Here is a 57,671-nt window from a genome sequence, read left to right on the forward strand (position 1 = left end):
CCTTATCAAGGAGATGCCCGAAGAAATGAGCAGCCGGCTATGCGGCATTGGTGTCGCGGCTCCGTTCGAGATGTGGAACTGGAACGAATTGGTCGGCGCACCAGAAGCCGACTTTGCCGCATGGCATGACGCAGATTTTGCCGCTGAAGCCGCCCAAATCACCGGCCTGCCGGTCTACATGGTCAACGACGCAACCGCGGCCTGTCGGGCGGAACATGTTTTGGGGATCGGCCGCGAGTTTCGCGACTATGTCTATTTCTTTGTCGGTGCCTTCATCGGTGGCGGCATCGTGCTGGACCATGCGGTTTTCGAGGGCAATCAGCGCAATGCAGGGGCCTTTGGCCCGTTGCCTGTTGCCGACAAAGATGGGGTTGAGCGGCAGTTGATCGAACTTGCTTCGATCAGCACCCTCGAATCGCGCCTTGTTGAAGCAAGTGAGGACTCCCGCCAGCTTTGGCAGCAACCGCAGGATTGGGCGCATCTGGATCAATATGTGGAACCGTGGCTGGATCAGGCAGCGCGTGCACTGGCCACGGCCATGACGGCGGCCTGCGCCATCATCGACTTTGAGGCAATGGTCATTGATGGCGCGATGCCGGCTGCCGTACACAAACGGTTGACCTACCTCACGCGTATGCACCTTGCGACCAAGGACATGCGTGGGTTGATCGCACCCGTCACGGCCGAAGGACAAATCGGCGCAAACGCGCGTGGTATCGGTGCAGCTGCGGGCCCAATCATCAGTCAGTTGATGCTCGACCGATCAGCGGCGATGCTTGGTCACGGATAGCAAATCCGGGCGGGTCGCCCGCCTGGATTCTAGCGGTAGTGCAGGGACTGGCCATTGGCGAACAGTTGCACCTTGGATGGAACCGCCGACACTTTGACAGTTGTGCCGCGCAGGCCCTGATGGATGCCGGGCATCTTGGCCAACACAGGGTCCGCGCCGCCTTCGCTGTGGAAGTAGAGGATTGTAACCTCTCCCAATGCCTCGGTGAAATCCACGACCCCTTCGTAAACTGCATCGTCGCCCGTCGTCACTGTCATGTCCTCTGGCCGTACGCCGATATTGACCTTGAGGCCCTTGTCCGCGTCCGTGGTGGGTACGTCAGAAGTTACGACGTAGCCGGTCGCCATTTTGATTTTGGTTTGAACGCCGGTCTCGATCACCTCGCCGGGCAGCAGGTTCATCGCAGGAGAGCCGATAAACTGAGCCACAAATTCGTTCTCGGGACGCTCATAAAGCTCCAGTGGCGTGCCGACCTGAGCGATACCTTTGTTGGCCAGCACCACGATGCGTGTGGCCAGTGTCATCGCCTCGACCTGATCGTGCGTGACGTAGATCATCGTGCTGTCGGGCATCGACTCTTTGAGTTGCGCAATCTCGATCCGTGTGGCGACACGAAGTGCGGCGTCCAGATTCGAAAGAGGTTCGTCAAACAGATACACCTTGGGGTCGCGTACGATGGAACGGCCAATGGCGACCCGTTGGCGTTGCCCGCCGGACAGAGCCTTGGGCAGGCGATCGAGATATTCGTCCAGTTGCAGAATGCGCGCGGCCTTTTCGACGGCGGCGTTGATCTCTTCGTTGCTCTTCTTGGCCAGTTTCAGGGCGAACGTCATGTTGTCGCGCACGGTCATGTGCGGATAAAGCGCGTAGGACTGGAACACCATCGCGATGCCGCGCTGGGCCGGGGGTACGTCGTTGACGACCGTGCCGTCGATTTCGAGTGTGCCGCCAGAAATCTTCTCAAGCCCTGCGATCATCCGTAAGAGCGTCGACTTGCCACAGCCAGAGGGGCCAACAAAGACGATCAGCTCGCCCTTTTCGATGTCGAGGTTGATGTCTTTGAGCACGTCGACCGTGCCGCCGTATGTCTTGGCAACATCCGTGAGTTTCAAATCAGCCATGGTCGTCCCCTCCCTTTGGCGCGCCCGCTGGATCGGGCGCTTGTTGGTATGCGTCTAAGTTTTGCAGGCTAGGGCCACTTGCCAGGGCCCGAGGTGCAGTTGATTATCCGCGCCCGGGCCGATGCTGCCCAGTTCTGCGCCGATGGTGGCCCAGTTGCCGGGTGGCAGGTCGTGAGCCGCGGTTGTGTCGCTCAGGTTGATCGCGCAAAAGATGGTTTCGCCGTCGAGATGCCGCGTGAAATAAACCACGTCGCCTGCCGCTTTCACGCCGTCATGGTCGCCCTTTTGCAACGCACGGTGTGATTTGCGAAAACCGATGGCCTTGCGATAGTGGTGCAGCAGTGATCCCGGATCGGCCTCTTGCGCGGCAACCGAGTTATGCGCGTGCTCTGGGCTGACGGGCAGCCACGGATCGCCTGTTGTGAACCCGGCGTTCCGGTTGCTTGCTTCCCACGCCATTGGCGTGCGGCAGCCGTCGCGCCCCTTGAACTCGGGCCAGAATTCGATGCCGTATGGGTCCTGCAAATCTTCGAAGGCCACGTCGGCTTCGTGCAGCCCCAGCTCTTCGCCCTGATAAATGCAGGTCGATCCGCGCAGGCACATCATTAAAGTGGTAAAGGCCCGTGCCGCTGCCGGTGACAAGTTCCAGCGCGTCATGTGCCGGATCACATCGTGGTTGGAAAACGCCCAGCAGGCCCAGCCGTCGCTGGCCACACGGTCCACATCGCCCATCACCTTTTCCACGCGTGCGGCTGTTGGCATGGTGGGAGAAAGCAATTCAAAGCTGTAGCACATGTGCACACGGTCATCGCCCGTGGTGTATTCGCCCATGATCTCAAGCCCCATCTGGGCATCGCCAACTTCGCCGACGGCGGCAGCGGCATCATATTGTTCCAGCACCGCGCGGAACCGTTCGAGAAAAGCGAGGTTCTCCGGCTGGTTTTTGGAATAGAGGTGCAGCTGATGGTTATACGGGTTGACCGACGGCGCGATGGAGGCATCGCGCTGGTCCTTGGGCAGGGCAGGGTTAGAGCGCAATTCCTTGTCGTGGAAATAGAAGTTGATGGTGTCGAGCCGGAACCCGTCCACGCCCCGATCCAGCCAGAACCGCACCACGTCCAGAAGGGCATCTTGCACCTCTGGCTCGTGAAAGTTCAGATCCGGTTGCGAGGTCAGGAAGTTGTGCAGGTAGTACTGCTCGCGTCGCCCATCCCATTGCCAGGCCGACCCGCCAAAGATCGACAGCCAGTTGTTGGGCGGCGTGCCGTCCTCTTTGGGTTCGGACCAAACGAACCAGTTGGCCTTGGGGTTGTCGCGTGAGGCACGGCTTTCGATAAACCAGGGGTGTTCGTCCGAGGTGTGCGACAGGACGAGATCGATCATCACACGCAGCCCCAGCGCGTGCGCGGTCTCGGTCAGGACGTCAAAGTCGGACATGGTGCCAAACATCGGGTCAACCCCGCGATAGTCCGACACGTCATAGCCAAAGTCCTTCATCGGCGACGTAAAGAACGGCGAAATCCAGATCGCATCCACGCCCAACGAGGCGATGTAGGGCAGACGCTGGGTGATCCCGTTGAGGTCACCGATCCCATCGCCATTGCTGTCCTGAAAGCTGCGCGGATAGATCTGATAGATCACCGCCCCGCGCCACCAGTCTTTGTCTACCACCAGTGCGCTGCTCATATCGATGTTAGCCCTGTCGTTCATATCACTCTCTTATTTCACCGACCCGGCCAGCAGACCGCGCACAAGATATTTTTGCATCGCAAAGAAGACGCCAAGTGGGACTGCGATCGACACAAAGGCCGCCGTCGCAAGGATTTCCCAATTGCCTCCGCGCGTGCCCAGCAGGTTCACGATCTGGTCGGTCATGACAGTGGTCTGACCCGTGGCATCGATCAGGAACACCTTGGCCACAAGCAGGTCATTCCACGTCCACAGGAACTGGAAGATCGCAAACGACGCCAAGGCAGGGAACGAAAGTGGGAGGATAATCTTGGTAAAGATCTGAAAATCCGTCGCCCCGTCCACCTTGGCGTTTTCGATGATGTCGCGCGGCAATCCGACCATGTAGTTGCGCAACAGATATATCGCGAGCGGTAGCCCGAACCCGGTATGGGCAAGCCAGGCCCCCAGATATCCTTTGCCGATGCCAATCCCCACATGGAGTTTCAGCAGCGGGATCAGGGCCAGTTGCAGCGGCACGACCAACAGGCCGACAACGCAGGCAATCAAGATCGCGCGCCCCGGAAAGTCCATCCAAGCCAGCGCATAGGCCGCAAAGGCCGCCACCACGATGGGAATGATCGTCGCCGGGATTGTGACCGTCAGCGTGTTAAAGAACGCCTTGGCCATATTGTCGTTGGAATCCCCACTGGTCATGATGTTCACGTAGTTGTCCGTGGTGAACTCTGGCGGAGATACAGCGGTGACAAAAGCCCGTTGCCCCCGCCCGCTGATCTGTTCGTCATTGCCCGACCAGACATAGTTCCCCGCCGCGTCGATGGTGAACGTTTCACCCTCTCCCAGATCGGCAACATCGCCAGCCTGATAGGCATCAACGGCGCGCGACGAGGTGCCCCAGCTTTGGATTTCGCCGATGGCGCTGCCTTCTTCGAACAGGTTGCCCTCGACTACAAACAGATCACCCCGTTCGATCCGATTTTCGTCGGGATCAGCGACACGGTAGCGTTCGGTCTGTTCCGAAGGGAACAGCGCCGCCCACCAGCCGGAACCGGAAATCTGGTCAGCGGTGCGAAAGGACGACACCAGCAGCCCGAAGGTCGGGAAGACCCACAGCGCCACAAGCAAAACAACTGAAATATTGACGAGCCATCCAAGGGACGATTTGGAACCTGCGATATTGTCCATTATTTCATCTCCTTACGGGCGTTGTAGACGTTCCAGACGAGGATCGGTGACACCATGATCATGATCACAATGGCTGCTGCCGACCCCACGCCCCAGTCATTGGCGCGGAACAGCTTGTCGAACATGTAGTTGGCCAGAACCTGCGTTTCCCACTGCCCGTTGGTCATCGCGAACACGATATCAAAGACCTTGAGTACGGTAATTGTGATAGTCGTCCAGACCACCACGATAGTGCCCATGATCTGCGGCACCTTGATCTTGAAGAAGACCTGAAACGGGTTGGCGCCGTCCACGATAGCGGCCTCGATCGTTTCTTCGGGGATGCCACGCAGGGCAGCGGACAGGATCACCATGGCAAAGCCGGTCTGGATCCAGATCAACACCACCATCAGCAGGAAACTGTTCCAGAAGGGGATTGTCAGCCATGTCTGCGGCTCACCATATGGATAATCGAAAGTGAACACGCTGATCAGCGAGGAAATCGACAGATACACAAGGTACAGCGCAGCGGCCCCAACAAAGAGGCGCAGCGGCACAAAGCCTGCACCCCCGCCATTCTGACGGCTTTCGGCGATAGGACGCACAAAGATCCAACCGACATAGGCGACAATGGCACCAAAGGACAAAAGGATAAGGGTCGGCAGCGCCTGCAACATCAGGAATGACCCAAAGCCGCCGTCAAACTGTAGCCATACCGCGTTCAGGATGCCGATCTGGTTCTGATCTGCGGGGCGGGTTTCGTAAACCAACTTAAAGATAACGCCCGCACCAACGAAGGAGATCGCCATCGGCATAAAGATCAGGGATTTCGCAATCGATCCCCATTTGATCCGGTCAGTAAGTTGCGCGGCCAAGAGGCCAAAGGCGGTGGAGGCGGCAGGTACGACGATCAACCACAGAAGGTTGTTGCGCAGCGCCTCCCAGAATTTGGGTTCGCCAAACATCTGATTGTAGTTGGCAAGGCCAACGAAGGCGCCGCCCTGATCGCGGTCAGTCAGCGACAGCCGCAGTGTCTCGAACACCGGATAGGCAAGGTAAAGACCAAGCGCGAACATCGCCGGAAACAGGAACAACCATGGACGGACCATATTGGCCTTGTTGATGTTGTCGCCCGCTTTTGGCCCTTTGGCCGGAAAGACAACCTTATCGAGGAACTGGTTCGATCCCCAAAAATACAACAAGCACCCGCCGACGCCGGCAACGATTGTAAAAAGTCCCAAAATTGCGGGGTTCATCTGGCATCCTCCCTATGGCGAGGCCCCGTTTTCGCGTGGGGTCTCTCGCAACCAGCACGTGTCCGGTTGTGTGATCAGCCCGCTTGCGCGGACTGATCGATCTCGTGAGTGGTCAAAGCGCTTACTTCAGCGCGTCCCAGCTGTCCTGAATGTCGGAGGCAACCGCGGCGGCGTCTTTGCCACCCGTGTAGTCAACCATGCCGGTCCAGAACGAGCCTGCACCAACACCACCGGGCATCAGGTCAGAACCGTCAAAGCGGAACGTGGTCGCGCCCAACAGAACGTCACCCAGCGCGCGCAGCGTGTCGTCCTTGTAGGCTTCGGTGTTCACGCCCTTGTGGGGTGTGAGAAAGCCGGTTTGCGCCATCATGATCTCGTGGCTGAGGGGCAGTTTGAAGTACTCCATCAACGCTGACGCGCCATCGGACGGATCGGTGATCGCCATCAGCGTACCGCCACCCAAAACCGGGTTGCCCAGATCCTTGTCCGCATAGGACGGGAAGTAGAAGAAGTTGGTGTCGACACCAAACTCTACATCTTCAGGGAAGAAGGCCGGAACAAACGATGCCTGACGGTGCATGTAGCACTGTGGAGGTGAGGTGAAGAGGCCTTTGGGGCTGTCGCGGAAGTCAGTGGAAGCCACCGCACCGGCACCGCCGGACACTTTGGCATCGTCACGTGCGAAATAGCCGAACTCTTCGATCGCAGCGATCACGCGTGGATCGTCAAACGGGATCTCGTTAGTTGTCCACTGGTCATAGACCGAAGGATCAACTGTGCGCAGCATCATGTCTTCGACCCAGTCGGTCGCTGGCCAACCCGTGGCGGCACCACTTCCCAGACCAATACACCATGGCACTTCGCCATCGGCCACGATCTGTTCGGTCAAAGCCTTGAGGTCTTCCATGGTCGTGGGCACTTCGTAATCGGCGTCTTCGAAGTTTTCCGGGTTGTACCAGACCAGCGATTTGACGTTCACGTTGTAGAAAAAGCCATACATCTGGTCGTTGCCATCGGCATCCGCATAGGTGCCCAGATCAACCCAGGAAGGCCCCGCCGCATAGTTGTCTGCAACCCAGGATGCCATGTCGTCACCCAGTGGTGTCAACTGACCCTTGCCCGCCATCACGGCCGCCAGACCGGGTTGGGGGAAGACGGAAATGTTGGGGGCAGACCCCGCTTCGGCGTCAATTACGATCTGCTGTTCGAAGGAATCCGAACCCGTGTAGATCACGTCCGCACCTGTCGCCTCTTCGAAATAGGCCAGTGCGTTGTCCAGGAACCCGTCTTCGGGTGTCAACCAGGGGCCAAACACAGTGACGGTCTGTCCGCTCAGGTCGGGCGCATTTTCGGCCCATGCGTTGTAGCTGTCCCAGCTAAAGGGGCCTTCGCCAATCGGGAAAGCAATGTGGCCGTCCGCATGTACGCTCGCCGCCGTAATTGCCAATGCCGCAGCACTGGCCAGTAGAGTTCTGGTCATCGTGGTTATCCTCCCATTTCATACCCAAGCCGCACCGTCTGTTGAACGGCCCGTCCGCGCAATGACAGCTTGCCAAAGCGCTTTGGAATGGGCGGACCGTTGCTGAAAAATGCGTAGCTGTCAAACGTTCTGCGTCATGGGACTGAAGACATCGTACCACGTGAAGGTGGAAACATGAGAGGTTTTGACGAAGGTGCTGTCATTCTATAGCGTCGCCTGAGTTTAAAGCGCTTTGGATCGGAAAACCGTGAATCTTAAGGAACTCTCGAAACATTTGGGGATCAGCCAGACGACAGTCAGTCGCGCGCTGAACGGATATCCCGAGGTTTCTGAGGCAACACGCGCCCGAGTGATCGCTGCGGCCAATGAACACGGCTACAGCCCAAATACCCGCGCCCAGGGTCTCGCAACGGGTCTGAGCCGCTGTATCGGCCACGTGATATCGGTGGGTGATTCGGGCGAAATGGTGAACCCGATCTTTGGGGATTTCATGGCTGGCGCGGGCGAAACTTATGCTGCGCACGGCTATGACATGATGGTCACCCGCGTCGGCCAACGCGACGAGGCAGACATCTATCGTCGTCTCAAGGCGCGCGGTGCGGTGGATGGGCTGGTAATGCACGCGCCACGCTTTGACGATTCGCGACTGCCTGTGCTGACGGAACTGGGCCTGCCATTCGTGGTCCACGGACGCTCCAGCGGAGCAAACACGACCTATTCCTATCTGGATGTGAACAACCGGAGCGCCTTTCATGAAGTGACCCAACATCTCACATCTCTCGGCCACCGGCGGATTGCCCTACTCAACGGTCAAGAACAGCTGGATTTCGCCATACGCCGCCGACAGGGCTACGAACAGGCAATGGAAGAAGCTGGTCTGCAGGTGGACCCGACAGTGATGACCCAAGGCGAGATGACCGAGGACTATGGGTACCAGAATGCTATGACCATGTTGGACCTGCCCGAACCGCCCACAGCGTTTCTGGTATCTTCAATTATCTGTGCCGCCGGCGTGCGCCGTGCGCTTGATGATCGCAACCTGCGGCCCGGCGAAGATGTGTCGATTGCTACCTTTGACGACTGCCTCAGCTATTTCCGCAACAGTGCTGCACAACCCGTCTTTACGGCGATGCAATCGTCGGTGCGCGCGGCAGGGGCGACCCTTGCCCAGATGCTGATTGACCGGATCAACGACCCTACAGCGCCACATACGCAAACCCTTTGGGAAGCCGAATTTGTCGCTGGCGCCTCTACCGGGCCGAACAAGGACTAAACCATGCTGACGCATAAACGCTCTGATTTCCCCGACGGTTTCCTGTTCGGGGCCGCAACTTCCGCCTACCAGATCGAAGGACACAAATTCGGCGGTGCCGGCCGCGCTATGTGGGATGATTTCGCAGTAACGCCGGGGAACGTGGTGAGGGCCGAAGACGGTGCCTTGGCCTGCGATCACTATCATCGCTACGAGGCCGATCTGGATCTGCTCAAGGACGCTGGCTTTGACGCGTACCGGTTTTCAACCAGTTGGGCGCGGGTGATGCCGGACGGCAGAAACGTGAACCCCGAAGGCCTCGATTTCTATGACCGGCTGACGGATGCAATGCTGGAACGTGGGCTAAAGCCTTGCGCGACGCTTTATCATTGGGAACTGCCCTCTGGGCTGGCTGATCAGGGCGGGTGGCGCAACCGCGACATCGCAGGCTGGTTCGGGGATTTCACCGAAGCTGTGATGGCGCGTCTGGGAGACAGGATGTTCTCCGTCGCCACGATCAACGAATTCTGGTGCGTGTCGTGGCTATCGCATTTTCTAGGCCATCACGCGCCAGGACTGCGCGACATCCGGGCCACAGCGCGTGCGATGCACCATGTGTTGCTGGCGCATGGCACGTCCATCGAACGCATGCGCGGCCTTGGGGTGCGGAACCTTGGGGCTGTGTTCAACATGGAATGGGCGGCACCTGCGGACGACAGCCCAGAAGCGGCTGAGGCGGCGGCCTTATATGACGATATCTACAACCATTTCTTTGTGTCCGGCGCGTTCAAAAGCACGTATCCTCGCCGCCTTGTCGCTGCGCTGGGCGAGCACTTTCCAGAGGGCTGGCAGGACGACATGGCGACAATCTCTGCGCCTTTGGACTGGGCGGGGATCAACTATTACACGCGATCCCTTCTGGCCGCGGACGCTGGCCCATGGCCGCACCTTCGCGCGGTCGAGGGGCCGCTGGAAAAGACCCAGATGGGGTGGGAAATTTATCCGCAAGGTTTGCGCGATTTCCTTGTGCGCACGGCCCGCGAGTACACGGGCGATCTGCCGCTTTATGTGACCGAAAATGGCATGTCCAATGCGGATTCGGTGGTGGATGACGCGGTCGATGACGCCCCCCGCATCGCCTATTTCAACAGCCACCTGTCGGCTGTGCGCAATGCCATCGGCAAGGGCGTCCCTGTCAAAGGTTACATGGCGTGGTCGCTGCTGGACAATTACGAATGGGCGCTGGGCTATGAAAAGCGGTTCGGCATGGTGCACGTGGATTTTGAGACGCTGGAACGGACGCCCAAAGCCAGTTGGCACGCGTTCAAAGCGATGCTGGCGGAGTAGGGCAGGGACGTCTGGTGAGCGGGACGAAGCTGCCTTTGGAACCAACGAGATGAACGCCCATTTTCACGAAGATACCATGAGAATTTAGACAGGCACGTATTTTAGAGAAAACGGTGCCCAAATGTTTTTCCAAGGACGTGCGCTTTCCAGTTCATAGGCCAACTCGTACAGCATTCGGTCATGGCCTTCTGCCGCAATGAAATGTGAACCGATGGGTAGCCCAAGAGAAGCGCTCCAGAATAGCGGTACTGACATAGCCGGGCATCCGGCGAAATTGATAGGCGAAGTAAACTTCAGCCGTGCCGCTGCATACTGCGCCATTTCATCTGTCCACAACTCGTCGGGCGTATGCTCATACAACGGCGGTGCCACGACCGGAGCAACTGGTGCCAAAAGAATATCGTAGCGTTGGAAGACGCCATCGAAGAGAGGCACCAGGTTGTCTAAGAATTCGCGGCCCTTGCCAATATCTTCTGCAGAATAGGCAGCCGAAGCCTCAATGTTGGAAGCCAACAAAGGAGTCAGCAGCCCGGCTTCCATAAGTGGCTTGCCAGAAGCCGCTTCTACAGCTTGCTTTAAAGGCCCCACCTTTCCTGCAAAAAATTTCACATAGGCGTCGGCCATAGCATCAGCGTCAACGGGCCAATCTGTCTCTTCTACGACGTGGCCAAGAGACTCTAGCAATAGCGCTGCTTTGCGCTGCGCATCGGCAACCTCTGGGTCTGTTGAAATCAACTTCCCATCATCTATTGCCAAGCCAATTCTGAGACGCCGGGGCGACGGTCCCTCAACAAAGCCCTCTGGCGGGAATGGGTCGCCTGCGAAGTCTTCAGTAAGAGAAAAAGCAAGTGCACTGTCGCGAACTGTGCGAGACAGCATCTGGTTTGTTTTCGCCACATCATGCCCGCCGTCAGCTTCGCCCGATAGCATTCGGCGCCGACTAGGCTTCATACCGAAGATGCCTGTAGCAGACGGTGGTAGCCGATTTGAACCTGCACCATCCGTTCCATGCGCCATCGGAACGACCCCTGAGGCCACTGCAACGGCGGATCCTCCACTGGATGAAAAAACGGAATAATCAGGGTTCCATGGGTTTCTGGTGGCACCAAAAACATCGTTGTTCGTTATGACAAAGCTGGCCATCTCGGGCACGTTGGTCTGGCCAAGAATGTTCAAACCAGCCCTCTCGACAGCTTCTACATACTCGACGCTACGCTCCGGGACGTTATTCAACATCAACCGAGAACCGTCCGTTCTAGGCATCCCACCAATGTCGATCATGTCCTTCATCAGGATTGGGACACCGGCAAAGGGCGCGTCGAGCGGGATCGTGTCGGCCTTCAAGCGAGCTCTGTCGAACGCTGAGTTCGTCATAAAATTCAGCGCGGGATTCATCACCTCGATCCGGCGGATGATTATCTCAACCAATTCTGATTGAGTAAACTCACGGGCGCGCAACCGAATTGCCAGTCCCGTTGCATCTTCGTCAATTAGCTCGTCCATGCGACGTGTCTGAGTAAGACCTGCAACCGGCTTCAAGCCTAAGACAGCCGTCGCAGCGGCGGATCTCATCAAAAATGCTCTACGGGTTTGTCCAGACACTAGGCTCACTCCTTCCGCTTCTAAGGCTTGCGAAATTAGATCAAATCCTTCGATTATCAAACAAGGAGAAAATTAGGCGCGTCTCATGATCGCCCATAGCTAGCGATGGGCAGAATGCTTTCCGTTGTAATGTCTTTTGGAATTTTTTGAACTGACCTCAAAATATGCGTAACAAAGCATCGTCCACTCTGGGCTCAGACCCGTCGTTGAGGTTCTCAAACACGATCGATGAAAGACCGTAATTGCGCCGGCACCCTTCCCATCCGGGCGACCCCCTGCCAAACTCTAACGGAACGGATACATCCAGACCTTGTAATCAGCGACCAGAATATGCGCGCGATCAATCTCATCCCTGGTCATTTTCTTGACCACCTCTTCGAGGCTGATCGCCGCGTCCGGGTCGCCGCCGATGGCCGACAGGGTGTACCACATATAGGCCCGCACAAGGTCCGGGGCCGGCATGCCGCGTCCGACTTCGTAGTACCAGCCGACGCCGGATTGCGCGCCGGGATGCCCCTTCATCGAGGCGCGCAGATACCATTCGAACGCACGCTCATCGTCCCGTTCGACGCCGAGGCCAAGCGCGTAGAGGACCCCGATCAACTCTTCGGCTTCCGCATTGCCCGACCGCGCCGCTGGCCACAGTGCCTCATAGGCCGCTTCGTAAGCGCCGGCCTCCATCAGGTCGCGCGCCTCTTCGAGTTCGGCAAAGGCCGGGGCGGCGAGAAACACCAGGGCTATGGCAAGTTTGCGCATGTCATCCTCCTGAGCGCGACGCCGGTCTGGGCGACGGAGTTGCCGCGCCCTTTGACGCAGGATGATTTCATCCCCGTAGAGGCAGCACAAGCCAAACTGGGCCAGCTGCTGTTTTATGACCGCATCCTGTCGGGCAACCAGAACATCTCCTGTTCAACCTGCCACCACCCGGATTTGGGTACTGGCGATGGTCTAAGCCTTGGGATTGGTGAGGGCGGAGTAGGTCTTGGCCCGCAACGCAAACCAGGCGTGGGCGAGGATCGCATCCGCAAGCGTATCCCGCGCAACGCACCGGGGTTGTGGAACCTCGGCGCACAGGAACTGAGCGTGATGTTCCATGACGGACGCCTGAGTGTCTCTGACACCTACGAGAACGGGTTCAATTCTCCGGCAGAGGAACGGTTACCTAAAGGCCTTGAGAACCTGCTGGCGGCGCAGGCCATCTTTCCCCTCGTTGCGCAGTTCGAGATGGCGGGTAACCCCAAGGAGAATGAAGTCGCCGGGGCGGTGCATGATCGTATCGATTACGCGTGGCCGATCCTGACTGACCGGGTGCGTCACAACGCGGATTACGCGGGCATGTTTGCAGACGCTTATCCGCATATCGAGGTGTCCGCTGATATCACCATCGCGGATATTGCCAATGCGCTGAGCGCCTTCATGATCGCCGAGTGGACCAGTTTTGACACTCCATTTGATGCCTATCTGGAAGGTGATACCTCGGCGATGACCTCGATTCAGGTTGATGGGATGGACTTGTTCTATGGAGCGGCCGGGTGCAGCGACTGCCACAGCGGGCCACTGATGACGGATCAGGAGTTTCATGCCCTTGGGCTTCCCCCCTTTGGTCCGGGACGCACCCGTCAATGGGACCCGATGGTGCGCGACGTAGGCCATATGGGGGAAAGCAACCGGCTTGAGGATGCCTATGCCTTCCGCACGCCTATGCTGCGCAACGTGGCGCTGACGGCACCCTACGGTCACAACGGGGCCTATCCGACCCTTGAAGGGATCGTGCGCCATCACATGAACCTTGCCGAAGCTCTTGAAGCGTGGACACCCAAGCAGGCAGCCTTACCCGAAGTCCCGTGGCTTGCGGCTATTGATTTTGCGGTTTGGCAAGACAGCCGCGAGATGGCACGTCAACGCGCAGCGGCCACGCAAGTGACGCCCACTTTGCAAGACACGGAAGTCGCAGCGATTGTGGCGTTCCTCGAAGCTTTGACAGGTGAGAAAGCAATGACTGGCCATTTGGGCATCCCTACAAGCGTGCCCAGCGGGTTACCGGTAGATGGCCGGATCAGCGACTAAGCCGATTGCTACCGCCCTTTCCAGACCGGATCACGCTTTTCGGCAAAGGCTTTGGCCCCTTCAAGCTGATCTTCTGAGCGGTAAAGCGTTTCGACCGAGGCAAGTTGGCTTTTGGTGATCCGGTTCATTGCGTCCTGAAACTTGGCGTCTTCCGCGTCGCGCACGATTTCCTTGATGGCGGCGTAAACCAGAGGTGGACCAGAGGCGAGCAGGCGGGCAAGGTCCCATGCCCGCTCCATCAGCGCGTCACCGGGTACAATTTCGTTCACGAGACCCCAGCGGTGTGCCTCTTGGACGTCAAACCAGCGCCCGGTCAGCAGCAACTCCATTGCGATGTGGTAAGGAATGCGCTTGGGCAGCTTGACCGAGGCCGCGTCCGCGACGGTGCCAGACCGGATTTCGGGCAATGCAAAACTGGCATGATCGGCGGCAAGGATGATGTCCGCGCTCAGCGCCAGTTCGAGGCCACCGCCGCAGGCAATCCCGTTCACCGCCGCGATGACTGGCTTGTTCATGTCGCGCATTTCCTGAAGGCCACCAAAACCGCCGACACCATAATCGCCGTCGACGGCGTCTCCGTCCGCTGCCGCTTTCAGATCCCAGCCGGGGCAGAAGAATTTTGCACCCGCCCCGGTGATGATCGCAACCCGCAAGTCAGGATCATCTCGAAATTCGAGGAACGTGTCGCCCATCACGACGCTTGTGGCCAGATCAATGGCGTTTGCCTTGGGCCGGTCAAGGGTCACTTCGAGAATGGCGCCCTCGCGCCGTGTTTTCACCGGGCTGTCGGTCATGTCTTGTCTCCGGGGGCTGCAAAGGGATCGTTATTAGGATCGGGGTTGCGGACATATTCGGCGTAGTTGGCGGCATCTGCGGCGGCTTTGGGACCAAGACAGTCTTCGATCACGGCAAGTGCCATGTCCATGCCTGCGGAGACGCCTGAGGACGTGTAGATGGACCCATCCTGAACCCAGCGCGCATGCCGTTGCCAGTCTACTCCGCTGGTCTGGTCTGCCACCCAATCAAAGGCCAGCTTGTTGGTCGTGGCGCGTCGGTCCTCGAGTATGCCCGCCTTGGCCAGCAGTAGCGAACCGGTGCACACAGATGTGGTGTACTCGGCGCCTTCAGATTGTGATTTCAGCCAGTTCAGGAACGTTGCATCATCGTGGATATTCCGCGTGCCGCGACCACCCGGAACCAGCAGAATATCGTATTGTCGTCCATCATCCATCGCGTCTTCGGCCAAGGTACTGGGACCGCCAGAGGATTTTACCGGTCCTTTTTCCAAGGCGACTGTGCGGATTTCAAAGTCGTCCCGGAAAAACGAGAACATCTCAAGCGGTCCATAAATGTCCAGCATCTCAAAGTCGGGAAATAGGACCGCTGCAAGCGTGCGCATCATGTCACCTCTTCGGCCAGTTGAATCAGAGCATCCACGGCCACCGCACGGTCCGGCGTGCAGATCAGCGGGTTGATCTCAACTTCGCTGAGTGTGCTGGAATGCGCAAGGACATAGGCCTGAATGGCCAGTACGGCTGAGGCAATCGCGCCAATGTTTGCAGCAGGTTTGCCGCGGTATCCATGCAAGACGCGCCCGATGGCGAGTGTATCGAGGGCTGCGAGGATGTCATTTTCGTCCACCGGCAGCAGCAGGTGCGCGGTGTCGCGCAGCAGTTCGGTCAAAACTCCTCCGGCGCCGAGTGTCAGGACAAACCCATGCGCTTGATCGCGTGTGACGCCGACCAGCAGTTCGGCAACGCCATCGGGAACCATTTCTTCCACAAGTATCTCGGGGGCGCCGATCTGGGCGGCGGCCGAAGCGACGCCCTCATGATCAATACCCAGCAGCACGGCGCCCGTGTCGCTCTTGTGGGCCAGTCCCACACCTTTGACTGCCAGCGGAGCGCGCAGAGACTGCGCCAGACCTGCAATATCACCTTGTGGGCCGCTGATGCCTTTGGGGCAATCCAGACCGTAAGACGACAGAACAGCTTTGGCTTGATCTTCTGCCAAGGTTTGCGTCGGTGTTCCGGTGCCGGGCGTGCACAAAGGCAAGCTGTGTGGTGCTGCGCGGGGGCCTGCGGCGGTGATGGCGGATAAGGCTTCGCCCATACCGTGAAACGGGATCACGCCACCTGCCATCAGTTGATCCGCGACATTCGGCGGCATCAGTTCGGGCAGGCTTGCCACGACGCCAAAGGGCCTGCCTGTTTCGGCGCGTACTTTTAGGGCTGCTTCGGTTGCGCATATCCAGTCAGACGCGTCTGTCACGGGGTAGTCGACCACGGACACGGTCATGTCGAAGGTCTCACCCGTCATACCCGACCATGCTTGCGCCATCGCGTCTGCATCGCGCCAGATGTAGGTGTTGTAGTCCAGCGGGTTGCTGAGCGCGACCATTGGCCCAAGGGCTTCGCGAAGTGCATCGCGGGCCTGCTCGTCAAGCGCGGGAAAGGTTAGCCCCGTGCCTAAGGCCATGTCGGCAATCAGGCTCGCTTCACCCCCCGAGCAACTGATCGAGGCGAGGCGCGTCCCGTCCAGCCGTCCGTAGACATGCAACAGCTTTAGCGTTTCCAGAAACGCAGGTAGGTCGTGCAGGCGCGCAATGCCGAGGCGATCGAGCAACGCCTGCGCCCCCGCATCGCTGCCGGCAAGGGATGCGGTGTGGGACACGGTGGCATGTTTTGCCTGATCCGACGCGCCAACTTTCAGGGCGATCAAGGGAATGCCTTTCTCGTGCGCCTTTGCCGCCAACGCTTCCCAATGGTGCAGATCACCAAACCCTTCGATATGCAGTCCGATTGCGGTGACACGGGCGTCGTCCAACAATGCCATCGCGATCTGCGCTTGCGAGGTTTGTGCCATGTTCCCACAGGTGAACATATAGGCAATCGGCAGCCCGCGCTGTTGCATGGTCAGGTTTATGGCGATGTTGGAGCTTTGGGTCAGGATCGCGACGCCGCGCGCAACCGGGCTGCACCCATGTTGATCAGGCCACAATAGCGCGCCATCCAGAGCGTTGATAAAGCCATAGCAATTCGGCCCGAGGATCGGCATATCACCCGCCGCCGCAACCAATTGCGTCTGCAAATCGGCGGCGGTGCCATCTTCGGCCAAAGCCTCTGCAAAGCCGGAGGCAAAGCACACGGCACCACCTGCACCCATTGCGGACAACTCTTTGACGATGTCCACCGTGGTCTTGCGGTTGACGCCGACAAAGACAGCGTCCGGAACCTCTGGCAGATCAGCAAGGGATGGAAACGCGCCGTGACCCGCGACCATGGCCGCACGCGGATGCACTGGCCAGATTGCGCCATCATATCGCATTTTTTCTGACTGTTCGACGACCTGTGCGCACCACGCGCCACCGCCGACCACGGCAATGGACTTTGGGCGCAACAAGCGGGTTAGATCACGCACGCCACGCCCTCATGTTGGTCCGGCTTCATCTCGCTGGGTGGGTCCAGCCCAGACGGAATTCATCTCAGGCCCCGAGGGGGCGCAACAGATCGCGCGCGATGATGTGACGCTGGATCTCGCTTGTGCCGTCCCAGATCCGTTCGACGCGCGCATCTCGCCAGAACCGCTCGATCGGGAAGTCATCCATCAAGCCCATTCCGCCGTAAATCTGCAAGGTCGCATCCGTGACCCGCGCGAGTGTTTCGGAGGCGTAGACTTTCGCGCTCGCAATCTCGCGGTTTGCAGGCAAGCCCTGATCCAGTCGCCATGCTGCTGCCAGCGTCAGCCAGTCGGCCGCGTCGATTTCGGTGATCATGTCGGCAATCTGAAACCCGACACCCTGAAACTTGCCGATTTGCTGGCCAAACTGTTTGCGCTCGGCGGCGTAGTTCAGAGCATAGTCAAAGCATCTGCGCGCACGGCCTACGGAAAAGGCGGCGACCGTGATCCGCGTGGCGTAGAGCCATTCGTTCATCACTGCAAACCCGCCATCGACTTCGCCCAGAACTTGAGCATCAGGCAAGCGACAATCGTCAAAGTCCAGAATACAGTTCTTGTACCCCCGATGGCTCACAGAGTTGTAGCCGTCGCGGACTTCGAACCCCGGCGTGCCACGGTCCACAAGGAATGTCGTAATCCGTTTCTTGGGACCTTTGGGCGTGTCATCCTCGCCCGTGGCGATGAACACGATGAAGAAATCAGCATGGTCCGCACCCGAGATAAAGTGCTTGGACCCGTTGATGACCCAATCGCCACCATCCCGCACCGCGCTGCATTTCATGCTGCGCACATCCGAGCCTGCGCCCGGTTCGGTCATGGCCAGCGCGTCCATTCGTTCGCCGCGCACTGCTGGCAGCAAATAGCGCTCGCGTTGTTCGCCCTCGCAGGCCATCAGGATATTTTGCGGTCGGCCAAAGAAGTGAGTGAGCGCCATAGAGCCACGGCCCAACTCGCGTTCCACAAGGGTGAAATCCAGATGGCTCAGGCCAGCGCCCCCAACCTCTTCGGGGAAGTTGCAGGCGTAGAATCCCAGATCAATGACCTTTTGTTTGATCGCCTCGCCTAGCCCATGCGGCACTTCGCCTGTCCGCTCGACTTCTGCCTCATGCGGGTAGATTTCGTGCTCAACAAAACTGCGCACGGTCGAGACGATCATCTCTTGTTCGTCACTGAGGCCAAAGTGCATCGCGGGCTCCTGTTCGCGTATGTTCGATGTGCACCTAAGCCCAGCTTTGACGCGCGCGCCATGGCAAATCCGACACCGCACAAGTCAGTTGCGAATGTTTTTCCGCCAAGCGGGACGTCATAGGGCTGGCAGGCCAGTGCTACTCTACGTCGATGGGGTCAAAACTGTCAGGCCGCGCTCGGTTCCACCGCATCAAATAGCCGTACTCGTCTTCTTCATCCCGTAGCAAAAACCCTTCGGCGAGATAGGGGTAGACTTCTTGTCCGGTGACCATGTTGCGATCCCCTTCGCGCATGAGCAGGTGGTGCGGACGTAAATCGTTGGGATGGGACAGACCGGCTGCACCCGTCATTTCTGCAAGAGCCTTGAGGGTGTTTGTGTGGAACCTGTAGACCCGCTCGGCTTTGTCGGGCACGACCAGTGCGCGTTGGCGCATTGGGTCCTGTGTTGCGACCCCGACGGGGCAGTGATTGGTGTGACAAGCCTGTGCCTGAATGCAGCCGATCGCAAACATGTAACCGCGCGCCGAATTCGCCCAATCCGCCCCAAGGGCGAGCATTTTCGAGATATCGAACGAAGATACGATCTTGCCCGACGCCCCAATCTTGATCTGATCGCGCAGACCTGCTCCGCGCAATGTGTTGTGGGCAAAGGTCAGCCCCTCGACCAGCGGCATACCGACGTGGTTGGCAAATTCCAACGGCGCCGCGCCTGTGCCGCCTTCCTTGCCGTCAATCACGATGAAGTCAGGGACGATCTTGGTCTCTAGCATTGCCTTTACGATGCACATGAATTCGCGGCGGTGCCCGATGCACAGTTTGAATCCCACAGGCTTACCGTGGGAATTTTCGCGTAACCTTCCGAGGAACTGCATCATCTCGATAGGGGTTGAAAACTCCGGATGTGCAGCGGGCGATACGCAATCCTGACCCATGGGAATATCGCGGGCCTCTGCAATCTCGGGCGTGATCTTTGAGGCAGGCAGCACGCCACCATGGCCAGGTTTGGCACCTTGGCTCAGTTTGACCTCGATCATTTTGACCTGCGGGTTGCTTGCTTGTTGGGTGAACTTATCAACGTCAAACGCGCCCTCATGGGTGCGACAACCGAAATACCCTGATCCCAATTGCCAGATCAGATCGCCTCCGCCTTCGCGATGATAGCGGCTGATGCCTCCTTCACCCGTATCATGGGCGAAACCGCCTTTTTGTGCCCCGGTGTTGAGCGCAAGGATTGCGTTGGCCGATATGGAGCCAAAACTCATGGCTGAGATGTTGTAGATCGACGCCTCATAGGGCGCTTTGCAGTCCGGGCCACCAACCCGCACCCGGAAATCATGATCCGTCAGGTGCTTGGGGACAATAGAGTGGGTGATCCATTCGTAGCCGGAATCGTACACACGCTGCTGGGTGCCGAAGGGACGTTTGTCTTCGACCCCTTTGGCGCGCTGATAGATCAGAGAACGTTGGTCGCGCGAAAACGGCTCTTCGTCCTGATCGCTTTCCATTAGGTATTGGCGGATTTCGGGGCGGATGCCTTCGAAGAGGAAGCGCAGATGACCCATGATTGGATAGTTGCGCAGGATCGAATGGCTGGGTTGCGTCAAATCGTAAATGCCAAGGGCTGTTAGCGCAGCAAACAGTGCCACGAACAGGATCATCCATCCGGACCAGAACAGGGCAATCAAGCTTAGCAGTGTCAGGGCAACGGATGCATAAAGCAGGCTGTAGCGGGTCATGGCGGCATCCTTTGGGTGACGGTGATGTGCTTTGCACAAGGTGTCAGCGTTGCTGGCCTTTTCGTCAAGCGCGGTTTCCGCGTTCTTTTAGACTGGACTTGACTGAAGGATGCACCGCCTATCGGAAAACAAGAAAACCACGCCCATGAGCGTAGACACGCCTTCAGCCCAGGATGTCTTTGAGCGAAGTTGCGACTTCGGGTACGTCCCGCAAATCCAGTGCTGAGTGTAAATCAACTAGGTGGCTGACCATCAACTCTTCGGCCAGAGTGGCGTCATTCGCTTCGATCGCTGAAACCAGCGAGTGATGTGCGTGGCTTTCGCATAGAGCGCTTTCGCGCTTCCAATAGAGCGCAACGATAAGCGATGAGCGAGATATTAGGGTCTCAACGAAGTCGGCGATCGTGGATTGGCCTGCAATCTTGGCAATCTGCACGTGCAACTGCCCGGACAGATACAGGGCAAGGCCCCGGTCATTGCTGGCGACTGCCTCGTGCTCTTTGGTGATGTGGGCATTCAGCGCGGTGATATCCTCTGCTGTGGCCCTGAGAGCTGCAGAATGAGCGGTGCGGGGTTCAAGCAATTCACGCGCTTCAAATATTTCCAACGCCTCTTTGGGGGTTGGCTTGGCCACAAATGCCCCTCTGTTGCGGTGGATCTCGACCAACTGGCCGTGGGCAAGCCGTTGCAGGGCTGTGCGAATGATTGTGCGTGAGACGCCGTATATGTCGGCGAGCTCATCCTCGCCTAGCTTGGTGCCCGGTGCGAGGCGATGTTCATGGATTGCACGAGATAGGTCGGCGCTTACCAACTCACCATTGGGTGGTTTGGAGTTGTGTGTACGTTCAATTGTCCGTGGCCCATACATCGCAACCGCCTCTCGTTTCTTCTCATGACAAGAATCCGAAGTCGCAACAAGAGTCGCTCTGATTAAATGCAAAGCGCATCACGTTTTGTATACAATATTGTGCTCAAAATTTATGCAAGGATAGGTAGGAGTGTCTAATTGCGAGGCATTTCGGCTTCTCAGTTCGATTTCTGACCCGTTATTCTTTGCGACTCATGCCCTCGGCACGATCGATAGTCATCGAGGAGTGCACATGAGCGCGAACAATTCAGATCTGGAACTGGTGTCTCTGACCAAACGCTATGGCCCTACTGTGGCTGTGGACGGTATTAGTCACATCTTTGCTCCATCGAGCTACACCTGCCTGTTGGGTCCATCGGGATGCGGTAAATCTTCGACGCTGCGCATGATTGCGGGGCATGAGGTGGTCAGCGAAGGATCGATCCTGCTGAAGGGGCGCGATATCTCCGCCCTGCCGCCAGCCAAGCGTGGCACGGCGATGATGTTCCAGAATTATGCGCTTTTTCCGCATCTTAGCGTGCTCGATAACGTGGCGTTCAGCCTCAAGATGAAAGGTGTCGACAAGGCCGAACGGCACAAGAAGGCGGGTGAAATGTTGGAGCTGGTTGATCTGACCTCTTTGTCGGATCGTTTGCCTGCACAGCTGTCCGGTGGGCAGCAACAACGGGTCGCCTTGGCCCGCGCATTGATCACACGGCCGCAGGTCTTGCTGCTGGATGAACCGCTTTCTGCCCTTGACCCGTTCCTTCGCATTCGTATGCGCGCCGAATTGCGCAAGTTGCAGAGCGAATTGGGCATTAGTTTCCTTCACGTGACCCACGGGCAGGACGAAGCGTTGGCGCTGGCTGACGAAGTGGTCGTGATGAACAACGCTGTCATCGAACAGGCCGGCCCTGCGCGTGAAGTGTTCAACGCCCCCAAAACCAAGTTCGTGGCCCAGTTCATGGGCGGACATAACGTGATCGCCTTGCCGGAAGGCCCCGTGGCCGTTCGAACAGATGCGGTCACCACCACTGCGGTGGAGGAAGGGCGCATTCAGGCAAACGTATTGGCGGTCGAGTACCAGGGAACACACGTGTCCGTACTGACCCGTATCACTGGCGATCAGGAGGTGACCGCACTGATACCGGACGCCGCCTTTTTCGCCAAACCCCACACCCCGGGCGACCAGATCGGTCTGACCTGGGACCAAGCAAACCAACACCAACTGACCGCCTAAAACGCGGCACCCAACCTACGACCGACAAGGAGAGAGAAAGATGACCAAATACACCAAACGAAACGGATTAAGTCGCCGCACCATGCTGAAGACCGGTGTGGCTGCCGCTGCCGGAACACTGGCTGCCCCGATGGTTTGGGCGCAGTCCAACATCGTGCTGCGTCAAGCGGGTACAGGCGTGTCTGCCTTCAACGAAATCGCTGCCAAAGCAAAGGAAGACCTTGGCATCACGATGGAAATGACAGCGCTTGATTCCGATAGCGTTACGCAGCGTGTGGCTACCCAGCCAGACAGCTTTGACATTGCCGACATCGAATACTGGATTTGTAAAAAGGTCTGGCCAACGGGCAACCTGCAGGCGATGGATACATCCAAAATCGCCAACTACGACAAGATCGCTGGTACTTTCCGATCCGGTAAACTGACCCCTACCTCTGAGATTGCTCAAGGTACTGCACCTCACACGGTCGGCTTCACCACTGGCGTCAACGGCACCGAATTTGTGCAAGAAGAATCCGGGTACATGACCCTGATCCCGACCATTTATAACGCTGACACGCTGGGCATCCGCCCCGACCTGATCGGTCGCCCGATCAGCAACTGGTCTGAACTCTTGAACCCAGAATTTAAGGGCAAAGCGTCGATCCTCGACATCTCGTCCATCGGGATCATGGATATGGCGATGGTTTGCGAGTCGATGGGTGAGATCACCTATGCCGACAAGGGCAACATGACCAAGGAAGAGATCGACAAGACCATGGCGATTTTTACCGAGGCCAAGCAGAACGGCCAGTTCCGCGCCTTCTGGAAGTCGTTCGACGAAAGCATCAACCTCATGGCGTCGGGCGAAGTGGTAATCCAGTCGATGTGGTCGCCGGCGATCACTGCCGTGCGCGGTCAGGGCATCCCATGTGTTTATCAACCCTTGGAGGAAGGTTATCGTTCCTGGGGTGGCGGTATGGGTCTTGCAGCCAGCCTTGAAGGGGCCAAACTGGACGCAGCCTATGAGTACATCAACTGGTACCTCTCTGGCTGGGTCGGTGGCTTCCTGATGCGACAGGGTTACTACTCGGCTGTGCCTGAGACGTCCAAGCTGTTCATGTCTGATGACGAATGGGGCTTCTGGTACGAAGGCAAAGAGTCCGTTGGCGACATCGTAAGCCCAAGTGGTCAGAAACTGGAAGGCGCCGGCGTGATCCGCGACGGTGGATCCTTCCTTGATCGGATGGGTGCTGTTGCTTGCTGGAACTCCGTGATGGACGAAAACCAGTACATGGTACGCAAGTGGAACGAATTTATCGCCGCTTGATCAAACTTTGGGGGCGCGCAGTGCTGCGCGCCCCAACCCTTTCTGGCGCGGCGATCCACACAACATGCAAAAAATAATAAAAAACAAAGCAGTAACTGGATGGATGATGGTATCCCCTCTTGCTGCAGTCCTGTTTTTGTTTCTTGTGTTGCCGATCGTCATGATCGTCGTCGTCAGCTTCTGGCGCGCAACTGAATTTTCGATCATCCCGGCATTTGAGTTCGACAATTACGAGTTTCTGTTCAGCTCACCGGTCACCTACACGGTCTTCATCAACACGTTTAAATACGCGATCATCACGTGGATTTTCACGTTCCTCATTGGGTTCACAGTCGCCTACTACCTCGCTTTTCATATTCGCAGCCTGACATGGCAGATTGCCCTGTTCCTGCTCTGCACAATCCCGTTCTGGACCTCTAATATCATCCGCATGATCAGTTGGATTCCGTTTCTGGGACGTAACGGGATTGCCAATTCAACACTGATCTCCTGGGGGGTCATTGATGAGCCACTGGAGTGGCTTTTGTTCTCTGATTTTTCCGTCGTGCTGGCCTTTGTGCACATCTACACGCTGTTCATGGTGGTGCCGATTTTCAACACCATGATGCGGATCGACAAGTCTCTGATTGAGGCCGCCCGGGACGCTGGCGCAAGTGGCGCACAAATTCTGTGGAACGTTGTCCTGCCGCTGACCAAGCCCGGCATTATGATTGGCACAATTTTTGTAGTGACCCTTGTGATGGGCGATTTCTTTACAGTGCGCATCATGTCTGGCAGCCAGTCGGCCAATGTCGGGCGCCTGATTTCCAACGATATCTCGCTGTTGCAATACCCTTCAGCCTCAGCAACGGCGATCGTGCTTCTGGTTACGGTCCTCATCACCATCGGCATCCTCCTGCGTTTTGTCGACATCCGAAAGGAGTTGTGAAATGGAACCGCGCCCCCGTTCCTTTTACGCCCTCACAGCCTTCTTCGTGCTGTTCATACTGTTCCTTTACGGACCGACGCTGACCATTGGTATTCTGTCCTTTCAGGGGCCGGGTGGTGGCCTGACGTTTCCGATGCGGGGTGTGTCGATGTACTGGTTTTACGATCTGTTTGAACAGCAGGCCGTGGGCGACATCTGGGGCAGTTTCCGTCGCTCGATCACGCTTGGCTTTATGGTCATGATAACGACAATTGTCGTTTCGGTGATGGGCGGGTTGGCCTTTCGCAAGAAGTTCCCCGGTTCGACGGTCCTGTTTTACCTGATCGTGACCGCGCTGGTGATCCCGTCGATCCTGATCTCACTTGGCGTGGGTTTGCTGTTTTCCCAGGCCGGGATCAACGTGCACTGGGCGACATCCGGTTTCGGGGCGCAACTGACATGGACTCTGCCCTTTGGTCTGCTGATCATGTTTGCTGTCTTCAACCGCTTTGACAAAAGCTATGAAGAAGCGGCGCGCGATCAGGGCGCGACTGCATGGCAAACGATCCGCCATGTGGTGCTGCCCATCATCGCCCCCTCGCTGATCGGGGTGGCTCTGTTTGGCTTTACGCTCAGCTATGACGAGTTCGCGCGCACGCTTTTGACGTCGGGCAGCAAGAACACGCTGCCGCTTGAAATCTACGGCATGACGACAAACGTCACCTCGCCCGTGCTTTATGCGCTTGGCACACTGACCACGGTGTTTTCGCTGATCATTATCGGGTTCTTTCTGGGGATCGCCGTCTGGTCAAACCGACGCCGCCCTGCTCGCGGGAATGACGCGGGCAAAGGTATGGTATGATTATCATAATCAACCCCAACAGCACTGTCGCGATGACAGAAGCGATGCTGGCCACGGCCAAACGGGCCGCGCCAGAGTTACAGATTGAGGCCTGGACTTCTCATGACGGCCCACCCGCCATAGAAGGCCCGGAGGACGGGGAGGCGTGCGTGCCGCCCCTTTTAGCTTTGGTGGAAAAGGCGTCGCGTTCCGGCGCACGAGTCATAATCATCGGCTGTTCTGATGACACTGGTTTGGCCGAAGCCCGTGAACTGGCGCCGTGTCCTGTCATCGGGATCGGGCAGGCGGCCTATCATCTGGCTGCACTTGCTGGCAGGCGTTTTTCGGTTGTGACCACCTTGCCCGTGTCCGTCCCCATCCTAGCGCAAAACATCGATTCCTATGGGCTGTCCGGACAGCTGGTGCGCGTACGCGCATCGGGTGTGCCGGTTTTGGCGCTCGAGCAGGCCCCGGAGGAATCGGCGCTCAAAGTGCTGGCAGAAATTGACGAGGCGCAAGCCGAGGATGACATCCAAACGGTCGTGCTGGGGTGTGCCGGTATGACGCAAATTCCGGCCCATGCTGGTCCTGACATCAAGGTGCGCCTGATTGATGGGGTGCAGGCCGCCGTACAGATCGGCGCGTTGCTATGAGTGCAGATGCCGTGACCAAAGCCTGCGCTGTCGTCGCGGCCTACCTAGAACGCTCTATGGTGCCTGACCCTGAAGGAGCGGCGGCCTATGTCGCGGACGGCGTCAAGATCATCTTCACGGGTGGGCGTGACTTTACCGCTCCGGCAGATACCGCAGCATTTAACGCCAAACGCTACAGGTGGGTGAAAAAGAGTCTGGGTCAGATGCACGCTGCTGTCGATGCCGCGAGCGGAGACATACACGTATTCAATACCGGTCACCTATATGGCGCATGGCCTGATGGCACTGCATTCGACGGCAATCGTTATATCGATACCTTCGTTGTGCGCGAGGGGATGATCGTTGAAACTCAGGTCTGGAACGACAGCGCTGAATGGTTGCTGGACCGGGCAGGGCTGTCCGAGGCTCCGTTGTGAGCCTCTCGCAACATGACCGCTACGATTATGCGCCGATCACACAGCGGCGGGCTTTTACCTGGCCCGAAGGCAACGGATTGGCGGTGTATGTGGCCATAAATCTCGAACACTTTGCGTTTGGTGAGGGGTTGGGTGCACAACTTGCTCCGGGCGGACCGCAACCGGATGTGCTGAATTACGCGTGGCGCGACTACGGGAACCGCGTCGGAGCGTGGCGGATGATCGAAATGCTCGACGCTCTCGATCTACCGGCGACCGTTTTGCTGAATTCAGCGATGTATGACTTAGCGCCTTCACTTGTTGCCGCCCACCGGGACCGGCACGACGAGATCGCAGGCCATGGTGTCACAAACTCCAAACGCCAAAGCACGTTAGCTGAAGCCGAGGAAACCGCACTTATTGCGCAGGTGACCGCCGCGATATCACAAGCCGAAGGCCGCCCGCCCGACGGCTGGCTCAGTCCATGGATCGCTGAGTCCACAACCACTCCTGACCTGCTCAAAGAGGCAGGATACAGTTACACCCTCAACTGGTGCATGGATGATCAGCCGATCTGGATGCGCACACGGTCAGGGCCGCTATTGGCCGTGCCTTACCCTCAGGAAGTCAATGACATTCCAGCTGTGATCTCGCGCAAAGAGACAGCCGAAGGTTTTGCCGATCTGATCATTGATACCTTTGACGAGATGATGGAACAGGCCGCCGGACAATCTCTGGTAATGGGGATCGCGCTGCACCCTTACATCGTCGGTCAGCCTGCGCGCCTACGTCACCTCCGCCGGGCGCTGACTCACATTTCTGCAGCGCGCGAGGCGATTTGGATGACGACCGCCGGCGCGATCGCCAACAGTTTTGCCTCCCAAGTCAGCCAACCAGAAAGGAGCGCTTCATGACCCGGAAACTGATCACCGCTGCGGCGCAAATGGGACCGATTTCGAAATCTGAAAGCCGCGAAGATGCCGTTAAACGGCTGCTCGAGATGATGCGTGAGGCCAAAGGGCGGGGATGTGAACTGGTCGTTTTTACCGAACTGGCGCTCACCACTTTCTTTCCCCGCTGGATGATCGAGGACGAAAACGAACTGGACAGCTACTACGAGGCAGAGATGCCCGGGCCTGACACCCAACCTCTTTTTGATGAAGCAAAGAAGCTCGGGATCGGTTTCTATCTGGGATACGCGGAACTCATGATCGAAAACGGGGTCAAACGGCGATACAACACGTCGATCCTAGTGAACCAAAACGCTGAGATCATCAGCACCTATCGCAAGGTGCATCTGCCCGGACATAGCGAACCGCAGCCCGGGCGCGACTTTCAACACCTTGAAAAACGGTACTTTGAACCCGGCGATCTGGGCTTTCCGGTGGTCAAAGGGTTCGGTGGCAACATGGGGATGGCGATCTGCAATGATCGTCGCTGGCCGGAAACTTACCGTGTGATGGGCCTGCAGGATGTCGAAATGGTCATGCTGGGCTACAACACCCCGTTCGGTCACGTTGGCGAACAGGCGATGGACAGCCTGACCCTGTTTCACAACCACTTGTCCATGCAGGCCGGGGCCTATCAGAACGCCACTTGGGTGGTCGGCACGGCCAAGTGTGGCGACGAAGAGGGATCAAAAATGGGCGGGCAAAGCGTGATCATTGCCCCCTCCGGAGAAATCGTGGCCCAAGCCGTCAGTGTCGAGGACGAGGTGATTACAGCGGCCTGCGATCTCGACCTTGGTAAACGCTACAAGGAAACGGTGTTTGATTTCGCCGCGCATCGGCGCCCCGAACATTACGGACTGATCGTTGAACGCACTGGTGCCATCGCGCCGGGCCATTAGGAGGATAGTATGACCAAAAAAATCATGTGTGCCATTGGGACGGACATCGACTCTGTCGCTGGTTGGATCGGTTCCTACGGCGGGGGCGACAGCCCCAACGATATTCAACGCGGAATCTTTGCGACCGAAGTTGGCGTGCCCCGTCTGCTGCGTCTGTTCGACAAATTCGATATGAAGACAAGCTTCTTCGCACCCGGCCACTCCATCGAGAGTTTTCCCAAGGAAATGGAGATGATCGTCAAAGCCGGTCATGAAATCGGGGCGCATGGCTATATGCACGAAAACCCGGTGGCGATGACGCCAACGCAGGAAGAAGACGTGCTAGTCAAATCCATCGAGTTGATCAAGGATCTGACGGGAGAGGCGCCGCGCGGCTATGTGGCGCCCTGGTGGGAAATGTCGGCCTCTACCGCTGATCTTTTGCTCAAGCACGGCTTTTCCTACGATCACAGCCAAAGCTATCGCGATTTTCAGGTGCATTACGCCCGCACCGGCGATGAGTGGAACGTCATCGACTACACCAAGACGGCTGGAGAGTGGATGCATCCGCTCAAACGCGGGCCCGAGATTGATTTGGTTGAGATCGATGCCAACTGGTATGTGGATGACCTGCCCCCCATGATGTTCATCAAGAAAGCGCCCAACAGCCACGGTTTTGTGGATCCGCGCGTGATCGAACAGCTTTGGAAAGACCAGTTCGACTGGGTCTATCGCGAGATGGATTACGGTGTTTTTGCCATTACCATCCACCCGGATGTGTCCGGTCGCCCTCAGGTGCTGTTGATGCTGGAACGGTTGATCGAATACATCAACGGCCATGCAGGATGTGAGTGGATGACATTTGACTCCATCGCCAATGACTTCCGCGCCCGCTATCCGTTTGAGGGTTCCGCGCGGCCAGAGGTGATCTGATGTGTTCGGCCTGCGGGTACCCGGCCGCTTTGGGACACTGGACTGAGGCCGGGGCCGCGACCCCCCACGATCGGTTGCGCGAGCGTTTTCGTCGGGTGCAGGTGTTGCAAAAGGTGTTGAAAGGCAGCGGAGTGACAGCCCACGACGGCGGCATGGTGCCCGGTATTCAGGTGATGTCGCTCAGCGGTGCCCAAACCATTGTTCCGGACCTCGAAGCACTGTGGGCCGAGGTCGAAGGGTATCGCGGGCGTCCGTTTGATCCGCTTGATCTGGAATGAGCGAAGGGCGGCTTCGGCTTACGATCCTTGGCGGTTTTCTGGGATCCGGAAAAACTACGTGGCTGCGCCATCAGTTGCACACCAGAGCATTTGGGCGTGTGCATGTGATCGTGAACGAGGCGGCAGACGCGCCCGTGGATGATGCCCTGTTGGCGCGCGCAGACCAGATGACTTTGCTGGCAGGAGCATGCGCATGTTGCGCTGGGCAAGGTGGGCTGATCGCGGCACTTCTCGATATCTGCAACAGGCGCAGTGGAGAGGGTGATCCCACGACGCGGCTTGAGCATATCGTGCTCGAAACCAGTGGTTTGGCTGACCCAGATGCCATCTTGTCTCTGATCCAGGGACATCCGATCCTCGCCCGCCAGATTGTTGTTGCCGAGATTGTTGTGATTGTGGACACCCTGAACGGCGGTGACCAAGTGCAGCAAGAGCCGCTGAGCCGAAAGCAGATCGAGGCTGCAGACCGGTTAATCCTGACCAAGACGGACGCGGCGCAGCCCGATCAAGTCGCGCGCTTGCGCGCAACGCTAGCCAGTCTGGCGCCCGCCGCTCAACAATCCGGCGCCCTGTTTGGAAGCGGAGCCAGTTTGCCGGACTATGATGTCACGACGACCAAACCATATAGCATTGCGGAACGGCCGGATACGCCAATTCACGCGAGCCAAATCGAACTTGGGGCCACCGCGGACTGGACTGCATTCACGGTTTGGTTGTCGGCCCTTCTTTTTGCGCGCGGTGATCAGATCGTGCGGGTCAAGGGCGTGGTGCGGACCCCTGCTGGCCGTCTGCTGGTGCAGACGGTGCGCAAGTCAGTTCAATCGCCTGAGATTCTGCCGGAGAGCAGGACGGAAGTGGCAACCGACAACTCAATTGCCGTCATTGGACGGGGGTTCACGCAACAGCAGTTGAGCGCTTCGTTGGCTCAGTTTTCGGCCTGAGCAAACATCGCGCGCGCGTTTTCTTCGCTGATCAGACCATTTGAAACATCGGCCGCGATGGCTTCTGCACTGCGCAGCGCGGCGTCTCCATATCCTCCTCCGCAAGGTCCGTAAGACACCAGACGATCCCCTGCATGCACCTTCAGATAAGGCACTTTGGACGGCAACGCGCGTTCTGTTCCGTCAGGATGTACAAGAGCCAACGAGGCGACATGACCATCTGCTCCACCATCAAACCCCCATGGTTCAAAGCTGTGGCCTTCACCCTCCAGCGAAAACCCCGCCTCGTCCAGAAAACGGAATTCCCGGATCGCGCCAAGGCCGCCGCGCCATTGACCAGCCGCCATTGCATCTTCGCGCAACTCATAGCGTTCGACGCGCAACGGAATATGGGACTCGATATCTTCAATCGGGTTGTTACGGGTGTTGGCATAAAGCGTATCCACTGCGTCCATCCCGTCCATGCCAAAGCGCCCGCCGTAACTGCCTTCCATGATCTCCATATGGACCCAATGATTGCCGTCCTTGAGACCGGAAATAGCCACGACACGCAGGTTTCCGATCCCTGCGGACACTTGATGCGGAACGATCTGGGCAAAGGCCTTCATGACCGTATCGGCAAGCTGGTTGCCGGGGCAGAACCGTGCAATCACGGGCGCAGGAAAGATCGGGTTGGCAAGGCAGCCTTTGGGCGCGACGATGTCGATTGGTCGCGTCAGTCCTGAGTTCTGTGGGATGTTTCCGTAAGATACTGTGTCCAGCAGGATCGAGCGGATCGTCAGCCAGACCGAGCAATCGACGGTACCAACCAGCGGCATGTTAATCGGCTTGTCCGGCAGTTGCGGGGCAGTGCCGGACAAATCCACAGTCAGCGCGTCACCGCGGACTTTCAGAGTCACGACCAAAGGTAACTCGCGGCGGGACGGATCCGGGTCATCCAGATAGCCATCCAGATATGTCGTTGCGCTATAGTCTCCGTCCGGCAGGTCGCGGATTGCGTCGCGCATCAGCCGCTCAGAGTAGTCCATGAGATCGTGGAAGGCGGCCGTCATCGCCTCTTGCCCGTAGGTATCGACGAGTTCGAGAAGGCGTGCGGCACCGATACGCGCGGATTCTATCTGCGCCTCCATATCACCGACAACCAAGTCTTGCGCGCGGATGTTGGCCCGTAGGATATGCCAGACAGCCTCGTTCTTGATGCCCTTATCGTACACCTTGATAGCCTTGAACTGCAGCCCTTCAGCATAGGTATCTACGGCGTCTACAATGCCGCAACTGCCCGGCGAGAGTGCGCCAATATCCAGATGGTGAGCCGTTGTGACGGACCATCCGATCAGAGTTTCGCTGCTAAAGACCGGCACGCAAAAGGCGACGTCTGGGCCATGGCTCGCCCCACCGTAGGGGTCGTTGTGCATGATCACGTCGCCGGGGTGAATCCCGTCGCCTCGCGCCTCCAACACTTCCAGCACATTGCGTACATAACCGGGGATCGGACCTGATTGCAGCGGCGTCGACATCTTGCATTCACACATCTGCAAGCCACGCGCATCGGTCAGCGCCGCCCCAAAATCCTCGGACTCACGGATGATCGAGGAATAGGACATGCGCATCAGCTTATGCCCCATTTCGATCGCGATGTTTTCCAGGCCACCTTGAATAACGGCGGCTGTTACGGGATCGATCCGGTTCATGTGCTTTTTTCCAATGCAATGACGATGCTGCCCGAGGGATGTACGCAGGCCGTAGCTCCGGGCGGGACCAGCGTTGTGCTGTCTTTTTGCAAAAGGATCGCAGGCCCCGAAAAAGGCTCATCCACAGGCAGGCGGTCGCGCCGGTAGACGGTTGTGTCAAATTTTTTCAGCCTGCCAGCCTTTCTGAACACACTGGAACGCGTATGCAGCAATGCTTCTTGCAGAGAGCCACCTACAGCGGGGGGCAACTGATCCAGTCTGCTCTGAGCGGCGACTGCGGTAACGCGCAGGTTGACCACTTCAATCGGGCTGGCCTTGAAGGCATGACCATACTCAGCCGCATGAATATCGTGGAACTGGTTCCAAACGGCCGCTAGATCTGCATCGTCCAGATCACCGCCGCTAATGGGTACTTTCAGTTCATAGCCTTGCCCGACATATCGCAGATCTCCGGAGCGGGTGAAGGTGATCTGATCCAATGGGACCTTGTCGTCACCAAATCGCGCGGCAAGGTTTGCCTCCACGGTGGCAAAGTCTGTATTGATCCGCTTGAGGTCAATCGCCGATGACAGTTGAAACTGGGTGCGGATGGCGTCGTATTTGAGGTCAGCAGTCAGCAACCCCATGGCCGAGGTAATTCCGGGGTAAGGCGGCACTATCACCTCTGGGATGTCGAGCATGGCTGCCACTTCGGCCCCGTGCAGAGGACCGGCACCGCCCATCGCGACCAGCGCAAAACTGCGCGGGTCAATGCCCTTTTGAACGGTGCGCGACCGGATTGCGTTGGCCATGTTGGCGTTAAGGATGGTCAAAGCACCTTCGGCGGCCTCAAGCGTGTCCAGAGCCAGTTTCTTTGCCAGATCATCCATCACATCATTGGCGGATCCAACGTCCAGGCCCATGTCGCCCCCCAAAAAATCGCCGGGTTCAAGCCGCCCCAGCACAAGGTTTGCATCTGTGACTGTGGGCTGAGTGCCGCCTTTTCCATAGGCGGCGGGGCCCGGTACTGCGCCAGCGCTTTGCGGGCCGACGCGAAACGCCCCGCCCTTGTCTACATGGGCAATGGATCCTCCCCCGGCGCCGATCGTATGAATGTCGAGCATCGGGGTGAGCAAAGGAAAGCCGGCAATTGAGGTGGAGCGCGCATCTGTTTCCGCGAATGTGCCGTCCATGGCGATTCCAATATCCGCTGATGTCCCGCCAATATCAAATGTGATCAGCCGATCGCGACCACATTGCGCTCCGACCCAGCCACCGCCAAGTACTCCGGCGGCGAGTCCGGACATCAAAGTTAGGGCCGGGTTCTCAGACACCATGCGCGCTGTTGCGACTCCTCCGTTTGAGGCCATGATCCGCAGATCGCCCTTGACCCCCAATCCGGCGATCGCCGCGCCCAGATCGGCGATATACGTCCCAACCTTGGGGCCGACGAAGGTAGCCAATGCGGCGGTGGTGAAGCGTTCGAATTCGCGAAACTGGGGAGAGATCGACGCGGATGTTGTGACGAATGCGTCGGGCATTTCCTCCTCGACGATGGTCTTGGCGCGTGCCTCATGCACCGGGTTCAGGTAGGAAAAGAGAAAGCAGATAGCAACGGCGTCGACCCCATCGGCCAGCAAGGCGCGGGCGGCCGCGCGTACTGCGTCTTCATCCAACGGCTCCAGCTCTTCTCCGGCGGGCGGGGTCAGGCGACCACCAACCGTTTTGCGATATCGCCGCTCGATGAGCGGGCGATTTTGCCAGGGCAGTTCCTGCATGATGGAGTAGTGTTCGACCCGTTGGTGCCGCCCTATGTGCAACACATCTCGAAAGCCTTCATTGGTGATCATGCCGGCTCGGGATCCTTTGCCCTCAAGTACGGCATTTGTTGCGGTCGTTGTTCCGTGAAAGACCTGATCAATGGCACCAGGCGCGATGCTGTTCAGCGCGCACAAGGTTTTGATCCCATCCATTACGGCGAGCGATGGATCATCCGGGGTGGTCGCGACTTTGTGGATGCCCAAGTCACCGGTTTCAGAATTCAGATAGATAAGATCGGTGAACGTGCCCCCGACATCGACGCCAATGGTCTTCATAGCTTGCCGCCTTTGGTTCCATATTATGCGTCAAGAAGAGCACCTTAAGGGGCACGCGCCTAAGGGTTAGCGGTTGATTTTCACCGCGGTCACGCAAGACGCCCAAGAGGATGGCACGAAGGGGCTGAGTGCCATTTGTTCAGGCAGATTTAGGTTGAAGACGTTGCTAAGGTTGCAGATCCTGCCGTCCTGCCGTCCTGCCGGCGTGGCACTCTGTGAAATCCATTTTGTCCTTCGCAGAGTGCGCCACCCACATCCCGTTGCAAGATTGACCGAAAGTCGGAAATGAATGGCACGGACTCTATGCTATTAGAGCCTTTGCGCTCAGACGCCGGAGAACCCGAAGGCTTCCTGCTCCAAATTGTTGAGCTTTTGCGCACTCATCTGATCATGAGCAACGGTGATCCGCTTAAGCGGTTCAATATGAGCGCTCTGCGTCAGTCCTTGCGCGAAAGGATCACGTCAAATTCGACGTAAAGGAACGGCTCATTGACCTTGTCTGAGATCACCATACCGTCGGGAAACTCGTCAGCGGGGCGTTCCTTGTAAGTCATCACCAGATCTGATCGCACGCCAAAGACTGTGTCTTCGTCAAGGTAGGGGTCATCGTCTGGGAAGATTTCGGTGACGAGCGGGCTGAAGCCTTCGGCCTCAACGATGTAGTGCAGGTGCGAGGGGCGCCAGGGGTGGCGACCGCAGGCATTCAGGATGTCTCCGACGGGCCCGTCTGTAGGTACGGTGTATTCCACAGGTTTGACGGTTGTGAACGCGTAACGCCCATCCACGCCGACAGTTTGCAGACCGTGGAAGGAATAGGTGTCCTGTGCGTCATCCTGGCTGGCGTAGAGACCATTGGGGGCTGTTTGCCAGATGTCGATGGTCGCGCCCGGGATCGGGTTGCCATGGGTGTCTTTGACCACCCCTTCGGCAAGCAGAATGGGTCCGCCGAAGTCGCGTTTCATATCGCCGCCAACGGGCAGAGGTGGAGCGCCCGATACGTGGAAAGGCCCGAGCACCGACGAGGATGTCGCTGATGGGTTGGAATGCAGCATGTCCACCAAAGACGACAGGCCCAGTACATCCGAGGTCAGAATGAATTCGTGGCGGTCCTCGGTTTCAATTGCGGCGCAACCTTCAAGAAACGCTATGCCTGCGCGCCATTCTTCGTGGGTCAGGTTGGTTTCGCGTGCAAAGTCGTGAAGGTGCGTGACGAGTGAGCCCATGACTTCCCGCATGCGCGGATCCATTTTATCAGACATGTAGCCTTTGAAGACGTCGGTGATGTTGTCCTTGGTGACGGTGCGCATGTCAGAACTCCTTAGATGAGGGCGAGGCTGAGGATCGGGAACTCGATGAGAATAAACAACACGATCAGCATCACGAAAGCAAAGGGCAGGGCGCCCATGAACACGTCCTTGAGGCTGATACGGTCATCATTGAGCGTCGATTTGATCACGAAACACGAGATGCCCAGGGGCGGTGTGAGCAGGCCAATTTCGGCGCCAACCACGGTGATGATCCCAAACCAGATCAGGGACATATCCAGCGCCTCGGCCAGCGGCAGAAACAGCGGAACAACGATCAGAATGATCGAGGCCGTGTCGAGCAACGTTCCCAGGAACAGCATCAACAAGACGTAGAGCAACATGATGGCCCAGAACGAGGCCTCGCTGCCTGCAAGCAGGTCCTGGAGTTGATTGGGCAAACCGGCCAGCCCCAACATCCGGCTGTAGATTGAGGCGGCGGTGATCAGGAACAGAATGGCGGCAGTGATATGGCCAGTTTCAAGCAGCGCATCCCAGAACGTACGTGCGTCCATGGACCGGCGTACCAGCGCGATGATTAGTGCGACCATGGCACCGGCGGCTCCGGCCTCAACCGCAGTGAGCCAGCCTGTGTAGATGCCACCCAATACGATGATGATCAGACCAACGGTCGGCAACGTCTTTGATGCGATCTCGCCTGGGCTCATCCACTCGGTGTCTTCCACTACGCGCCCGCCGACAAAGTTGGGAGTGTAGCGCCCCATGACCCAGATCGCACCAACATAGGCGATGGCCAGCATGATCCCCGGGATCACACCTGCAAGGAACATGTCGCCCACTGATTGTTCGGCCACAAAGGAATAAATGATCAGCATGGCTGAAGGTGGGATGATCATCCCCAGAACCGACGATCCGGCGACGACGCCTACTGCAAAGCGCGGGTTGTAATCCTGCGCGATCATTTGTGGCACGGATACCTTTGTGAACACCGAAGCCGAAGCAATGGAGGACCCGGTTACAGCGGCGAAGACGGCGTTTGCACCCACTGTCGCCATCCCGATTCCACCTTTTACTTTGCGGAACCGCATCGTCATGACTTCGTAAATGTCACGCCCCAGCCCCGCCTTGGAGACTATGAGCCCCATAAAGGTAAATAGTGGAATGGTGGCGAAACTGTACTCCATGGCTGAATCGCCGACCGCGATTTTCAGCAGGTTTAGCGCCAGCGTGAAGTTGTCCCGCATCAGCCAGATGGATACGAAGGACACCATGCCCAAGGCGATGGGAATGTAGACGCCCGCATAAATCAAGAAAACGATAGCAATGACCGAGATCAGGCCAATCTCAATAGGGGTCATGAACGGGCCTCTTCAAGGTCGGGGCGGTCCTGGGCCGAGACCACTTTGATCAGAAAGATCAGGCAAGACAGGGCGGTGCCGACGGTGATGACCAGCTTGACCGGCCACCAGGGCAGAGTGAACAGGCCAGGCACGCCAAAATAGTCTTGGGTTTCCCACATGTGCAGGAATTCGGGGAATGTGATGTAGGCGATCAGGCCCATCAGAATGGCTGATACCGCGTTGATGATCCGACGCATGTTTGCTGCAACACTAGGTCGCTTTGATCCAATCAGGCTCAAAAACCCGTCCGAGCGGGTCAGCCGATCTACTCGCACCACGTCAGGCAGTTGAAGGAACACGATCAGGACCACCGAAAATTGCACCATTTCGTAGGTGCCTTTGAGCGGGGCATCAAACAGCCCGCGCGCAATGACGTCGACGTTGAGGACCACCACCAGGGCCAGCACGACAAGCGTGCCAAGCGTGTTGGTGGTGATCGCAAGGGCGTTGGCGACCCGTGAGAGGCCCGCAAAAGCAGACTTGAGCATAATTGGGCCCCTTTTCAGGTCGCAGTTGGCTTAATTCGCCGTCCAGTCACGCACGGGAGTAAAGCCCGCGTCAGCCAGCTTGCCCATATAGGCGGCCAGCATCTCTGTGCCTGCTTCACCCCGTTCGTTGAGGTTGGTAGCCCATTCCTGAGCGACGTTAGGCATGGCGTTGGCCCATGCAGCACGGTCCTCGGCGGACACTTCAACGATCGTACCACCTTGTTCCTCATAGGCGGCACGGGACGCTTCTGCCCGATCCATCGCGATGCCAGCAACGTGGTCGCGATATTCGATGGCGACCGCTTGCAGCGCTTCTTTGACCGCGTCAGGCAACTTGGCCCAATAGTCCGCATTCACTGTAATTGTTTTGGAGTTCACAGCGCCCAGATCGACGCGCAGCATATAGGGGGCCACTTCGGCGATTTTGAAAGTCTTGGCAGCTTCGGGCCACAGCATCGCGCAGTCCACAAGACCGGTTTGTACCATGTTGTAGAAGTCGGTCAGACCGCCCCGGACACCGGCGGCATCCTTGATCCCTTCAAGGTAACGCAGGTTCAGACCGGCGCCTGCGATCTTTTTACCTTCGAGATCAGAGACCGAGGATACCTCGGAAGAGCAGAACACCTGATAGGTATCCAGAACCACGCCTGTCGCGAGATAGACTTGGTTTTGCGCTGCGAATTCGTTGTTCATCGCAGGAAATTCGCGGGCAATTTCATCAACCGCCTTGGCAACCGCACGGGCATCTGTGGCCACAAACGGGGTCGAGCCGGAGATACCTTGGCTGGGCAGCTTGGAAGAGTGGAAAATCGTGGTCACGATGCCGATATCGCCAAGACCCAGCTGCACGCCTTCCAGCACGCCTTTGGGTTTGACGATGGAGCCGCCGTAGTTTTCCTGCCAGTTCATCTTGTAAGCGCCGGTCTCTGCCAACCGCTTGTCTACTTCAGGGATAAAGAAGTTTGTGAACTCCTTGACCCAAAGCGCGCGATCCGGATAACCGTCGATCACTACCGCTGAAACGGTTTCTTGCGCAGCGACGGGCAGTGCCGTCATTGCCGCAAGTGTGGCCCCCATCAGGGTGTTTTTTGTCCAGTTGATCATGTCTTCTCCTCACAAAGAATGAGGCGGGTGCCTCGTTGGTCTTGATTAGGGTGTTTTCACCCAGTTAACGGTCAGATCTGTTCCCGCCGCCTCGAACAGTTTCGCGATGGCGCAATACTTGGATGTCTGCTGACCTACGGTGTCCAGATCGGCCTGACTTGCCGATGTCGTACAATTGACTGTCAGGGTGATGGCCGGGAATGGCACGTCGATCTCTTCTTCCATCAGAACGCCGCGGCGGTCGAATTTCGCGTTTGCATCGATTGTGACATCGCCCAGATCTATGCCCAGCCGCTTGGCGTTCTTGTGGCCGATCACGTTTGTACAAGCGATCAGTGCTGTCATGGCCGTCTCTGTCGGGGAAGGACCCAGATTAGTGCCGCCCCGCTCAACTGGTTCGTCAATCACGACGTTCAGGTCGCGCACCGGAATCTCGGTCCTGGCGTGGGTAGGACAAGCGGCAGTCGCCCGATAAGTGACCACAGTTTTCATTTTCACAGCCATAGTAATCTCCCTCAGGCGTATGCGCAGACTTGGTCAAACTCAAAGCGCGGCAGCTTTTGGAACAGCGCTGTTTCGTCGGCGTATCCAATGTTGCATAAAAAATTCGATTTGAGGTTGGTGCCCGCAAAAAATTCTTCGTCCACAATGGCGTTGGAAAAACCGGACATCGCCCCAACGTCCAGCCCGACCGCTCGTGCGGCGATCATGAAATATGCGCCCTGCAGGGTTCCATTTCGGTATGCCGTATCGGCCACATAGTCGTCCTTGCCATCAAACAGGTGGCGACGGTCTTCATGCGGAAACAGTTCGGGCAGATGGTGCCAGAAATCCATATCGTACGCGATGATTGCAGTGACTGGCGCGCCCATCATCTTGGCAACGTTCGCTGGCTTAAGCGATTTGGCCAACCGATCTTTGCCCTCGGGCGACTTCACAAAAACAAAACGCGCAGGCAGCGTATTCATCGAAGTGGCGCCGTTGATCGTGATCTCGAATATCTCTTCAAGCAACCCGTCCGGGATCGGTTTGTCGGTCCATTTATAGTGAGAACGGGCATCGCGCAGGATCAGATCAATTGCATCGTCAGAGAGGCGACCAATCCGAGCCCGAAGGTCGCGATGGTTTTCCTGAGCCTTGGCGCGCAGTGCGGCTAATTCGGTGCCTGTAGGCGCGTTCATTCTGCCGCTACCCCGCGGGCAAAGTCAGCCTCGTCCAAGATAGGGTTCGAACAAATTCCGATCCCTTCGATTTCAATGTCGACGACTTCTCCCGGAACCAGCCAGCGCGGGTTTGGTTTTTTGGCGTGTCCCACGCCGGGAGGAGTGCCAAGGGCGATGTGATCGCCGGGTTCGAGGGTGGTGTATTCAGAAATCGTGGCAATGGTCTTGGCCGCGGACCAGATCATGTTGCCTGTATTGGAGGATTGCAAAATCTCAGTCCCCACGCGGCTTTCGATTTTAAGGCCGCTTGCACCGGCAGGCAGGTCATCCGGAGTGACAACAAACGGGCCGATTGCGCCTGTCTGGTCAAAGTTCTTGCCCGGGGTCCATTGATGCGTTTTTCGTTGATAGTCGCGCACCGATCCGTCGTTGAAAACGGTGTAGCCAAAGACGTGATCAAGCGCGTCTTCTTCCGAGATATGGCGTCCGCCTTTGCCGATGATCAGCATCAACTCAGCCTCATAGTCCAGCTGAATTGAGCAGGCGGGGCGCACCAAGGGACTGCCCGCGGCCATGATCGAGTTCTTTCCACGCATGAACAGAGCAGGGTAGTCTGGGATTTCATACCCGCCTTCTTTGATGTGGTCGGTATAGTTGAGGCCAAGGCAAATGATCGTGCCTGGCTGCGCAACGGGCAGGACAGGGGTAATCGACGACACCGGTACCGACGGCCCGCTAGCCATTTTGGCTGTCACTGATTCCGCCAACGCCGGATCGTTGATGAGGCCCATCAAGTCGGTGCCGACAGATGCGTCCAACGCCGTTAAATTAATGGCTTTTTCGCCCTCAACACCATAGACAGCTGGCCCGTGTGCCGTTGTCCCAACCATATATTTCATTGCAGCACATCCTTGTCAGTTTGGATTTTTTTGCCTACAATCACATCAATTGTCAATGAATATCGATATTTTTTGATGCAACGGAGAATCAGCGATGAAATGGTCCGACTATAAACAACAGGCAAAAGCGCGCGGTGCGCTGGCGCTGGAGCTCTATGTGGCGCAAAGCGTTCCAGCCAAAGGCCCTGAAGACGTGAAGGCCGCATTGCCTGCGCATCTGGAGTATCAAGCCGGGCTTGAGGCCAAGGGCGCGCTGGCATTTGCCGGGCCCATGTCAGACGAAACGGGCGAAGATATGCAAGGCATGGGCCTGATCATTTATAGGGCCGACAGCCTTGAGGCCGCCCGCGCGCTGGCTGCGGCAGACCCTATGCATCAAAGCGGCGCACGCACGTTCATACTGCGTCGCTGGATGATTAATGAAGGGTCGGTTTCGCTGAACGTGGGGCTTTCGACCAAAAGCGTCGTCTTGTCGTAGACAATAAAGGGAGCCGGCCACATGAACGTGATGCAAAACGCTGAAGGCAAAGAAAGCTCAGCCACACGATCAGCCTACGTCTCTTTGCGCGAGATGATCCTTACGGGCAAATTGGCAGCGGGCGAAAAGCTCAAGATCGAACAGTTGCGCACGATGCTGGACACTGGCGCGTCGCCAGTGCGCGAGGCACTTAGCTTGCTGACGTCGGACATGTTGGTTGAACGTCTGGATCAGCGCGGGTTTCGTGCGGCACCTGCTAACCTCGCGAACTTTCAGGAAATCCTCGGACTGCGCTGCGCGCTTGAGGATATGGCGTTGCGCAAGTCCATCGCGCGGGCAAATTCCGAATGGGAAGAGCAGCTTGTTTTGGTGCACCACCGGATGAAACGTGCAGGTAGTCAGAACGATATTCCGGTCTTCGAAGCAGCGCACAAAGCATTTCATATGGCGTTGTTGAGCAATGCGGATTCACCGATCCTCATCCGCTATTGTGGTCAGCTTTACGATCTAAATATCCGGTATCGGTATCTTGCTGCGGCTGGCACGGACTATCGCAAGAGAGATGTCGGCGCCGAGCATGACGAGATCCTGGATGCGGCTGTGCGCGGCGATGCCGACGAGGCATCGAGTGCGTTGATCAACCATTATCGTCTCACTGGTGAGTACCTGACAGTACCATTGAGCGAGCTATAAACTCTGTGAGATAGGCAAATGCGCCGACATTTAACGATGTTTGTATACAGGCAGGAGACAGCCGATGCAGCGTAATCGATTCTTGGGCGATATCTTGTCCACCTTATTTGAGCGTCGGGACACGTCCCTCAAAGCGGATGACACACGCGACATCTATGCGCTGTGCCGAGCCTTGTTGTCGGAAGAGGGGGAGGTTTCTGGCCAAAAGCTCGCTGCAGGCATTCTGGAACGCTACCGTGCGTTGACAGATGAGGGGAAAGAGGCCTTTTTCCAGATGCTAAATGATGCGCTGGACATTGACGCACAGGCCTTGGCGAACCTTGCTCTGCACTATGCGGATGCGCCCAGTGTTGATGTTTTCAAACACCTGTCACGCGCTGCCGAACCCAAACGCCAAGAGCTATTGCGCCGTTTGAACCAAACACCGGGTGCGACGGCTGACCTTGTGGGAATGCGCACCGATCTGCTGCGAGTGTTGAAGAACGCACCCGATCTGGAACGCACGAACCTAGACTTTGTTCATTTGCTGCGCAGTTGGTTCAATCGTGGTTTTTTGGTTCTAAAGCAAATCAACTGGGACACCCCAGCCCGCATCCTTGACAAAATCGTCGCCTATGAGGCCGTACACCAAATCAGCGATTTGGACGATTTGCGTCGTAGGTTGTACCCGCCTGATCGTCGTTGCTTTGCATTCTTTCACCCGGCCATGCCGGACGAACCGCTCATCTTTGTCGAAGTTGCGCTAAGCGCGGACATCCCCACATCAATCGATGCTGTTCTGTCTGAAACTCGCGAACCACTCGAGGCGCACGAGGCCAAAGTCGCGGTGTTTTATTCCATTTCAAACTGCCAGAAAGGGTTGGCTGGCATCAGTTTCGGCAACCTGCTGATCAAACAGGTCGTCGCCGAACTGGCGCTTGAGTTTCCTCAACTCACCCATTTTGTGACTTTGTCGCCCATTCCGGGCCTGACCCGCTGGCTGAAAAACCAATTAGATGACCCGGATTGCGCCGATGTGGCCAAGGCTATGCTGGAAGGGGACGCGCCGTCTGAAGACGTGCAGGCTCTGGCCGCCCGATACCTTGTCCATGCCAAGCGCGAAGACGGCTTGCCTATCGATCCTGTGGCCCGATTCCACATGGGTAATGGGGCCGAAATCCATGACATACATGCCGGAGCAGACAGTTCAGACGCGGGCTTGGCACAGTCGGGTGGGGCAATGGTGAACTATCTTTATGACCTCTCTCAAACCGAGCGTAATCACGAGAACTTTGCCCTCAATGCTGGCGTCGCGGCGTCCAAGGCCGTAACCTCAATGGCTTCTGCCCCGTTTTCAACAAGACCCAAGGAACTCTCATCGTGACCAATACCCTTTACGATGCACTGATTGCACCACATGCCAACAACCCGACTCCTTTCCTTGATCTTGATGACGGGTCGCGCTGGTCCTATGCCGACTTTGTTGGACGGGTTGCACAATTGGCCCACGTACTGAGCGGCGCTGGGGTCGCAGTAGGTGACCGAGTGGTGGTGCAGGCACCAAAATGCGCAGACGCGATTGCGCTCTATGGAGCTGCCGTACAGGTGGGCGCGATCTATTTGCCGCTCAACACGGCCTACACCCAAAGCGAAGTGCGCTATTTTGTTGATGATGCCGCACCGTCTCTGGTGGTGTGTGCCCCATCCAGCGTGACCGCAATGACGGAGATTTGTGCAAGTTCGAACGCCCGGGTTATGACTCTTGCGGCAGATGGTACGGGCACACTGAGCCGTGCCGCGGATGATCATCCCAAGACATTTGAGACGGCGGTGCGCGGTCCTGATGATCTGGCCGCGCTGCTTTATACGTCGGGCACTACGGGGCGTTCGAAAGGCGCGATGCTCAGCCACAAGAACCTGCTGTCCAACGCGGTGTCTCTGACCGATCTGTGGCAGATCACTGACCAAGACCGTTTGATCCATGCGCTGCCGATCTTCCACACCCACGGGCTGTTTGTCGCCATGAACACCGCTCTATTGGCTGGCGCTCAGGTGCGGTTCATGCAGGCGTTCAACGTGGATGCAGTGATCGAAGAGCTGCCTAAATCCACGATGCTCATGGGTGTGCCGACGTTTTACACCCGCTTGTTGGATGATGACCGCCTCACCCGCGATCAGGTGGCAAACATGCGACTGTTCATTTCCGGCTCGGCTCCTTTGCTTGCAGAAACGCACACGGCCTTTGAGCAGCGTACAGGCCATCGTATCCTTGAGCGTTATGGGATGACTGAAACGAACATGATCACTTCGAACCCTTATGAGGGTGAACGTGTGGCAGGCACGGTAGGCTACCCGCTGCCGGGTACCGAAGTGGTGCTGACCAATGATGGTGCGCCTGTTCAGGCCGGAGAGGTCGGCATGATCGAGGTGCGCGGAGACAATGTGTTTCAGGGCTATTGGAACATGCCTGAAAAGACGGCCGAAGAGCTGCGCGACAGCGGTTTCTTTATAACCGGCGACCTGGGTGTCGCTTCTCAAGATGGACGGATCAGCATCGTCGGTCGCCAAAAGGATCTGATCATCTCGGGCGGTTACAACATCTACCCCAAAGAGATTGAGGACGTGATCAACGATGTCGATGGCGTGGTCGAAAGCGCCGTCTTTGGCATCGCTCACCCGGACTTTGGGGAGAGCGTTCTTGCGGCTGTGGTGCTGGAAAGCGCCAGCTCAACCGATCTGGATATCGCGGCAAAGGTCGAACCGCTCCTTGCACGCTTCAAGCACCCAAGACGGTACATCGCGATGGATGCTTTGCCGCGTAACACGATGGGCAAAGTGCAAAAGAACGTACTGCGTGAAACCTATGGCAGTTGAAAGGGCGCAGCCTTGGTGACTGCGCCCCTTTGACGTTTATCCGATGATGGCGTTCAGCGTCGGTGACGGACGCATGATCGCCGCCGTCTTTGCCGGATCGGTGCGGTAGTATCCGCCCAAATCTGCCGCCGGGCCTTGGGCCGCTGTCAATTCGGCCAAGATCGCCTCTTCACCTGATTGCAGGGCCTCGGCGATGGGAGCGAAATGTGCGGCCAGTTCAGCGTCGTCACCTTGAGCAGCCAGGGCCTCTGCCCAGTAGCGCGCGAACCAATAGTGGCTGTCGCGATTGTCCGGCTCACCCACTTTGCGCGAGGGTGAACGGCCGTGATCGAGAATGCCTTGAGTGGCCGCATCGACCGCAGCACCCAACACGCGCGCTTTTTCATTGCCTTTAGTGTCGGCCAAAAAGGTGAGGCTTTCACCCAGCGCGCAGAATTCGCCCAGACTGTCCCAGCGCAGGTGGTTTTGTTCGACCAACTGCTGAACGTGCTTTGGAGCCGACCCGCCTGCACCAGTTTCAAACAGGCCGCCGCCATTCATCAACTTGACGATGGACAGCATCTTGGCCGACGTTGCGAGTTCCAGAATGGGGAACAGATCAGTCAGGTAGTCGCGCAGCACGTTGCCAGTGATCGCGATGGCATTTTCACCCTTTGTGATTGTCTCGAACGAGGCGCGTGTCGCTTCGCGTGGCGCCATGATTTCAAACTTGTCCGCTACGCCCTTGGCCTCAAGGATGGGTTTCACATAGGTGATCAGTTGCGAGTCGTGTGCACGGTTCGCATCAAGCCAGAAGATCGCGCGGCACCCTTCGGCACGCTGGCGATCAATGGCGAGGCTCACCCAATCCTCAATCGGTGCCTTGCGGGTTGAGGCCGAGCGCCAGATGTCACCTGCTTCAACGGTGTGCTGGTGCAAGACAGTGCCGTCGGCGAGGACCATCTTGACCGTGCCCGCTTCTGGTATCTCGAAAGTGGTCGGATGCGAGCCGTACTCTTCGGCTTTTTGTGCCATCAGACCGATGTTCTGTACGGTTCCAGCCGTGGCCGGGTTCATCTTGCCGTTCTCTTTGAAGAACTTGATCGTTTCATCATAAACGGACGCATAGGAGTTGTCGGGGATGACGCAGTTGGCATCCGCCTCTTTCCCGTCAGGACCCCAGCCCTTGCCGCCTGCGCGGATCAGCGCGGGCATGGACGCGTCGATGATAACGTCAGACGAGACATGCAGGTTGGTGAGCCTTTTGTCGGAATCCACCATGTACATCGGCGGGCGGGCGGCCATGCAGGCATCGATATCCGCCATAATGTCGGCATTGCCTTCAACACGCGCCAGCAGATCGCCAAGACCGGAGTTCGGGTTCACGCCAAGGTCGTCCATTGCGGCCCCGTGCTTTTCGAACACCGGAGCAAGGAATGCTTTGACAGCGTGACCAAACAGGATCGGGTCGGACACTTTCATCATTGTCGCCTTGAGGTGCAGAGAGAACAGTGTGCCGTCTGCTTTGGTTTCTTCGATTTGCTCCGCGAGGAAGGTTTTGAGCGCGGCAGCGCTCATAAATGTCGCGTCAACGACGGTGCCTGCTGGATAGTCGATGCCGTCCTTTAAAACCGTCTCGCCGGACGCTGTTTGCAGCACGATCTTGGCTGTCGTCGCCGCAGGCAGCGTCGCGGAAACTTCGTTGGAAAAGAAATCGCCGCCACTCATCGAGGACACTTTGGTTTTGCTGTCCGCCGACCAGTCGCCCATGCGGTGTGGGTTCTTTTGGGCAAAGCTTTTGACGGCCTTGGCCGCGCGTCGGTCCGAGTTCCCTTCACGCAGCACGGGGTTCACAGCAGATCCCTTGATGGTGTCATACTTGGCTCGAATGGCTTTTTCTTCTGCCGTCTCTGGGGCGTCAGGATAGTCGGGCAGGGCGTAGCCCTGTGACTGCAATTCAGTGATTGCGCCTACCAGTTGCGGCACAGAGGCCGAGATGTTGGGAAGCTTGATGACATTCGCTTCAGGCGTCTTCACCAGTTGTCCCAATTCGGCGAGGTCGTCGGATTGACGCTGTGCCTCTGTCAGGCTTTCTGGGAACGTGGCGAGGATGCGGCCTGCAAGGCTGATGTCCTTGGTGCCGACGGACACACCCGCTGCGGCTGCAAATTTTTGAATGATTGGAAGAAAGGATCCAGACGCGAGTTCCGGTGCTTCGTCCACTTTGGTGTACATGATATCGGACATGGCGGCCTCCTGAGGGTCAAAGTTGCGGCCTCGTTACCCGATGACGTCACGCTCGTCTACAGTATACCGCTGCATACCGAGGTGCGCCAATGTCGCACCTCACCTTTGGAGTGTGGCTGTTTTCCTAGTCCAGACCCTTGACCGCGATTTGTGCATCGGCGGGTGGCGCAATGACCTTTTGCACGAGACCGGGCCCATTGTGGTCATGTCGAATTGCGCTTCGCCGGAGTGGACGAGTGCCATGTTCTGCATGGGGCCAACAGTCACTTCGCCACTGCCTGAAATACCAAGCTGCCCGTCCAAGAGGGTGGCCCAGTCCGAACCGCACGCAAAATAGATCCCGCCCTGAGACGCGATGCCAACTGTAAAGCTGTCTGGCCATCTCGTGCGATCGACATGTCCGTCCGCCTGCGCAGCCGAGGCGCAGATTGTAGCGGTCGCCACAAGGGCTGTCATTTTGGTAAAAAGCGTCGTTCGGTGTCTTCCTCCCTGAAAATGTATTACTTGGCACTTATGCGGGGAGATTTTGGCTTGTATTCAATCTCTTGTGCCAGCCAGTGCCACTGTTGAAGGTGCGCCGGGTTCTCAAGGAGCAAAGCCAGTTTGATGCACGATGATCTGAGTTCTGGTGCGCGTCACGTCCATCCCGGTGCGTCATTGATCGCAGAAAGCGACTATCGCATGCGGACGCCATTTGAACTGATGGGATTGGGGCTGACGGATGGATGACTGGATATTATGGCTGTATTGAGCCACTTCAGTATCAACTTGCCTTTCAACAGAAGAATTCCGCTCGAAAGATCAAAATGAGAATCCACAAAATCGCAGCGATCCCGGCAGATGGTATTGGCCCGGAGGTCATTGACGCTGGGACCCAAGTGCTCGATGCACTGAGTGACCACCTTGACACTTTGTCATTCGACATCACGCATTTTGATTGGGGGTCGGACCATTACAAGGCGCACGGTGTGATGATGCCGGAGGATGGACTGGATCAACTAAAGTCATTTGATGCCATTTACTTTGGGGCTGTTGGTGCGCCCGATGTGCCTGACCACATCACCCTTTGGGGCCTGCGCCTGCCAATTTGTCAGGGGTTTGACCAATACGCCAATGTGCGTCCGACACGGATCATTCCCGGTGTGAACACGCCCCTGAAAGACGTTGGCGTCGGCGATCTGGACTGGGTGATTGTGCGTGAAAATTCCGAGGGGGAGTACTCCGGAAATGGGGGGCGCATCCACAGGGGATTGCCTGAGGAGGTAGGGACCGAAGTTTCTATTTTTACCCGCGTCGGCGTGACACGGATTATGCGATTTGCGTTTGCACTGGCCCAGTCCCGCCCTCGTAAGCTGCTGACTGTAGTGACGAAATCCAATGCCCAACGTTTCGGAATGGTGATGTGGGATGAAATCGCCGCCGAGGTGGCGCCTGAGTTTCCAGACGTGACATGGGACAAGATGCTGGTGGATGCGATGACAGTGCGTATGACGCTGGATCCGCAAAGCCTGGACACCATTGTCGCCACAAATCTTCATGCCGACATCCTGTCTGACCTTGCCGGGGCACTGGCCGGCAGTCTTGGCGTGGCCCCGACCGCCAATATTGATCCCGAGGGCCGTTTTCCTTCTATGTTTGAGCCCATTCACGGATCGGCCTTTGACATCGCCGGCAAGGGGATCGCCAACCCGGTCGCGACGTTCTGGACGGCGGCGCAAATGCTCGACCATCTGGGCGAGGGCACGGCGAGCGCGCATTTGATGGCGGCCGTTGATCGGGTCTGCGCAGCGGGGATTTTGACGCCGGATGTGGGTGGAACGGCCACTACGCAAGAGGTCACGGACGCGGTGGTCGAAGCAATCCGTGGGCGCAATTCACTGGGTTGATTGGATCTTGTGGTCAAAGCACAGTCGCCTCACCAAACCGGAGTGAGACTTATGCGCGATCTGATTAGTCTGGATCTCTATCCTCTGGATAATCCGGACAGCGGTGGTTTTCAGAACCTCGTCGAAACATGTAGGGCGGCTCTGGCCAAGGACGGATTGTTCAACTTGCCGGGTTTTGTGCGGCAGGTGGCATTGGAACAGGCGGTGCGCGAGCTTGTCCCGCTGTTTGAAAACCACGCCTTCGTGCATGCCCGCCGGCACAATATCTATTTCCGCAAAAATGTTGAGGATTTGGACGCGGCACACCCGGCGCTGCAGGAGTTTGAGACCACCAATCGCACAGTATGCGCAGACCAGATGGAGCAAGCGGTGGTGATCCAGCTTTATGAATGGCCCCCCTTTGCAGACTTCCTTGCCAAAGTGATGGGCAAGGATCGGCTGTTTACCATGGCAGACTCGCTCGCCCGGGTGAATGCGATGTCTTATGGGGATGGTGAGGCGCTGAATTGGCACTTTGATCGATCAGAATTCACCACAACTCTGCTGCTGCAAGCCCCCGAGCATGGTGGGGATTTCGAATATGATCAGGACTTGCGCACTGACGTGGACCCCAACTACGGCGGTGTCGCCGACCTTCTTGAGGGGCGGCGGACCCCGACGAGGCTACAGTTGGAACCGGGCACGCTTAACGTTTTCAAAGGTAAGAACACTGCTCACCGGGTAACACCAACCAAAGGGCTGAGGCATCGAATGATTGCCGTCTTTTCCTATTTCGAAAGGCCGGGAGTGATGTTCTCAGACGAAGAACGTATCGGGTTTTACGGGCGTTCTGTTTAACCTGATTTTCGTTTTTTCGATGCGTTATCCGAGGAAGTTGTGCGGATGGCCCTTACACAGTTTCTTCCGTGTCTGTGTCTGTGTCTGTGTCTGTGTCGGCGCTTAGGCGTCCCAAAAGGTCGAGGAGTGTTTCAAAATCTTCATCGCCGATCTTGTTGCGGAAGCTTTTTGCGATTGTGGATGCCGCTTCAACACGAGACGCGATGATGGTCAAACCCGCCGGCGCAATAGCGATCAATTGGCGTCGGCGATCGTTGGGGTCACGGGTCTGCGTGATCAGCTCCTTGGCGTTCATCGTTGCGGCCATGCGCGTTAGGCTGGGGAATAAGAGACAGGCCCGTTCTGCCAGCGAATGCGAATCCATCTCGCCCTGTTCTGCAAGCACACGAAGAACCCGCCATTGCTGCTCGCTCAGCCCTGTTTCGGATAGCATATCGCGAATTGGAGCCATGACGCTTTCGCGTGCGCGCATCAAGGCAATCGGGAGCGAGCGGGTGGTGGGTGGCAGGCTGTTGGTCATCGGCTGGTCGCTCCTCTGCCGCAAGGTCCGAAGGAATTCGGTTGACTCATTCAAGTTCTATTTATTACTTAACTCAACAACAATTAACATGTTAATATAATATGCGAGACTGATGTTCGACACTCTCACCTCAGAAGGGCGAGCGATCATCTAGGGGGAGAGACCATGGGTTTGCTTGAAGACAACATCGCAAAACTGAGTGGCCACTTGGCGCGTTTTACCCAAACCGGCGTTCTCAACCGGATTGGCGGGCAAGATACCCAAGGGCACGGGGGCGTTTTTGAAACGGTCTCTCCCGTCGACAAAAGCACGATTTGCGAGGTCGCACACGGGACCGAAGTGGATATTGATGCAGCAGCGAAGGCGGCACATGACGCGTTTGCGGAATGGCGCGATATGCCAGCAACGGAGCGCCGCAAGATCCTGTACCGTGTTGCCGATGGGATTGAGGCCCGGGCCGAGGAAATCGCGCTGTGTGAATGCTGGGACACCGGCCAAGTCTACAAGTTTATGTCCAAGGCTGCCTTGCGCGGGGCTGAAAACTTTCGATATTTCGCAGATCAGGTGATCCAGGCGCGCGATGGTCAGCACCTTAAATCCCCAACGCTGATGAACGTCACAACGCGGGTTCCAATTGGACCAGTAGGCGTTATCACGCCGTGGAACACCCCCTTTATGTTGTCAACATGGAAGATTGCGCCTGCTCTGGCCGCAGGATGCACCGTTGTGCACAAACCTGCCGAGGCGTCCCCGATCACGGCGCGGTTGCTGGTCGAAATCGCAGAAGAGGCGGGGCTACCCGCCGGGGTTCTTAACACAGTAAACGGGTTCGGCGAAGGCGCCGGAAAAGCGCTGTGTGAGCACCCCAAGATCAAGGCGATCGCCTTTGTCGGAGAAAGCAGGACGGGCAGCCTGATCACCAAGCAAGGCGCAGATACGCTGAAGCGTAACCACCTCGAGTTGGGCGGCAAAAACCCGGTGATTGTCTTTGATGATGCTGATCTGGAACGTGCGCTGGATGCGGTGATTTTCATGATCTATTCGATCAATGGCGAGCGCTGCACATCGTCGTCTCGGCTGTTGGTTCAGGACACCATCCGGGACGCGTTTGAAGCCAATCTTGTGGAGCGGGTGAACAAGATCAAGGTCGGCCACCCGCTTGACCCGGCCAGTGAGATTGGCCCGCTGGTCACAGAAGAGCATTTCAACAAGGTCACCAGCTATTTTGAGATTGCACGGCAAGACGGGGCTACTGTTGCGGCAGGTGGCGAAACCATCGGCGATGCGGGTTACTTCGTCCGCCCGACCCTGTTCACGGGCGCGACCAACCATATGCGGATCGCACAAGAAGAGATATTTGGCCCGGTTCTGACTTCGATCCCGTTTTCGACCGAGGAAGAGGCATTGCAGATCGCAAACGACACTGCCTACGGGTTAACTGGTTATGTCTGGACCAACGACCTAACACGCGCCTTGCGGTTCACCGACAAGCTCGAAGCAGGCATGATATGGGTGAACTCCGAGAACGTGCGGCACCTGCCAACGCCCTTCGGCGGTGTCAAAGCATCTGGCATTGGTCGCGACGGAGGCAACTGGTCGTTTGAGTTTTACATGGAGCAAAAGCATATTGGCTTTGCCACTGGCCAACATAAAATTACCAAATTGGGAACAGGGTGATGGAAAGCCACGCCTGTTTCGCCAAAAGTGAAATCTCCCCAGGTACACACCGGTCAAGCGCCGTCGTGCCTGGTCAATAGGAGGCCCGCATGCCTGTCCCAGCCCCTAACCTTTTTCCGGACTTCAACACCATTCGGCTGAGCCACGCCTGTTTGAACGTCAAAGATTTGGCCGCATCCAAGATGTTTTACTGTGATATCCTCGGTCTTCAGGTGACGGATGAAAGCGACAGTCACATCTACCTTCGGGCCATGGAAGAACGAGGCCATCATTGCCTCATTCTGCAAAAGTCTGACACGCCCGGCACCGTGGAAGTCATGGGTTTCAAAACATTTGAAGAAGATGACCTTGACCGTGCCAAGACGTTTTTTGAAAGCAAGGGACGGCCAACCGAATGGGTGGAACGCCCGCATCAGGGCCGCACTCTGCTGACCTCAGACAATATGGGTATCCCACTCGAATTTTATCACAAGATGGACAGGCTGGCGCCCATCCACCAGAAATACGCTCTCTATCGCGGAGTGAAACCGCTGCGGATCGACCATTTCAATGTGTTCAGCCATGACGTGGACGCTTCTGTTGCGTTTTACTCCGAGTTCGGGTTTCGCGTGACCGAGTACACGGAAGACGACGAGAGTAAAAAACTGTGGGCCGCATGGATGCACCGCAAGGGCGGGGTGCATGACATGGCCTTTACCAATGGCACAGGGCCTCGGATGCACCACGTTGCGTTTTGGGTGCCAACACCGCTCAACATCATCGACCTGCTCGATCTGATGGCAACAACAGGATATGTCGACAGCATCGAGCGTGGCCCGGGACGCCACGGTATTTCGAACGCGTTCTTCTTGTATATTCTTGATCCCGACAGGCATCGCATCGAAATCTATTGTTCGGACTACCAGACCGTCGACCCGGATTTGGAGCCGATTAAATGGGACCTGAAGGATCCGCAAAGGCAGACACTTTGGGGGGCTGCCGCGCCGCGCAGCTGGTTTGAACATGGAACGACCTTTGTTGACGTTGAGCCAATTGAGAGCGACATGAAAGCCAGCCCGATCATTGCGCCATAGTGAGTTTTGAGATGGTCGAAATCACAGGCCAGCGCGCCATTGGGAAGGGTATCATATGAGATTTGGAACGTGGTCTGACAACGGACAGAGCGTCTACGGCGCCATCACCGATGCTGGCGGCATTGCGCTGAATGGTCAGGCGCCGCAGTGGCCCACGCTGCTGGATGCGGTGCGTGCAGGGGGGGGCGACACGCTCGAGGCTTTGGCTGCTGGCCAATCGGTCACGCACACTGACCTCACCTATGAAATGGTGCTGCCAAATGCGCCTCGCATCCTGTGCGTTGGTGTTAATTTCCCAGACCGCAACGCCGAGTATAAGGACGGTAGTGACCAGCCCAAATACATGTCTCTGTTTCCGCGTTTTGCCTCCGGATTTACCGGCCACAACCAGCCGCTTATCCGCCCGCCTGAAAGCCCACAATTGGACTACGAGGGTGAGGTTGCCATCGTGATCGGCAAAGGCGGGCGGCGTATTGCGCAAAGCGATGCATATGACCACATCGCGGCTCTGACCATCTGCAACGAAGGCACGATCCGCGACTGGGTGCGCCATGCTAAATTCAACGTGACTCAAGGTAAAAACTGGGACAAATCAGGCGCAATTGGCCCATGGCTGGTCCCATTCACTGACCCGACACAACTGGATGACTGTCGTATCATCACACGGGTCAACGGAGAAGTGCGGCAGGACGACGTGGTCTCTCGTATGATGCATCCGATCCGGCGGCAGATCGAATACATCTCGACTTTCATGACGCTGCAACCTGGTGACATCATCATTACAGGTACGCCCACAGGGTCGGGCGCACGCCTCGATCCGCCGAAGTATTTGGTGCCGGGTGATGTGGTTGAGGTTGAAGCAAGTACAATCGGAACACTGCGCAACACAATTGCGGACGAAGTTCTGTGACACCGCAAGATCATGCCCGCGCCGCCGCCGATTTGCTCAATGCAGAAAAGACCGGGCAACAGATCGACCTGCTGACACGCCGGCACCCCGAAATAGGTATGCAAGACGCCTATGAAATTCAGAATGCGATCTACAAAGCAAAGTTAGCCGAAGGTCGCAAAGTTGTTGGCTGGAAGATTGGGTTGACGTCAAAGGCTATGCAGTACGCCTTGAACATCGACATCCCGGACAGCGGTATCCTATTTGACGACATGGTGTTTGATCACGACAGCACAGTACCCAAAGGACGGTTCATTCAGCCGCGCATCGAGGCAGAGATCGCCTTTGTGATGAAAGACGCCATTGGCGGCGATGAAGTGACCAGAGCGGATGTGATCGCGGCAACTGAGTATGTCGCGCCATCAATCGAGATACTCGATACCCGAATTTTGCGCGTCGACCCCGAGACAGGAAAAACGCGCTCCGTTTTTGATACGATCAGCGACAATGCGGCGAATGCCGGGATCGTTCTCGGCCCGCAAAAGCATGCAGTGGACGCGTTTGATCTGCGATGGGTTGGAGCGATAACTTCCCGGGACGGCGAGGTCGAGGAAACCGGACTCGGTGCGGGCGTACTGAACGACCCTATTCAAAGCGTGGTCTGGTTGGCGCAACGCATGGCGCAATACGGGCAGAAGATTGAGCCGGGCAATGTCATTTTATCCGGCAGTTTCATTCGGCCCGTAGAGTGCCCAAGCGAGACACGTATTCACGCGGATTTCGGGCCGTTTGGTGGCGTCTCGATCGCTTTCGGCTGACAGGCCGTTTGGGGAATTCTTGGCCACAAAAGGACTAGAAATGGGCTAGGTGAGCTTACTGCTCTGGTTTCCAAATGCCCTGATCACAGCTCGAGCCGCTTTTTCGACGGGATCGATCGTTTCCTTAAGAATCGTAACACGGTCAAAACGATCCGGATCGCGATTGACAGCCTCGCGCATGGCGGCGCCAAAGGCCAAACGTAATTCAGTTCCAATGTTGAACTTGCAGATGGCAGTGTTGCGCGCCAGCTTCTGGCGCTGCTCGACGGGTACGCCTGATCCGCCGTGGATCACCAACGGCACATCCGTGACTGCCTCAATCGCAGCAATGCGAGCCTCATCGAGCCCGCCTTCTTTATGCTGCTGCAAATGAACGTTGCCGACAGAGATTGCCATCGCATCCACCCCGCTTTCGCGGGCAAAGATGGCGGCTTCTTCAGGGTCGGTTCCATTTGATCCCTCGCCTCCGGAATAGCCGACGAACCCGATTTCACCTTCACAGGAAATACCGGCGGCATGGGCCATTTCAGCAATAGCGGCAGTCTCATCGATGTTCTGTGTCAAAGGCTTGCGGGACCCGTCGAACATGAGAGACGTAAAACCGCTGTCCAACGCTTCCTTGCATTCATCAAACGTATACCCGTGGTCCAGATGCGCTACGACCGGGACCGAGGCGTGTTCCGCCAGATGCCGAAACATCTTGCCTAGGATCGGCAGTGGGGTGTGTTCGCGGCAGGATGGCCCGGCCTGAAGGATAACTGGGGCGTTCTCGGCCTCGGCAGCGGCCACATAGGCCCGCATGTCTTCCCAGCCCAGCGTGACCAGCCCGGCCACGGCATAACCATTTGTATAAGCGGGCTGCAAAACGTCCCTGAGGGTCACGAGTGTCATTGGTTTTCTCCTGCGCGTCCCGCGCCCGATCCGGCGTCTTGCGGGCTGATCAGAGTGCCGTTCGGGATCGGGTTATTTGAACTTCGCGATCATGTCCTTGATGCCCGGGATCGTTTCGATCTGATAGGCATGCGTCGGCTGAAAATATTGCACCAAACTGCGTTGGGTCAGGCCGCCGAGGATCGTGAAGTAGTACATCTCGTAACCCGGCAGCACCGCGCAGGGGTGATATCCATTGTCGATGCAAATCGTGGAGCCATCGACGATGTGGTACGCATCCCCGGATTTGCCATCCTCGCGCTGCAACATCTGCAGGCCCGATCCATGATTGGGTTTGAAGCGAAAGTTGTATGTTTCGTCATGGCGGGTTTCGTCGGGCAGACGGTTTGTGTCGTGCTTGTGCGAGGGGAACCCGGACCAGCCGCCTTGGCCGACGGTGAACAACTCACTCACCAAAAGCCGTCCCACTTTGTCATGCTGTTTCTGGCCCAAGATATGCTTGATCTTGCGGTGGGTTTTGGTGTCGTCCGAACCGTATTGCACGAGGTCATGCGAACGCACATCAAAAGGTTCGAGCACTTCGTCATAGCGCGCCCCGGCGATGAATGTTTCGCTGTTTTCCGATACACAAACGAGCGTCACTTTGGCCCCGACAGGGACGTAAACACCTTCTGGCTCACCGTCCCAAACATCTTCTCCACGGTTGCCAACAGCGTCGAACTTCACACCCTCAATCTCAACATCCAAACTGCCGGTGGCGGGGACAATGCAGGTCTCGTATCCGGGTACCTGGTATTCGAACGCTTCGCCCTTTTTCAGTTTGACGATGTTGAAATAGTTCAACGGCACCGTCGGGTTGTCGATATCGACGATGGGTTTGTTTTGGTTGTCAAACGGAGCGATATGCATGTTCGGTCCTTTCAGGCCTCGGTTGGGCCAGAGTGATTAGAGAGAAAGTCGTCCAGCTGTGCGGTTGTTGGCATTGCGGGGGCGCAACCGGGTTGGCTGACAACAATTGAGGCACAGGCAGAGCCGCGCAGCACTGCGTCGCGCAGAGAATGTCCGTCCGCGATGGAAGACAGCAACCCGGCCATAAAGCTGTCGCCAGCTCCATTGGGTTTCACGGCAGTCACGGGGTAGATCCCGGTTCGGATTTCTTGGCCATCTGCAAACGTTACGGCACCGCCTTCGCCCATTTTGTAAATCACCATTTTCCCTTTTGCCGCCAGTTCACGGGCCTTGTCCAACCCATGCTCGATCCCGCCAGCCATAAAGCCGAACTCTTCGTCATTGCCGACGATCAGATCGCTTTCATCACCGGCCCGAGACAGCACATCAGACGCCACATCGGCGGATGGCCAGCTGTAGGGGCGATAGTCGATGTCGAAAATCACTGGCAAACCGGCTTTGCGGGCGTTTTCAAAAGCGCGAAAGGTTGCGCTGCGCGATGGCTCGGAAGCAAAGACGGTGCCTGCAGTGATCAGGGCGCTGAACCGGGTGTAGTCGACGGCGTCCATATCGTCTTCGGTCACCTGAAAATCCACGGCACCATTGCGGTAGATCACGTTCTGAAAGTCTTCGATGCAGCTTTCATAAACCGCGAGCGACAAGCGGTATTCTCCGCCCAGAACCCGGATAAACGAAGTGTCCACGCCGTAGTGGGCCAACCGGTTGAGCGCAAACCGCCCGACGGCGTCGTCCGAGACCGAGGTGATCAGAGATGCGGCACTGCCCAGCTTGACCAGACCAGCGCAGATATTGGCGGAGGAACCGCCCAAATCAGCGCGAAACGTTTCGGCATGCTCGCTCTTGGTGCCTACGGGGTCCGCAAACATATCCATCCCGGCACGGCCAAAAACGGCGAAACGGTTGCCCTTGATCCCATCCAACAGCGCAGACATCAGACGCCCTTTCGCTGTTTGTCGCGGCTGGATTCCCAATCGACATGAGCCGCACGCACTTTAGCATTGTCGGTCACGTGAGGTGTACCAACCTCCCACCACGTATGGCCCTCGGTGGTCCAGCCCTCATAAGGATCGACTTTCATGACGATGACGTAGGTTTTGTCCGACGCCTTGGCGCGTTTGAATGCCTCGGCCAGTTCTGCAGGGTTGGCCACAGTTTCAGCAGCAGCCCCTTGCGATGCGGCATGGGCCTCAAAATCTACTCCAAACGCCTCGGGAACTGTCGGGGCATCTGCGATCAGATTGTTAAAGCTTTCGTTGCCGGTGTTGTTTTGCAACTTGTTGATGACGGCAAATCCGCCGTTGTCCAGCACAAGCAGGATCATCTTTTTCTGTGTCAGAACGGAGGAATAGATGTCCGAATTGAGCATCAGGTAAGAGCCATCGCCACAAAAGCTGATTGTGTCTTGCTGCGGTTCGCGTTCGGATTGCGCAATCCGCGCGCCCCATGCGCCCGC

54 protein-coding genes (2 of these 54 only partly in view) are annotated in these 57,671 nt (G+C 57.2%); 26 read left to right on the forward strand and 28 right to left on the reverse strand.

The window, feature by feature from the left end; translation table 11 throughout:
- Window positions 1-790, forward strand: the 3' portion of a protein-coding gene (locus ABJD00_RS05305) for an ROK family transcriptional regulator (protein WP_413835543.1). Its footprint begins 413 nt before the window's first position; only the last 790 of its 1,203 coding nucleotides appear in the window; its start codon lies off the left edge, out of view; it ends in the stop codon at window positions 788-790.
- Between the two features lie 29 nt (window positions 791-819).
- Here ABJD00_RS05305 and ABJD00_RS05310 read toward each other — a convergent pair whose 3' ends face one another.
- The 5 genes from ABJD00_RS05310 to ABJD00_RS05330 all read right to left on the reverse strand — a co-directional run bounded on the left by ABJD00_RS05310 (window position 820) and on the right by ABJD00_RS05330 (window position 7,500).
- Entirely contained in the window at window positions 820-1,911 is a 1,092-nt protein-coding gene (locus tag ABJD00_RS05310) for an ABC transporter ATP-binding protein (protein ID WP_413835541.1), read from the reverse strand.
- A 54-nt stretch (window positions 1,912-1,965) separates the two neighbouring features.
- Window positions 1,966-3,621, reverse strand: coding sequence for an alpha-amylase family glycosyl hydrolase (locus ABJD00_RS05315; RefSeq protein WP_413835538.1), 1,656 nt, complete (start codon window positions 3,619-3,621; stop codon window positions 1,966-1,968).
- Window positions 3,622-3,630: 9 nt separating this feature from the next.
- Window positions 3,631-4,785: a carbohydrate ABC transporter permease gene (locus tag ABJD00_RS05320; RefSeq protein ID WP_413835535.1), complete on the reverse strand. Its 1,155-nt coding sequence runs from the start codon at window positions 4,783-4,785 to the stop codon at window positions 3,631-3,633.
- On the reverse strand, window positions 4,785-6,020 hold the full coding sequence (locus tag ABJD00_RS05325; protein ID WP_413835533.1) for a carbohydrate ABC transporter permease: 1,236 nt from the start codon (window positions 6,018-6,020) through the stop codon (window positions 4,785-4,787). Before ABJD00_RS05325 ends, ABJD00_RS05320 begins: the two co-directional genes overlap by 1 nt.
- A gap of 121 nt (window positions 6,021-6,141) precedes the next feature.
- Window positions 6,142-7,500 carry an ABC transporter substrate-binding protein gene (locus ABJD00_RS05330; protein ID WP_413835530.1) on the reverse strand — a complete coding sequence of 453 codons (1,359 nt, stop codon included), beginning with the start codon at window positions 7,498-7,500 and terminating at the stop codon, window positions 6,142-6,144.
- Between the two features lie 247 nt (window positions 7,501-7,747).
- Here ABJD00_RS05330 and ABJD00_RS05335 point away from each other — a divergent pair, with 247 nt between their 5' ends.
- Both ABJD00_RS05335 and ABJD00_RS05340 read left to right on the forward strand, forming a co-directional pair.
- Window positions 7,748-8,773 carry a LacI family DNA-binding transcriptional regulator gene (locus ABJD00_RS05335; protein WP_413835527.1) on the forward strand — a complete coding sequence of 342 codons (1,026 nt, stop codon included), beginning with the start codon at window positions 7,748-7,750 and terminating at the stop codon, window positions 8,771-8,773.
- 3 nt (window positions 8,774-8,776) lie between these two features.
- On the forward strand, window positions 8,777-10,099 hold the full coding sequence (locus tag ABJD00_RS05340; protein ID WP_413835525.1) for a GH1 family beta-glucosidase: 1,323 nt from the start codon (window positions 8,777-8,779) through the stop codon (window positions 10,097-10,099).
- A gap of 84 nt (window positions 10,100-10,183) precedes the next feature.
- On the opposite strand, the gene ABJD00_RS05345 is transcribed toward ABJD00_RS05340, so the two are convergent.
- Together ABJD00_RS05345 and ABJD00_RS05350 are read right to left on the reverse strand one after the other, a co-directional pair.
- Window positions 10,184-11,602: an amidase gene (locus ABJD00_RS05345; protein WP_413835522.1), complete on the reverse strand. Its 1,419-nt coding sequence runs from the start codon at window positions 11,600-11,602 to the stop codon at window positions 10,184-10,186.
- Window positions 11,603-11,986: 384 nt separating this feature from the next.
- Window positions 11,987-12,457 carry a tetratricopeptide repeat protein gene (locus ABJD00_RS05350; RefSeq protein ID WP_413835519.1) on the reverse strand — a complete coding sequence of 157 codons (471 nt, stop codon included), beginning with the start codon at window positions 12,455-12,457 and terminating at the stop codon, window positions 11,987-11,989.
- A 51-nt stretch (window positions 12,458-12,508) separates the two neighbouring features.
- Between ABJD00_RS05350 and ABJD00_RS05355 the strand changes: the two genes are divergently transcribed.
- Window positions 12,509-13,768, forward strand: coding sequence for a cytochrome-c peroxidase (locus tag ABJD00_RS05355; protein WP_413848937.1), 1,260 nt, complete (start codon window positions 12,509-12,511; stop codon window positions 13,766-13,768).
- Between the two features lie 8 nt (window positions 13,769-13,776).
- Here the strand turns inward: ABJD00_RS05355 and ABJD00_RS05360 are convergent, their stop codons facing one another.
- The 6 genes from ABJD00_RS05360 to ABJD00_RS05385 all read right to left on the reverse strand — a co-directional run bounded on the left by ABJD00_RS05360 (window position 13,777) and on the right by ABJD00_RS05385 (window position 21,019).
- Entirely contained in the window at window positions 13,777-14,562 is a 786-nt protein-coding gene (locus ABJD00_RS05360; protein ID WP_413835513.1) for a carnitinyl-CoA dehydratase, read from the reverse strand.
- A complete protein-coding gene (locus ABJD00_RS05365) occupies window positions 14,559-15,170 on the reverse strand; it encodes a DJ-1/PfpI family protein (protein WP_413835511.1) in 612 nt (203 codons plus the stop codon). Before ABJD00_RS05365 ends, ABJD00_RS05360 begins: the two co-directional genes overlap by 4 nt.
- Window positions 15,167-17,188, reverse strand: coding sequence for an acetate--CoA ligase family protein (locus tag ABJD00_RS05370; protein ID WP_413835508.1), 2,022 nt, complete (start codon window positions 17,186-17,188; stop codon window positions 15,167-15,169). The genes ABJD00_RS05365 and ABJD00_RS05370 overlap by 4 nt, the downstream gene beginning before the upstream one ends.
- A gap of 64 nt (window positions 17,189-17,252) precedes the next feature.
- Window positions 17,253-18,413 carry an acyl-CoA dehydrogenase family protein gene (locus ABJD00_RS05375; RefSeq protein ID WP_413835506.1) on the reverse strand — a complete coding sequence of 387 codons (1,161 nt, stop codon included), beginning with the start codon at window positions 18,411-18,413 and terminating at the stop codon, window positions 17,253-17,255.
- 139 nt (window positions 18,414-18,552) lie between these two features.
- Entirely contained in the window at window positions 18,553-20,151 is a 1,599-nt protein-coding gene (locus ABJD00_RS05380; RefSeq protein WP_413835504.1) for an FMN-binding glutamate synthase family protein, read from the reverse strand.
- 163 nt (window positions 20,152-20,314) lie between these two features.
- Window positions 20,315-21,019, reverse strand: a complete 705-nt coding sequence (locus tag ABJD00_RS05385) for a GntR family transcriptional regulator (RefSeq protein ID WP_413835502.1) — start codon at window positions 21,017-21,019, stop codon at window positions 20,315-20,317.
- A gap of 232 nt (window positions 21,020-21,251) precedes the next feature.
- On the opposite strand from ABJD00_RS05385, the gene ABJD00_RS05390 reads away from it, so the two are divergent.
- From ABJD00_RS05390 to ABJD00_RS05440, 11 genes are all read left to right on the forward strand, one after another.
- A complete protein-coding gene (locus tag ABJD00_RS05390) occupies window positions 21,252-22,238 on the forward strand; it encodes an ABC transporter ATP-binding protein (protein ID WP_413835500.1) in 987 nt (328 codons plus the stop codon).
- 40 nt (window positions 22,239-22,278) lie between these two features.
- Window positions 22,279-23,547, forward strand: coding sequence for an ABC transporter substrate-binding protein (locus ABJD00_RS05395; protein ID WP_413835498.1), 1,269 nt, complete (start codon window positions 22,279-22,281; stop codon window positions 23,545-23,547).
- A gap of 64 nt (window positions 23,548-23,611) precedes the next feature.
- Complete coding sequence (locus tag ABJD00_RS05400) at window positions 23,612-24,475, forward strand: ABC transporter permease (protein ID WP_413835496.1); 864 nt, start codon at window positions 23,612-23,614, stop codon at window positions 24,473-24,475.
- A gap of 1 nt (window position 24,476) precedes the next feature.
- Complete coding sequence (locus ABJD00_RS05405; RefSeq protein ID WP_413835494.1) at window positions 24,477-25,316, forward strand: ABC transporter permease; 840 nt, start codon at window positions 24,477-24,479, stop codon at window positions 25,314-25,316.
- Window positions 25,313-25,948 (forward strand): aspartate/glutamate racemase family protein, encoded by a 636-nt coding sequence (locus ABJD00_RS05410; RefSeq protein ID WP_413835492.1) that lies wholly within the window; start codon window positions 25,313-25,315, stop codon window positions 25,946-25,948. Before ABJD00_RS05405 ends, ABJD00_RS05410 begins: the two co-directional genes overlap by 4 nt.
- On the forward strand, window positions 25,945-26,364 hold the full coding sequence (locus tag ABJD00_RS05415; protein ID WP_413835490.1) for a nuclear transport factor 2 family protein: 420 nt from the start codon (window positions 25,945-25,947) through the stop codon (window positions 26,362-26,364). The genes ABJD00_RS05410 and ABJD00_RS05415 overlap by 4 nt, the downstream gene beginning before the upstream one ends.
- Window positions 26,361-27,257, forward strand: a complete 897-nt coding sequence (locus ABJD00_RS05420; protein ID WP_413835487.1) for a polysaccharide deacetylase family protein — start codon at window positions 26,361-26,363, stop codon at window positions 27,255-27,257. The genes ABJD00_RS05415 and ABJD00_RS05420 overlap by 4 nt, the downstream gene beginning before the upstream one ends.
- Window positions 27,254-28,192 carry an N-carbamoyl-D-amino-acid hydrolase gene (locus ABJD00_RS05425; protein ID WP_413835485.1) on the forward strand — a complete coding sequence of 313 codons (939 nt, stop codon included), beginning with the start codon at window positions 27,254-27,256 and terminating at the stop codon, window positions 28,190-28,192. Before ABJD00_RS05420 ends, ABJD00_RS05425 begins: the two co-directional genes overlap by 4 nt.
- Before the next feature lie 9 nt (window positions 28,193-28,201).
- Window positions 28,202-29,104 (forward strand): polysaccharide deacetylase family protein, encoded by a 903-nt coding sequence (locus tag ABJD00_RS05430; protein ID WP_413835482.1) that lies wholly within the window; start codon window positions 28,202-28,204, stop codon window positions 29,102-29,104.
- Window positions 29,104-29,382, forward strand: a complete 279-nt coding sequence (locus tag ABJD00_RS05435; protein WP_413835479.1) for a hypothetical protein — start codon at window positions 29,104-29,106, stop codon at window positions 29,380-29,382. Before ABJD00_RS05430 ends, ABJD00_RS05435 begins: the two co-directional genes overlap by 1 nt.
- Window positions 29,379-30,323 (forward strand): CobW family GTP-binding protein, encoded by a 945-nt coding sequence (locus ABJD00_RS05440; RefSeq protein ID WP_413835476.1) that lies wholly within the window; start codon window positions 29,379-29,381, stop codon window positions 30,321-30,323. The genes ABJD00_RS05435 and ABJD00_RS05440 overlap by 4 nt, the downstream gene beginning before the upstream one ends.
- On the opposite strand, the gene ABJD00_RS05445 is transcribed toward ABJD00_RS05440, so the two are convergent.
- From ABJD00_RS05445 to ABJD00_RS05485, 9 genes are all read right to left on the reverse strand, one after another.
- Window positions 30,308-32,014, reverse strand: coding sequence for a hydantoinase B/oxoprolinase family protein (locus ABJD00_RS05445; RefSeq protein ID WP_413835474.1), 1,707 nt, complete (start codon window positions 32,012-32,014; stop codon window positions 30,308-30,310). The two genes, ABJD00_RS05440 and ABJD00_RS05445, sit on opposite strands and share 16 nt — an antisense overlap.
- Complete coding sequence (locus ABJD00_RS05450; RefSeq protein WP_413835471.1) at window positions 32,011-34,089, reverse strand: hydantoinase/oxoprolinase family protein; 2,079 nt, start codon at window positions 34,087-34,089, stop codon at window positions 32,011-32,013. The genes ABJD00_RS05445 and ABJD00_RS05450 overlap by 4 nt, the downstream gene beginning before the upstream one ends.
- A gap of 437 nt (window positions 34,090-34,526) precedes the next feature.
- A complete protein-coding gene (locus ABJD00_RS05455; protein WP_413835468.1) occupies window positions 34,527-35,396 on the reverse strand; it encodes a dioxygenase in 870 nt (289 codons plus the stop codon).
- Window positions 35,397-35,407: 11 nt separating this feature from the next.
- On the reverse strand, window positions 35,408-36,712 hold the full coding sequence (locus tag ABJD00_RS05460) for a TRAP transporter large permease (protein WP_413835466.1): 1,305 nt from the start codon (window positions 36,710-36,712) through the stop codon (window positions 35,408-35,410).
- Entirely contained in the window at window positions 36,709-37,242 is a 534-nt protein-coding gene (locus tag ABJD00_RS05465; protein WP_413835464.1) for a TRAP transporter small permease subunit, read from the reverse strand. Before ABJD00_RS05465 ends, ABJD00_RS05460 begins: the two co-directional genes overlap by 4 nt.
- Window positions 37,243-37,272: 30 nt before the next feature.
- Entirely contained in the window at window positions 37,273-38,346 is a 1,074-nt protein-coding gene (locus ABJD00_RS05470) for a C4-dicarboxylate TRAP transporter substrate-binding protein (RefSeq protein ID WP_413835462.1), read from the reverse strand.
- 45 nt (window positions 38,347-38,391) lie between these two features.
- Complete coding sequence (locus tag ABJD00_RS05475) at window positions 38,392-38,850, reverse strand: OsmC family protein (RefSeq protein ID WP_413835459.1); 459 nt, start codon at window positions 38,848-38,850, stop codon at window positions 38,392-38,394.
- Window positions 38,851-38,861: 11 nt separating this feature from the next.
- Window positions 38,862-39,527, reverse strand: a complete 666-nt coding sequence (locus ABJD00_RS05480) for a malonic semialdehyde reductase (protein WP_413835457.1) — start codon at window positions 39,525-39,527, stop codon at window positions 38,862-38,864.
- Entirely contained in the window at window positions 39,524-40,408 is an 885-nt protein-coding gene (locus ABJD00_RS05485) for a fumarylacetoacetate hydrolase family protein (RefSeq protein WP_413835454.1), read from the reverse strand. The genes ABJD00_RS05480 and ABJD00_RS05485 overlap by 4 nt, the downstream gene beginning before the upstream one ends.
- 94 nt (window positions 40,409-40,502) lie before the next feature.
- Between ABJD00_RS05485 and ABJD00_RS05490 the strand changes: the two genes are divergently transcribed.
- From ABJD00_RS05490 to ABJD00_RS05505, 4 genes are all read left to right on the forward strand, one after another.
- Window positions 40,503-40,886 carry a YciI family protein gene (locus ABJD00_RS05490; protein ID WP_413835451.1) on the forward strand — a complete coding sequence of 128 codons (384 nt, stop codon included), beginning with the start codon at window positions 40,503-40,505 and terminating at the stop codon, window positions 40,884-40,886.
- 21 nt (window positions 40,887-40,907) lie between these two features.
- Entirely contained in the window at window positions 40,908-41,579 is a 672-nt protein-coding gene (locus tag ABJD00_RS05495) for a GntR family transcriptional regulator (RefSeq protein ID WP_413835449.1), read from the forward strand.
- Window positions 41,580-41,643: 64 nt separating this feature from the next.
- Window positions 41,644-42,942, forward strand: coding sequence for a malonyl-CoA decarboxylase (locus tag ABJD00_RS05500; protein WP_413835447.1), 1,299 nt, complete (start codon window positions 41,644-41,646; stop codon window positions 42,940-42,942).
- Window positions 42,939-44,432, forward strand: a complete 1,494-nt coding sequence (locus tag ABJD00_RS05505; protein WP_413835444.1) for a malonate--CoA ligase — start codon at window positions 42,939-42,941, stop codon at window positions 44,430-44,432. The genes ABJD00_RS05500 and ABJD00_RS05505 overlap by 4 nt, the downstream gene beginning before the upstream one ends.
- Window positions 44,433-44,468: 36 nt before the next feature.
- Here the strand turns inward: ABJD00_RS05505 and ABJD00_RS05510 are convergent, their stop codons facing one another.
- On the reverse strand, window positions 44,469-46,658 hold the full coding sequence (locus ABJD00_RS05510; RefSeq protein ID WP_413835442.1) for an NADP-dependent isocitrate dehydrogenase: 2,190 nt from the start codon (window positions 46,656-46,658) through the stop codon (window positions 44,469-44,471).
- Between the two features lie 606 nt (window positions 46,659-47,264).
- On the opposite strand from ABJD00_RS05510, the gene ABJD00_RS05515 reads away from it, so the two are divergent.
- The 3 genes from ABJD00_RS05515 (at window position 47,265) to ABJD00_RS05525 (ending at window position 49,381) form a co-directional block, all read left to right on the forward strand.
- Window positions 47,265-47,387: a hypothetical protein gene (locus ABJD00_RS05515; protein ID WP_413853715.1), complete on the forward strand. Its 123-nt coding sequence runs from the start codon at window positions 47,265-47,267 to the stop codon at window positions 47,385-47,387.
- A gap of 71 nt (window positions 47,388-47,458) precedes the next feature.
- Complete coding sequence (locus tag ABJD00_RS05520; protein WP_413835669.1) at window positions 47,459-48,544, forward strand: tartrate dehydrogenase; 1,086 nt, start codon at window positions 47,459-47,461, stop codon at window positions 48,542-48,544.
- Window positions 48,545-48,595: 51 nt separating this feature from the next.
- Window positions 48,596-49,381: a 2OG-Fe(II) oxygenase gene (locus tag ABJD00_RS05525; protein WP_413835437.1), complete on the forward strand. Its 786-nt coding sequence runs from the start codon at window positions 48,596-48,598 to the stop codon at window positions 49,379-49,381.
- A 52-nt stretch (window positions 49,382-49,433) separates the two neighbouring features.
- Here the strand turns inward: ABJD00_RS05525 and hpaR are convergent, their stop codons facing one another.
- Window positions 49,434-49,901 carry a homoprotocatechuate degradation operon regulator HpaR gene (gene hpaR / locus ABJD00_RS05530; RefSeq protein ID WP_413835435.1) on the reverse strand — a complete coding sequence of 156 codons (468 nt, stop codon included), beginning with the start codon at window positions 49,899-49,901 and terminating at the stop codon, window positions 49,434-49,436.
- A 165-nt stretch (window positions 49,902-50,066) separates the two neighbouring features.
- Here hpaR and hpaE point away from each other — a divergent pair, with 165 nt between their 5' ends.
- The 4 genes from hpaE to hpaH all read left to right on the forward strand — a co-directional run bounded on the left by hpaE (window position 50,067) and on the right by hpaH (window position 54,358).
- On the forward strand, window positions 50,067-51,578 hold the full coding sequence (gene hpaE, locus ABJD00_RS05535; protein ID WP_413835433.1) for a 5-carboxymethyl-2-hydroxymuconate semialdehyde dehydrogenase: 1,512 nt from the start codon (window positions 50,067-50,069) through the stop codon (window positions 51,576-51,578).
- Between the two features lie 89 nt (window positions 51,579-51,667).
- Entirely contained in the window at window positions 51,668-52,651 is a 984-nt protein-coding gene (gene hpaD / locus ABJD00_RS05540; protein ID WP_413835430.1) for a 3,4-dihydroxyphenylacetate 2,3-dioxygenase, read from the forward strand.
- A gap of 55 nt (window positions 52,652-52,706) precedes the next feature.
- Complete coding sequence (locus ABJD00_RS05545) at window positions 52,707-53,561, forward strand: fumarylacetoacetate hydrolase family protein (protein ID WP_413835428.1); 855 nt, start codon at window positions 52,707-52,709, stop codon at window positions 53,559-53,561.
- Window positions 53,558-54,358, forward strand: coding sequence for a 2-oxo-hept-4-ene-1,7-dioate hydratase (gene hpaH / locus ABJD00_RS05550; protein ID WP_413835425.1), 801 nt, complete (start codon window positions 53,558-53,560; stop codon window positions 54,356-54,358). The genes ABJD00_RS05545 and hpaH overlap by 4 nt, the downstream gene beginning before the upstream one ends.
- Before the next feature lie 45 nt (window positions 54,359-54,403).
- Here the strand turns inward: hpaH and ABJD00_RS05555 are convergent, their stop codons facing one another.
- The 4 genes from ABJD00_RS05555 to iolD all read right to left on the reverse strand — a co-directional run.
- Complete coding sequence (locus tag ABJD00_RS05555; protein ID WP_413835423.1) at window positions 54,404-55,249, reverse strand: class II fructose-bisphosphate aldolase; 846 nt, start codon at window positions 55,247-55,249, stop codon at window positions 54,404-54,406.
- Between the two features lie 72 nt (window positions 55,250-55,321).
- On the reverse strand, window positions 55,322-56,158 hold the full coding sequence (locus tag ABJD00_RS05560) for a 5-deoxy-glucuronate isomerase (protein ID WP_413835421.1): 837 nt from the start codon (window positions 56,156-56,158) through the stop codon (window positions 55,322-55,324).
- A gap of 11 nt (window positions 56,159-56,169) precedes the next feature.
- Window positions 56,170-57,150 (reverse strand): PfkB family carbohydrate kinase, encoded by a 981-nt coding sequence (locus ABJD00_RS05565; protein ID WP_413835419.1) that lies wholly within the window; start codon window positions 57,148-57,150, stop codon window positions 56,170-56,172.
- Window positions 57,150-57,671, reverse strand: the final stretch of a protein-coding gene (gene iolD / locus ABJD00_RS05570; RefSeq protein ID WP_413835416.1) for a 3D-(3,5/4)-trihydroxycyclohexane-1,2-dione acylhydrolase (decyclizing). The gene runs 1,347 nt beyond the window's last position; the window shows 522 of its 1,869 coding nt (coding positions 1,348-1,869); the start codon falls outside the window, past its right edge; the stop codon is at window positions 57,150-57,152. The genes ABJD00_RS05565 and iolD overlap by 1 nt, the downstream gene beginning before the upstream one ends.

Source organism: Tateyamaria sp., from assembly GCF_039945315.1.
Lineage (GTDB): Bacteria > Pseudomonadota > Alphaproteobacteria > Rhodobacterales > Rhodobacteraceae > Tateyamaria.

Coding starts and splice junctions, on each gene's coding strand:
- ABJD00_RS05310 (WP_413835541.1), bottom strand. CDS start 1,911: ATGGCTGATTTGAAACTCACGGATGTTGCCAAGACATACGGCGGCACG.
- ABJD00_RS05315 (WP_413835538.1), bottom strand. CDS start 3,621: ATGAACGACAGGGCTAACATCGATATGAGCAGCGCACTGGTGGTAGAC.
- ABJD00_RS05320 (WP_413835535.1), bottom strand. CDS start 4,785: ATGGACAATATCGCAGGTTCCAAATCGTCCCTTGGATGGCTCGTCAAT.
- ABJD00_RS05325 (WP_413835533.1), bottom strand. CDS start 6,020: ATGAACCCCGCAATTTTGGGACTTTTTACAATCGTTGCCGGCGTCGGC.
- ABJD00_RS05330 (WP_413835530.1), bottom strand. CDS start 7,500: ATGACCAGAACTCTACTGGCCAGTGCTGCGGCATTGGCAATTACGGCG.
- ABJD00_RS05340 (WP_413835525.1), top strand. CDS start 8,777: ATGCTGACGCATAAACGCTCTGATTTCCCCGACGGTTTCCTGTTCGGG.
- ABJD00_RS05345 (WP_413835522.1), bottom strand. CDS start 11,602: ATGGACGAGCTAATTGACGAAGATGCAACGGGACTGGCAATTCGGTTG.
- ABJD00_RS05350 (WP_413835519.1), bottom strand. CDS start 12,457: ATGCGCAAACTTGCCATAGCCCTGGTGTTTCTCGCCGCCCCGGCCTTT.
- ABJD00_RS05360 (WP_413835513.1), bottom strand. CDS start 14,562: ATGACCGACAGCCCGGTGAAAACACGGCGCGAGGGCGCCATTCTCGAA.
- ABJD00_RS05365 (WP_413835511.1), bottom strand. CDS start 15,170: ATGATGCGCACGCTTGCAGCGGTCCTATTTCCCGACTTTGAGATGCTG.
- ABJD00_RS05375 (WP_413835506.1), bottom strand. CDS start 18,413: ATGCACTTTGGCCTCAGTGACGAACAAGAGATGATCGTCTCGACCGTG.
- ABJD00_RS05380 (WP_413835504.1), bottom strand. CDS start 20,151: ATGACCCGCTACAGCCTGCTTTATGCATCCGTTGCCCTGACACTGCTA.
- ABJD00_RS05385 (WP_413835502.1), bottom strand. CDS start 21,019: ATGTATGGGCCACGGACAATTGAACGTACACACAACTCCAAACCACCC.
- ABJD00_RS05390 (WP_413835500.1), top strand. CDS start 21,252: ATGAGCGCGAACAATTCAGATCTGGAACTGGTGTCTCTGACCAAACGC.
- ABJD00_RS05395 (WP_413835498.1), top strand. CDS start 22,279: ATGACCAAATACACCAAACGAAACGGATTAAGTCGCCGCACCATGCTG.
- ABJD00_RS05400 (WP_413835496.1), top strand. CDS start 23,612: ATGCAAAAAATAATAAAAAACAAAGCAGTAACTGGATGGATGATGGTA.
- ABJD00_RS05405 (WP_413835494.1), top strand. CDS start 24,477: ATGGAACCGCGCCCCCGTTCCTTTTACGCCCTCACAGCCTTCTTCGTG.
- ABJD00_RS05410 (WP_413835492.1), top strand. CDS start 25,313: ATGATTATCATAATCAACCCCAACAGCACTGTCGCGATGACAGAAGCG.
- ABJD00_RS05415 (WP_413835490.1), top strand. CDS start 25,945: ATGAGTGCAGATGCCGTGACCAAAGCCTGCGCTGTCGTCGCGGCCTAC.
- ABJD00_RS05425 (WP_413835485.1), top strand. CDS start 27,254: ATGACCCGGAAACTGATCACCGCTGCGGCGCAAATGGGACCGATTTCG.
- ABJD00_RS05430 (WP_413835482.1), top strand. CDS start 28,202: ATGACCAAAAAAATCATGTGTGCCATTGGGACGGACATCGACTCTGTC.
- ABJD00_RS05435 (WP_413835479.1), top strand. CDS start 29,104: ATGTGTTCGGCCTGCGGGTACCCGGCCGCTTTGGGACACTGGACTGAG.
- ABJD00_RS05440 (WP_413835476.1), top strand. CDS start 29,379: ATGAGCGAAGGGCGGCTTCGGCTTACGATCCTTGGCGGTTTTCTGGGA.
- ABJD00_RS05445 (WP_413835474.1), bottom strand. CDS start 32,014: ATGAACCGGATCGATCCCGTAACAGCCGCCGTTATTCAAGGTGGCCTG.
- ABJD00_RS05450 (WP_413835471.1), bottom strand. CDS start 34,089: ATGAAGACCATTGGCGTCGATGTCGGGGGCACGTTCACCGATCTTATC.
- ABJD00_RS05455 (WP_413835468.1), bottom strand. CDS start 35,396: ATGCGCACCGTCACCAAGGACAACATCACCGACGTCTTCAAAGGCTAC.
- ABJD00_RS05460 (WP_413835466.1), bottom strand. CDS start 36,712: ATGACCCCTATTGAGATTGGCCTGATCTCGGTCATTGCTATCGTTTTC.
- ABJD00_RS05465 (WP_413835464.1), bottom strand. CDS start 37,242: ATGCTCAAGTCTGCTTTTGCGGGCCTCTCACGGGTCGCCAACGCCCTT.
- ABJD00_RS05470 (WP_413835462.1), bottom strand. CDS start 38,346: ATGATCAACTGGACAAAAAACACCCTGATGGGGGCCACACTTGCGGCA.
- ABJD00_RS05475 (WP_413835459.1), bottom strand. CDS start 38,850: ATGGCTGTGAAAATGAAAACTGTGGTCACTTATCGGGCGACTGCCGCT.
- ABJD00_RS05480 (WP_413835457.1), bottom strand. CDS start 39,527: ATGAACGCGCCTACAGGCACCGAATTAGCCGCACTGCGCGCCAAGGCT.
- ABJD00_RS05485 (WP_413835454.1), bottom strand. CDS start 40,408: ATGAAATATATGGTTGGGACAACGGCACACGGGCCAGCTGTCTATGGT.
- ABJD00_RS05490 (WP_413835451.1), top strand. CDS start 40,503: ATGAAATGGTCCGACTATAAACAACAGGCAAAAGCGCGCGGTGCGCTG.
- ABJD00_RS05495 (WP_413835449.1), top strand. CDS start 40,908: ATGAACGTGATGCAAAACGCTGAAGGCAAAGAAAGCTCAGCCACACGA.
- ABJD00_RS05500 (WP_413835447.1), top strand. CDS start 41,644: ATGCAGCGTAATCGATTCTTGGGCGATATCTTGTCCACCTTATTTGAG.
- ABJD00_RS05510 (WP_413835442.1), bottom strand. CDS start 46,658: ATGTCCGATATCATGTACACCAAAGTGGACGAAGCACCGGAACTCGCG.
- ABJD00_RS05515 (WP_413853715.1), top strand. CDS start 47,265: ATGCACGATGATCTGAGTTCTGGTGCGCGTCACGTCCATCCCGGTGCG.
- ABJD00_RS05525 (WP_413835437.1), top strand. CDS start 48,596: ATGCGCGATCTGATTAGTCTGGATCTCTATCCTCTGGATAATCCGGAC.
- hpaR (WP_413835435.1), bottom strand. CDS start 49,901: ATGACCAACAGCCTGCCACCCACCACCCGCTCGCTCCCGATTGCCTTG.
- hpaE (WP_413835433.1), top strand. CDS start 50,067: ATGGGTTTGCTTGAAGACAACATCGCAAAACTGAGTGGCCACTTGGCG.
- hpaD (WP_413835430.1), top strand. CDS start 51,668: ATGCCTGTCCCAGCCCCTAACCTTTTTCCGGACTTCAACACCATTCGG.
- ABJD00_RS05545 (WP_413835428.1), top strand. CDS start 52,707: ATGAGATTTGGAACGTGGTCTGACAACGGACAGAGCGTCTACGGCGCC.
- ABJD00_RS05555 (WP_413835423.1), bottom strand. CDS start 55,249: ATGACACTCGTGACCCTCAGGGACGTTTTGCAGCCCGCTTATACAAAT.
- ABJD00_RS05560 (WP_413835421.1), bottom strand. CDS start 56,158: ATGCATATCGCTCCGTTTGACAACCAAAACAAACCCATCGTCGATATC.
- ABJD00_RS05565 (WP_413835419.1), bottom strand. CDS start 57,150: ATGTCTGCGCTGTTGGATGGGATCAAGGGCAACCGTTTCGCCGTTTTT.